This window comes from Kribbella sp. NPDC050459 (assembly GCF_040655315.1).
In the GTDB taxonomy this organism is placed as follows: Bacteria; Actinomycetota; Actinomycetes; order Propionibacteriales; family Kribbellaceae; genus Kribbella.
Genome location: NZ_JBFAJQ010000006.1, coordinates 1 through 55651, shown reverse-complemented (window position 1 = coordinate 55651; position 55651 = coordinate 1). Strand labels below are relative to the sequence as shown.

At 69.2% G+C, this 55651-nt stretch carries 59 protein-coding genes and 1 pseudogene (1 of these 60 cut by a window edge); 25 read left to right on the top strand and 35 right to left on the bottom strand.

The window, feature by feature from the left end; all coding sequences use genetic code 11:
- The 7 genes from AB0I12_RS21315 to AB0I12_RS21285 form a co-directional block, all read left to right on the top strand.
- On the top strand, positions 1-532 hold the 3' portion of the coding sequence (locus AB0I12_RS21315) for a metal ABC transporter substrate-binding protein (RefSeq protein WP_359932293.1). It extends 410 nt beyond the left edge of the window; the window shows 532 of its 942 coding nt (coding positions 411-942); its start codon lies off the left edge, out of view; its stop codon occupies positions 530-532.
- A complete protein-coding gene (locus tag AB0I12_RS21310) occupies positions 529-1302 on the top strand; it encodes a metal ABC transporter ATP-binding protein (RefSeq protein ID WP_359932290.1) in 774 nt (257 codons plus the stop codon). The genes AB0I12_RS21315 and AB0I12_RS21310 overlap by 4 nt, the downstream gene beginning before the upstream one ends.
- Positions 1299-2303 carry a metal ABC transporter permease gene (locus AB0I12_RS21305; RefSeq protein WP_359932287.1) on the top strand — a complete coding sequence of 335 codons (1005 nt, stop codon included), beginning with the start codon at positions 1299-1301 and terminating at the stop codon, positions 2301-2303. The genes AB0I12_RS21310 and AB0I12_RS21305 overlap by 4 nt, the downstream gene beginning before the upstream one ends.
- A gap of 85 nt (positions 2304-2388) precedes the next feature.
- On the top strand, positions 2389-2781 hold the full coding sequence (locus AB0I12_RS21300; RefSeq protein WP_359932284.1) for a Fur family transcriptional regulator: 393 nt from the start codon (positions 2389-2391) through the stop codon (positions 2779-2781).
- 50 nt (positions 2782-2831) lie between these two features.
- Positions 2832-3266 carry a MerR family transcriptional regulator gene (locus AB0I12_RS21295; RefSeq protein ID WP_359932281.1) on the top strand — a complete coding sequence of 145 codons (435 nt, stop codon included), beginning with the start codon at positions 2832-2834 and terminating at the stop codon, positions 3264-3266.
- An 84-nt stretch (positions 3267-3350) separates the two neighbouring features.
- A complete protein-coding gene (locus AB0I12_RS21290) occupies positions 3351-4325 on the top strand; it encodes an aldo/keto reductase (RefSeq protein ID WP_359932278.1) in 975 nt (324 codons plus the stop codon).
- A gap of 83 nt (positions 4326-4408) precedes the next feature.
- Positions 4409-4903 (top strand): GNAT family N-acetyltransferase, encoded by a 495-nt coding sequence (locus AB0I12_RS21285; RefSeq protein WP_359932275.1) that lies wholly within the window; start codon positions 4409-4411, stop codon positions 4901-4903.
- Here the strand turns inward: AB0I12_RS21285 and AB0I12_RS21280 are convergent.
- Positions 4889-5836, bottom strand: coding sequence for a sigma-70 family RNA polymerase sigma factor (locus AB0I12_RS21280; protein WP_359932272.1), 948 nt, complete (start codon positions 5834-5836; stop codon positions 4889-4891). The genes AB0I12_RS21285 and AB0I12_RS21280 overlap by 15 nt on opposite strands.
- 135 nt (positions 5837-5971) lie before the next feature.
- Between AB0I12_RS21280 and AB0I12_RS21275 the strand changes: the two genes are divergently transcribed.
- Positions 5972-7342: an MFS transporter gene (locus AB0I12_RS21275; protein ID WP_359932269.1), complete on the top strand. Its 1371-nt coding sequence runs from the start codon at positions 5972-5974 to the stop codon at positions 7340-7342.
- On the opposite strand, the gene AB0I12_RS21270 is transcribed toward AB0I12_RS21275, so the two are convergent.
- Positions 7339-8433, bottom strand: coding sequence for an S-(hydroxymethyl)mycothiol dehydrogenase (locus AB0I12_RS21270; protein WP_359932266.1), 1095 nt, complete (start codon positions 8431-8433; stop codon positions 7339-7341). The two genes, AB0I12_RS21275 and AB0I12_RS21270, sit on opposite strands and share 4 nt — an antisense overlap.
- Positions 8434-8551: 118 nt before the next feature.
- Between AB0I12_RS21270 and AB0I12_RS21265 the strand changes: the two genes are divergently transcribed.
- Genes AB0I12_RS21265 through AB0I12_RS21250 form a run of 4 tightly spaced genes read left to right on the top strand, consistent with a single transcriptional unit; the run spans position 8552 to position 12166 of the window.
- Entirely contained in the window at positions 8552-9433 is an 882-nt protein-coding gene (locus AB0I12_RS21265) for an ABC transporter ATP-binding protein (RefSeq protein ID WP_359932263.1), read from the top strand.
- Positions 9430-10251 carry an ABC transporter permease gene (locus AB0I12_RS21260; protein ID WP_359932260.1) on the top strand — a complete coding sequence of 274 codons (822 nt, stop codon included), beginning with the start codon at positions 9430-9432 and terminating at the stop codon, positions 10249-10251. The genes AB0I12_RS21265 and AB0I12_RS21260 overlap by 4 nt, the downstream gene beginning before the upstream one ends.
- Positions 10252-10304: 53 nt before the next feature.
- Positions 10305-11528 carry a sensor histidine kinase gene (locus AB0I12_RS21255; RefSeq protein WP_359933111.1) on the top strand — a complete coding sequence of 408 codons (1224 nt, stop codon included), beginning with the start codon at positions 10305-10307 and terminating at the stop codon, positions 11526-11528.
- Complete coding sequence (locus AB0I12_RS21250) at positions 11525-12166, top strand: response regulator transcription factor (protein WP_359932257.1); 642 nt, start codon at positions 11525-11527, stop codon at positions 12164-12166. Before AB0I12_RS21255 ends, AB0I12_RS21250 begins: the two co-directional genes overlap by 4 nt.
- 6 nt (positions 12167-12172) lie before the next feature.
- Here AB0I12_RS21250 and AB0I12_RS21245 read toward each other — a convergent pair whose 3' ends face one another.
- The 3 genes from AB0I12_RS21245 to AB0I12_RS21235 are packed head-to-tail and all read right to left on the bottom strand — an operon-like array spanning position 12173 to position 14189.
- Complete coding sequence (locus AB0I12_RS21245; protein WP_359932254.1) at positions 12173-13063, bottom strand: hypothetical protein; 891 nt, start codon at positions 13061-13063, stop codon at positions 12173-12175.
- Entirely contained in the window at positions 13063-13287 is a 225-nt protein-coding gene (locus AB0I12_RS21240) for a hypothetical protein (RefSeq protein ID WP_359932251.1), read from the bottom strand. Before AB0I12_RS21240 ends, AB0I12_RS21245 begins: the two co-directional genes overlap by 1 nt.
- 47 nt (positions 13288-13334) lie before the next feature.
- Positions 13335-14189: an isoprenyl transferase gene (locus AB0I12_RS21235; RefSeq protein ID WP_359932248.1), complete on the bottom strand. Its 855-nt coding sequence runs from the start codon at positions 14187-14189 to the stop codon at positions 13335-13337.
- Between the two features lie 626 nt (positions 14190-14815).
- Between AB0I12_RS21235 and AB0I12_RS21230 the strand changes: the two genes are divergently transcribed.
- From AB0I12_RS21230 to AB0I12_RS21215, 4 genes are all read left to right on the top strand, one after another.
- Positions 14816-15427: a hypothetical protein gene (locus AB0I12_RS21230; protein WP_359932245.1), complete on the top strand. Its 612-nt coding sequence runs from the start codon at positions 14816-14818 to the stop codon at positions 15425-15427.
- Complete coding sequence (locus AB0I12_RS21225) at positions 15421-16404, top strand: hypothetical protein (protein ID WP_359932242.1); 984 nt, start codon at positions 15421-15423, stop codon at positions 16402-16404. The genes AB0I12_RS21230 and AB0I12_RS21225 overlap by 7 nt, the downstream gene beginning before the upstream one ends.
- 131 nt (positions 16405-16535) lie before the next feature.
- Complete coding sequence (locus tag AB0I12_RS21220) at positions 16536-17153, top strand: hypothetical protein (RefSeq protein ID WP_359932240.1); 618 nt, start codon at positions 16536-16538, stop codon at positions 17151-17153.
- Between the two features lie 301 nt (positions 17154-17454).
- Positions 17455-17856, top strand: coding sequence for a hypothetical protein (locus AB0I12_RS21215; protein ID WP_359932237.1), 402 nt, complete (start codon positions 17455-17457; stop codon positions 17854-17856).
- A gap of 263 nt (positions 17857-18119) precedes the next feature.
- Here the strand turns inward: AB0I12_RS21215 and recO are convergent, their stop codons facing one another.
- The 11 genes from recO to leuA form a co-directional block, all read right to left on the bottom strand.
- Positions 18120-18863: a DNA repair protein RecO gene (gene recO, locus AB0I12_RS21210; protein WP_359932235.1), complete on the bottom strand. Its 744-nt coding sequence runs from the start codon at positions 18861-18863 to the stop codon at positions 18120-18122.
- Positions 18864-18875: 12 nt separating this feature from the next.
- On the bottom strand, positions 18876-19697 hold the full coding sequence (locus tag AB0I12_RS21205; protein WP_359932233.1) for an SDR family oxidoreductase: 822 nt from the start codon (positions 19695-19697) through the stop codon (positions 18876-18878).
- On the bottom strand, positions 19694-20683 hold the full coding sequence (locus AB0I12_RS21200; RefSeq protein ID WP_359932231.1) for an aldo/keto reductase: 990 nt from the start codon (positions 20681-20683) through the stop codon (positions 19694-19696). Before AB0I12_RS21200 ends, AB0I12_RS21205 begins: the two co-directional genes overlap by 4 nt.
- Positions 20684-20821: 138 nt before the next feature.
- Entirely contained in the window at positions 20822-22270 is a 1449-nt protein-coding gene (locus AB0I12_RS21195; RefSeq protein WP_359932229.1) for a GNAT family N-acetyltransferase, read from the bottom strand.
- A 51-nt stretch (positions 22271-22321) separates the two neighbouring features.
- On the bottom strand, positions 22322-24187 hold the full coding sequence (locus tag AB0I12_RS21190; RefSeq protein WP_359932227.1) for an ABC transporter substrate-binding protein: 1866 nt from the start codon (positions 24185-24187) through the stop codon (positions 22322-22324).
- Positions 24188-24232: 45 nt separating this feature from the next.
- Positions 24233-24451, bottom strand: coding sequence for a hypothetical protein (locus tag AB0I12_RS21185; RefSeq protein ID WP_355688959.1), 219 nt, complete (start codon positions 24449-24451; stop codon positions 24233-24235).
- Positions 24451-25518: an ABC transporter ATP-binding protein gene (locus AB0I12_RS21180; RefSeq protein ID WP_359932225.1), complete on the bottom strand. Its 1068-nt coding sequence runs from the start codon at positions 25516-25518 to the stop codon at positions 24451-24453. The genes AB0I12_RS21185 and AB0I12_RS21180 overlap by 1 nt, the downstream gene beginning before the upstream one ends.
- Positions 25515-26594, bottom strand: a complete 1080-nt coding sequence (locus AB0I12_RS21175; RefSeq protein WP_359932223.1) for an ABC transporter ATP-binding protein — start codon at positions 26592-26594, stop codon at positions 25515-25517. The genes AB0I12_RS21180 and AB0I12_RS21175 overlap by 4 nt, the downstream gene beginning before the upstream one ends.
- Before the next feature lie 5 nt (positions 26595-26599).
- Positions 26600-27496, bottom strand: a complete 897-nt coding sequence (locus AB0I12_RS21170) for an ABC transporter permease (RefSeq protein ID WP_359932221.1) — start codon at positions 27494-27496, stop codon at positions 26600-26602.
- 4 nt (positions 27497-27500) lie between these two features.
- Positions 27501-28601 (bottom strand): ABC transporter permease, encoded by a 1101-nt coding sequence (locus tag AB0I12_RS21165; protein ID WP_359932219.1) that lies wholly within the window; start codon positions 28599-28601, stop codon positions 27501-27503.
- Positions 28602-28847: 246 nt separating this feature from the next.
- The gene (gene leuA / locus AB0I12_RS21160; protein ID WP_359933109.1) at positions 28848-30521 is read right to left on the bottom strand and encodes a 2-isopropylmalate synthase; all 1674 of its coding nucleotides are present in this window, start codon (positions 30519-30521) and stop codon (positions 28848-28850) included.
- 283 nt (positions 30522-30804) lie between these two features.
- Here leuA and AB0I12_RS21155 point away from each other — a divergent pair, with 283 nt between their 5' ends.
- Complete coding sequence (locus AB0I12_RS21155) at positions 30805-31584, top strand: hypothetical protein (protein ID WP_359932217.1); 780 nt, start codon at positions 30805-30807, stop codon at positions 31582-31584.
- A 60-nt stretch (positions 31585-31644) separates the two neighbouring features.
- Entirely contained in the window at positions 31645-32064 is a 420-nt protein-coding gene (locus tag AB0I12_RS21150) for a PPOX class F420-dependent oxidoreductase (RefSeq protein WP_359932215.1), read from the top strand.
- Here AB0I12_RS21150 and katG read toward each other — a convergent pair whose 3' ends face one another.
- Positions 32065-34272 carry a catalase/peroxidase HPI gene (gene katG / locus AB0I12_RS21145; protein ID WP_359932213.1) on the bottom strand — a complete coding sequence of 736 codons (2208 nt, stop codon included), beginning with the start codon at positions 34270-34272 and terminating at the stop codon, positions 32065-32067.
- Positions 34273-34430: 158 nt separating this feature from the next.
- Between katG and AB0I12_RS21140 the strand changes: the two genes are divergently transcribed.
- Entirely contained in the window at positions 34431-35420 is a 990-nt protein-coding gene (locus tag AB0I12_RS21140) for a GNAT family N-acetyltransferase (protein WP_359932210.1), read from the top strand.
- 57 nt (positions 35421-35477) lie between these two features.
- Here the strand turns inward: AB0I12_RS21140 and AB0I12_RS21135 are convergent, their stop codons facing one another.
- The 8 genes from AB0I12_RS21135 to AB0I12_RS21100 form a co-directional block, all read right to left on the bottom strand.
- Positions 35478-36431 (bottom strand): hypothetical protein, encoded by a 954-nt coding sequence (locus AB0I12_RS21135; RefSeq protein WP_359932207.1) that lies wholly within the window; start codon positions 36429-36431, stop codon positions 35478-35480.
- Between the two features lie 116 nt (positions 36432-36547).
- Positions 36548-37216 (bottom strand): GNAT family N-acetyltransferase, encoded by a 669-nt coding sequence (locus AB0I12_RS21130; RefSeq protein ID WP_359932204.1) that lies wholly within the window; start codon positions 37214-37216, stop codon positions 36548-36550.
- Positions 37216-38145, bottom strand: coding sequence for a GTPase Era (era, locus tag AB0I12_RS21125; protein WP_359932201.1), 930 nt, complete (start codon positions 38143-38145; stop codon positions 37216-37218). The genes AB0I12_RS21130 and era overlap by 1 nt, the downstream gene beginning before the upstream one ends.
- Entirely contained in the window at positions 38129-38470 is a 342-nt protein-coding gene (locus AB0I12_RS21120; RefSeq protein WP_359932198.1) for a cytidine deaminase, read from the bottom strand. The genes era and AB0I12_RS21120 overlap by 17 nt, the downstream gene beginning before the upstream one ends.
- A gap of 19 nt (positions 38471-38489) precedes the next feature.
- Positions 38490-39794 (bottom strand): hemolysin family protein, encoded by a 1305-nt coding sequence (locus AB0I12_RS21115; protein ID WP_359932195.1) that lies wholly within the window; start codon positions 39792-39794, stop codon positions 38490-38492.
- Between the two features lie 7 nt (positions 39795-39801).
- Positions 39802-40278, bottom strand: coding sequence for an rRNA maturation RNase YbeY (gene ybeY / locus AB0I12_RS21110; protein WP_355485772.1), 477 nt, complete (start codon positions 40276-40278; stop codon positions 39802-39804).
- Positions 40275-41201 (bottom strand): PhoH family protein, encoded by a 927-nt coding sequence (locus tag AB0I12_RS21105; RefSeq protein ID WP_359933107.1) that lies wholly within the window; start codon positions 41199-41201, stop codon positions 40275-40277. The genes ybeY and AB0I12_RS21105 overlap by 4 nt, the downstream gene beginning before the upstream one ends.
- A 283-nt stretch (positions 41202-41484) precedes the next feature.
- Positions 41485-42180 (bottom strand): hypothetical protein, encoded by a 696-nt coding sequence (locus AB0I12_RS21100; RefSeq protein WP_359932192.1) that lies wholly within the window; start codon positions 42178-42180, stop codon positions 41485-41487.
- Positions 42181-42283: 103 nt separating this feature from the next.
- Between AB0I12_RS21100 and AB0I12_RS21095 the strand changes: the two genes are divergently transcribed.
- Together AB0I12_RS21095 and AB0I12_RS21090 are read left to right on the top strand one after the other, a co-directional pair.
- Positions 42284-42793, top strand: coding sequence for a SigE family RNA polymerase sigma factor (locus AB0I12_RS21095; RefSeq protein WP_359932189.1), 510 nt, complete (start codon positions 42284-42286; stop codon positions 42791-42793).
- Entirely contained in the window at positions 42790-43917 is a 1128-nt protein-coding gene (locus AB0I12_RS21090) for a Gmad2 immunoglobulin-like domain-containing protein (RefSeq protein ID WP_359932186.1), read from the top strand. Before AB0I12_RS21095 ends, AB0I12_RS21090 begins: the two co-directional genes overlap by 4 nt.
- On the opposite strand, the gene AB0I12_RS21085 is transcribed toward AB0I12_RS21090, so the two are convergent.
- The 10 genes from AB0I12_RS21085 to AB0I12_RS21040 form a co-directional block, all read right to left on the bottom strand.
- Positions 43910-45319 (bottom strand): HAMP domain-containing sensor histidine kinase, encoded by a 1410-nt coding sequence (locus AB0I12_RS21085; protein ID WP_359932183.1) that lies wholly within the window; start codon positions 45317-45319, stop codon positions 43910-43912. The two genes, AB0I12_RS21090 and AB0I12_RS21085, sit on opposite strands and share 8 nt — an antisense overlap.
- Positions 45319-46005, bottom strand: coding sequence for a response regulator transcription factor (locus tag AB0I12_RS21080; RefSeq protein ID WP_359932180.1), 687 nt, complete (start codon positions 46003-46005; stop codon positions 45319-45321). The genes AB0I12_RS21085 and AB0I12_RS21080 overlap by 1 nt, the downstream gene beginning before the upstream one ends.
- A 23-nt stretch (positions 46006-46028) precedes the next feature.
- Positions 46029-46238, bottom strand: a complete 210-nt coding sequence (locus AB0I12_RS21075) for a hypothetical protein (RefSeq protein ID WP_359932177.1) — start codon at positions 46236-46238, stop codon at positions 46029-46031.
- Positions 46235-46657 (bottom strand): hypothetical protein, encoded by a 423-nt coding sequence (locus tag AB0I12_RS21070; protein ID WP_359932175.1) that lies wholly within the window; start codon positions 46655-46657, stop codon positions 46235-46237. Before AB0I12_RS21070 ends, AB0I12_RS21075 begins: the two co-directional genes overlap by 4 nt.
- A 98-nt stretch (positions 46658-46755) precedes the next feature.
- Positions 46756-47085, bottom strand: coding sequence for a helix-turn-helix domain-containing protein (locus tag AB0I12_RS21065; protein WP_359932172.1), 330 nt, complete (start codon positions 47083-47085; stop codon positions 46756-46758).
- Positions 47086-47135: 50 nt separating this feature from the next.
- Positions 47136-47852 carry a 16S rRNA (uracil(1498)-N(3))-methyltransferase gene (locus tag AB0I12_RS21060; protein ID WP_359932169.1) on the bottom strand — a complete coding sequence of 239 codons (717 nt, stop codon included), beginning with the start codon at positions 47850-47852 and terminating at the stop codon, positions 47136-47138.
- Complete coding sequence (dnaJ, locus tag AB0I12_RS21055; RefSeq protein WP_359932166.1) at positions 47853-48995, bottom strand: molecular chaperone DnaJ; 1143 nt, start codon at positions 48993-48995, stop codon at positions 47853-47855.
- Positions 48996-49026: 31 nt separating this feature from the next.
- Positions 49027-50049: a heat-inducible transcriptional repressor HrcA gene (gene hrcA / locus AB0I12_RS21050; RefSeq protein ID WP_359932164.1), complete on the bottom strand. Its 1023-nt coding sequence runs from the start codon at positions 50047-50049 to the stop codon at positions 49027-49029.
- Positions 50050-50098: 49 nt separating this feature from the next.
- Positions 50099-51202: a Gfo/Idh/MocA family oxidoreductase gene (locus AB0I12_RS21045; protein WP_359932161.1), complete on the bottom strand. Its 1104-nt coding sequence runs from the start codon at positions 51200-51202 to the stop codon at positions 50099-50101.
- A complete protein-coding gene (locus tag AB0I12_RS21040) occupies positions 51199-51840 on the bottom strand; it encodes a ThuA domain-containing protein (RefSeq protein ID WP_359932158.1) in 642 nt (213 codons plus the stop codon). The genes AB0I12_RS21045 and AB0I12_RS21040 overlap by 4 nt, the downstream gene beginning before the upstream one ends.
- A 177-nt stretch (positions 51841-52017) precedes the next feature.
- On the opposite strand from AB0I12_RS21040, the pseudogene AB0I12_RS21035 reads away from it, so the two are divergent.
- The 4 genes and pseudogenes from AB0I12_RS21035 to AB0I12_RS21020 all read left to right on the top strand — a co-directional run.
- A pseudogene (locus AB0I12_RS21035) lies at positions 52018-52317 on the top strand (EF-Tu/IF-2/RF-3 family GTPase); the annotation flags it as partial.
- A gap of 13 nt (positions 52318-52330) precedes the next feature.
- Entirely contained in the window at positions 52331-53101 is a 771-nt protein-coding gene (locus AB0I12_RS21030; protein WP_359932155.1) for an MBL fold metallo-hydrolase, read from the top strand.
- Between the two features lie 91 nt (positions 53102-53192).
- Complete coding sequence (locus AB0I12_RS21025; RefSeq protein ID WP_359932152.1) at positions 53193-54722, top strand: NCS1 family nucleobase:cation symporter-1; 1530 nt, start codon at positions 53193-53195, stop codon at positions 54720-54722.
- A gap of 9 nt (positions 54723-54731) precedes the next feature.
- Positions 54732-55556 (top strand): DUF3097 domain-containing protein, encoded by an 825-nt coding sequence (locus AB0I12_RS21020; RefSeq protein ID WP_359932149.1) that lies wholly within the window; start codon positions 54732-54734, stop codon positions 55554-55556.
- Positions 55557-55651 lie beyond the last annotated feature (95 nt).

The window sequence follows — 55651 nt, the reverse complement described above, 5'->3', positions numbered from 1 at the left end:
CAAGGACGACGCCCTCGACCCGCACTTCTGGCTCGACCCGGTGCGCTACGCCGCGGTCGTCAAGGCCGTCGAGGACCGGCTGGTGAGCGTCGACAGCGCCAACGCGGCCGGGTACCACGAGCGTGCCAAGGCCCTGCTCGCCCAGGTCGGCAAACTCGACACCGACTACAAGACCGGTCTGGCGAGCTGCCGGCTGAAGACGTTCGTGACCAGCCACGAGGCGTTCGCCTACCTCGCGAAGCGGTACGGTCTGACGATGGTCGGGATCGCCGGATTCACGCCGGACGCGGAGCCGGCGCCGGCCCGGATCAAGGAGGTCCAGGACATCGTGAAGGCCCAGCACGTGACGACCATCTTCTACGAAGAGCTGGTCAGTCCGAAGGTGGCCGAGACGATCGCCAAGGACGTCGGCGTCAAAACGGCCGTGCTGAGCCCGATCGAGGGCCTCTCGGACGCCAACTCCCAGGAAACCTACCTGACCCTGATGCGGCAGAACCTGCAAGAGCTACAGAAAGCGAACGGCTGCTCGTGACAGTAGAACCGGCAGAACCGGCAGAGCCGGCCAGGGCCGTCCAGGTCGCCGATCTCTCGGTCGACCTGGGCGGCCGCCTGGTGCTTCGGGGCATCGACCTGCAGATCCGCCAGGGCGAGGTGGTCGCCGTGCTCGGCACCAACGGCTCCGGCAAGTCCACGCTGATCAAGACCGTGGTCGGGCTGCTTCCCGCGGCCCGCGGCGAGGTCCGGTTGTTCGGGACGCCGGTCCCCCGCTTCCGCGACTGGCGCCGGGTCGGCTACGTGCCGCAGCGCATCACAGCGGCCGGCGGCGTGCCCGCGACGGTGTACGAGGTGGTGTCGTCCGGCCTGCTGTCGAAGCGGCGGCTGTTCACGCCGCTCGGCGCCGCCGGCAAGCAGGCGATCGAGGAGGCGCTGGAGGTCGTCGACATGGCCGACCGGCGCAAGGACGCGGTCGCCGAGCTGTCCGGCGGGCAGCAGCAGCGGGTGCTGATCGCGCGCGCCCTGGTGTCCGGCCCGGAGCTGCTGATCCTCGACGAGCCGACGGCGGGTGTGGACCTGGCCAGCCAGCAGATCTTCGCCGACGCGATCCGGGAGCGGGTCGCGCGCGGCACGACCGTGGTGATGGTGAGCCACGATCTCGGCCCGATGGACGCGCTGATCGACCGCTCGGTCGTGATGCGCCGCGGCCGCATCGTGTACGACGGCCCGCCGCACGCCTCGCAGACGCACGCCCACGTCCACCACTCGCACACCACCGACGACGAACCGGGGTGGCTCCCGTCATGACCATGTTCCAGCTGGAGTTCATGCAGCGGGCCCTGATCGCGGGCCTGCTCACCGGGTTGTCGGCGCCCGCCATCGGGACGTATCTGGTGCAGCGGCGGCTGTCGCTGATGGGTGACGGCATCGGCCACATCGCGATCACGGGTGTGGCGCTCGGTCTGCTGACCGGCAGCGCACCGGTGCTGACCGCCATCATCGTCTCGATCGCCGGAGCGACCGCCATCGAGCTGGTCCGCGCCCGCGGCAAGGCCACGGGCGACGTGGCGCTCGCGCTTCTCTTCTACGGCGGCATCGCGGGCGGCGTACTGCTCATCGGACTCGCAGGTCAGGGCGCAGCCACGCTGAACACCTACCTGTTCGGTTCACTCACCACCGTCTCCCAGAGCGACCTGTATGTCGTCGTCGGCCTGGCCGTCGCCGTCCTGATCGTCGCGATCGGCCTGGGCCCGCAACTGTTCGCGGTCTGCCAGGACGAGGAGTTCGCCCGTACGACGGGGCTCCGGGTCCAGCTGCTCAACCTGGTGATCGCTGTGATGGCCGCGGTCACCGTGACGGTCGCGATGCGCACCGTCGGGCTGCTGCTGGTCAGTGCACTGATGGTGGTTCCGGTCGCGACGGCGCAACAGATCACGCGGTCGTTCCGCAGTACGTTCATCACCGCGTGCGTGATCGGTGTGGCGGCCTGTCTCGCCGGCATCGTCACGTCGTACAACGCGGACGTCGCGCCGGGCGCGACCATCGTCGTGCTGGCGCTGGCCGGGTTCGTCGTCGCGGCGACGGTCGGGACGCTGCTGCGACGGCGGGCCGGCCGCGCGCGTCCGTTGGCGGACGAGGAGCCGGAGATCGGCGTGCCGGCGCCGGAGCCGCATGTGGTGAGCGCCGGGCACCCGCACGCGCATAACCAGGAGTGCGGGCACAAGAAGGTCGAGCACGGCGACCATGTCGACTATGTGCACGACGGGCATCTGCACGCGGCGCACGGCGACCACTGGGACGAGCACTGATGCAGCAGTGATGCAGCACGGCTGCGGCAGCGAGTTGCTGACTTCTGAGAGACTGGACGGCGGTAATGAGATGACAGGAGGAACGGTGGCTATCGGAACACGCTCGACCCGTCAGCGCGCGGCGGTCGCGCACGCGCTCGACAAGATCGACGACTTCCGGACCGCCCAGGAGATCCACCAGGAGCTCCGGTCCGCCGGTGAGGCCGTCGGCCTGACCACTGTCTACCGCACCCTGCAGGCGCTCGCGGACTCCCGCGAGGTCGACGTCCTGCGCACCGCCGACGGCGAAACGGCGTACCGGCGCTGCTCGAAGGGTCACCACCACCACCTGGTCTGCCGCAACTGCGGGCGGACCGTCGAGGTCGAAGGCCCGGCCGTCGAGCGCTGGGCCGACAAGGTCGCGGCCGAGCACGGGTACGCGGACATCAGCCACACCCTGGAGATCTTCGGCACCTGCGCGGAGTGCCAGAAGGCGTGACGTAGGTCACCTTTGCCTTTGAGCGCACTCGAAGGCATACGGTCGTAGACATGAACGCGACCGAGGTACTGGAGCCGATCGACCGGGACCTGCTGTGCCTGCTCGAGCTGCCGGAGGATCTGCCCGAGCAGCTGTCGATCGCCGAGGCCTCCGAGCTCACCGGCCTCACCCCGCACACCCTGCGGTACTACGAGCGGATCGGTCTGCTCGACGTACGCCGGGACGCCGCCGGCTACCGCAGCTACGACGAGCGGGCGATGGCGCGGATCGTGTTCATCAGCAGGCTGCGTGCCTCCGGCATGCCGATCGGCACAATCAGCCACTATCTGGACCTGGTGCTCGAGGGCGAACACACCGCACCGCAGCGGCTTGCCCTGATGCAGGAGCACCGCGACCGGATCCAGCGGCAGTTGCATGATCTGCAGCTCGCCCTCGCGGTGACCGACTACAAGATCACCGTGTACGGCGGCACCGCCGCCCCGTAACCGACCACTGAGCTCAGCCGACCGTCGCGGACGCTCGGCCGGCGGAGCCATGCCATCTGAAGGCCATCTGAAGGGAAGACTCTGATGAAACTGGGTAGCCAAGGCGCCGAGGTCAGCCGGCTCGGACTCGGCTGTATGGGGATGAGCTACGCGTACGGCACGACCGACGACACCGAGTCCGCCGCGACCCTGCACCGCGCCCTCGATCTCGGTGTCACGTTCCTGGACACCGCCGACATCTACGGCTTCGGCGCCAACGAGGAGCTGATCGGCCGCACGATCGCGGACCGCCGCGACGAGGTGTTCCTGGCGACGAAGTTCGGCATCACCGGAGATCCGCTCACCGACGCGGTGCGGGGCGTGAACGGGTCGCCGGAGTACGTCCGGTCCGCGATCGACGCGTCGCTGCGGCGGCTGGGCGTCGACCACATCGACCTGTACTACCAGCACCGGATGGATCCCGGCGTACCGGTCGAGGAGACGGTCGGCGCGATGGCGGAGCTCGTCGAGGCCGGCAAGGTCCGGTACCTCGGCCTGTCCGAGGCGTCCGCGGCGACGATCCGGCGGGCGCACGCCGTGCATCCGATCACCGCGGTGCAGAGCGAGTGGTCGCTGTTCAGCCGGGACATCGAGGAGTTGGTGCTGCCGGCCTGCCGCGAGCTCGGCATCGGGATCGTGCCGTACTCGCCGCTCGGGCGCGGCATGCTCACCGGCGCGCTGCCCGCGGACCTTCCGGCCGACGACTTCCGCCGTACCTTGCCGCGTTTCTCCGGTGACAACCTGGACGCGAACCTCGCCCTGGTCGAGGAGATCCGCGCGGTCGCCGGCCGGTACGACGCGACGCCCGGCCAGGTCGCGCTCGCCTGGGTGCTTGCGCAGGGCAACGACGTGGCGCCGATCCCGGGCACGAAGCGGCGCAAGTACCTGGAGGAGAACGTCGCGGCGCTGCGACTGGAACTGTCCGCCGCCGACGTCGAGGCGCTCGCGAAGCTGACGCCGGTCGGCACCCGCTACCCGGACATGAACTGGGTCGCCGGGCAGACCGCACCGCGCGACTGATAAACTGACCGCAGTAAGCCTTCCGTACCGGACTCTTCCGGCGGGAGGCTTTTCTGCGTTTCCGACCCTTTCGAAGGAGACCTATGTCCGATCTTCTGGTGCGCCGTGTGGAGCCTTCCGACCGACCCGTGATGGAGCGGCTGTGGTTGATGTTCCGCCACGATATGTCCGAGTTCCAGGGCCAACTCCCGCGACCCGACGGCAGCTACCGCACCGAGTGGCTGGAGAACGCCCTGACCGGCCATCCGGAGTGGGCCGGGTACGTCATCTCGCTCGGCGAGAACCCGGTCGGGTTCTGCCTCATGCGCGCACTGCAGCAGCCGGTACATGTGCTGAACGGGTTCTTCATGGTGCGACCGGTGCGTCGCAGCGGCTTCGGCCTGCGGGCGGTCCAGGAAGTGCTGGCGCATCACCCCGGCCCCTGCGAGGTCGCCTTCCAGGCCAGCAACGAGAAGGCGGTCAGGTTCTGGCAGCGGGTCGCGACCGAGATCTCCGGCGACGTATGGACGCAGGAGGCTCGGCCGATCCCGGGCAAGCCGGACGCGCCGCCGGACCTGTGGATCTCATTCAAGGTGTAAGGGCAGGTCGAAGTACGCGAAGAGGTCCTGGCCGAAGAACACGACGTTGTGAGTGATGCCGGCCTTGGTGACCGTGAACACCTGCAGGCTGTGCGCGTGGAAGCGTCCGTCGTCCCCGCGCACGTAGGCGCCGACGGCCGGCTGCTGGTTGGCCACGGTCGGCAGCACTCGCCAGGCCGGGCCGCGCATCGCGTACACGCGGGCCATGAACTCCCCGTACGCGTCGCGCCCGACGTACCAGAGCGGGGCCGGCGGCATCTCGAGGACGACCTGGTCGGTGAGCAGCCGGGTCAGGCCGTTGACGTCGGCGGCCTCGAAGGCCCGGACGTAGTCGTCGATGACGGAACTGGTCTCCCGGTCGTCAGGCTCGTCGACGTCGTCCTCGGTGATGTCGATCTCGGCCAGCCTGGCGCGGGCCCGCTGAAGCGCGCTGTTCACACTTGCGGTCGTGGTTTCCAGTGCCTCGGCGATGTCTGCGACCGGCCAGTCGAGGACGTCCCGCAGTACCAGGACGGCACGTTGCCGGGCCGGTAGGTACTGCATGGCGGCGATGAGGGCGAGCCGCAGACTCCCCTGGGCGGCGATCGCAGCGGCCGGGTCGCCGGCCGTCGGAAAGGGCTGCAGCCAGGCCACGTCCGTGTTCAGCTCGATCGCCGCCTGAGCGTCCTGGCTTGCACTGACGAGTCCCGACGGCAGCGCGCGCCGGCCCCTGCCTTTGAGAGCAGTCAGGCACGCGTTGGTGGCGATCCGGTAGAGCCAGGTCCGCATCGAGGCGCGCTGCTCGTCGTACGAGTCAGCGGCGCGCCACGCACGCAGCAGCGTCTCCTGCACCAGATCTTCCGCGTCCTGGATCGACCCCAGCATGCGGTAGCAGTGCACCAGCAACTCGCGCCGGTGCGGCTCGGCCCTCAGGTCGAACTTGTCGCGGTCCATCGAGGTCAGCCTCCCACGGTTCGCTTGCCGCAGTACGTACTGCGCAACCTCGCGAAAATCATCGGTCGGCCGCCGATGAATCCTGCCGACCCGCCAGGTATACCCCACGTCCCCTGCAGACAAGGGAGAAACCTGATGACTGCTGTAACAACCACCGACCGCCCGGCGGGCCCGGGCACCCGGCGCGGGCTGATGCTCGCCGTCCTCCTCGTCGGCCAGTTCATGGCGTTGCTCGACACCTCGATCGTGAACGTCGCGATGCCGGCCATCGGTGCCGGCTTCCACGCCTCCGGCGCTTGGCTGCAACTGGTCGTCGGCGGCTACCTGGTCGCGTACGCGATGATGCTGGTCACCGGCGCGCGGCTCGGCGATCTCTACGGTCGCCGCCGGATGTACGTGACCGGCGCGATCCTGTTCACCCTCGCGTCGCTCGCCTGCGGCCTGGCCCCGGCGATCCTGCCGCTGGTGCTGTTCCGCTTCGTGCAAGGGATCGCGGCGGCGCTGATGGTGCCGCAGATCATGAGCCTGATCCAGGCGCATTTCACCGGTCCTGCCCGGGCCAAGGCCTTGTCGGCGTACGGCGTGACGCTGTCCGCCGGTCAGGTCGCCGGGCTGATCGCCGGTGGGCTCCTCGTCGGGGCGAACCTGCTCGGCTCCGGGTGGCGCCCGGTGTTGCTGGTGAACGTCCCGGTCGGCATCTGCCTCACACTGCTCGTACCGCTGTCCGTGCCGGCGGACCGGCCGGGTGCGACGCGCCGTCTCGACGTCATCGGCCTGGCGCTGTCGACCTGTGCCGTACTGCTGATGGTGCTGCCGGCGGTGGTCGGTCACGAGGTCGGCTGGCCGCTCTGGACCTTCGGCTGCAGCGCCGCCGGGGTGGTGGTCGCGGTGGTCTTCATACGGTTCGAACGGCGGCTTGCGGACCGCGGCGGCGACCCGCTGCTGAACCTCGACGTACTGCGCGCCCGCGGTCTGCCATCCGGTCTCGTGACGCTCGCCTGCACGCTGCTGGCGATGGGCGGGTTCCTGTTCACCTTCACCCTCCACCTGCAGCACGAACTCGGTGAATCCCCTGAGCAGGCCGGTCTCACCTGGCTGCCGTTCGCCGTCACGTTCGGCCTGGTCGGCTATTTCTGGCGTGTCCTCCCGCGCCGAGTGCACCACCTGGTCGTTCCCGCCGGCCTCGTGTTGTGCGCGCTCGGCTATGCCGGCGTCAGCTTGTCGGTTGTGTGGCCTGGTCTCGTCCTGGCGGGCGCAGGCATGGGTCTGGCCGCGAGCCCACTCGTCACCCAATCCCTGGTCCACGTGCCGTTGGCCCGGGCCGGCGACGCGAGCGGCATCCTCACCACCGCCATGCAACTCAGCCAGGTCGGCGGTGTCACGCTGTTTGGAACGCTGTTCCTGTCGGTACGGTCCTTCGGCACGACGAGTTGGTCGATCGCGTCGACGGCCGCGATCGGCATCGTCGCGGCCGGCTTCCTTGCCCGGGCGGTCCGAGCTCGCTAGAAGACGACGACCGAGCGCAGGACGTCCCCGTGGTGCATCTTCGCGAACGCGTCCTCGACCTCGTCCAACGCGATCGTCTCGGAGACGAAGCGGTCCAGCGGCAGGCGGCCCTGGAGGTGCAGGTCGATCAGCAGCGGGAAGTCACGGGTCGGCAGGCAGTCGCCGTACCAGCTCGACTTGAGCGAGCCGCCGCGGCCGAAGAAGTCCAGCAACGGCATCTCGAGGCGCATCTCGGGAGTCGGTACGCCGACCAGCACGACCGTGCCGGCCAGGTCGCGGGCGTAGAACGCCTGCTTCCAGGTCTCGGGCCGGCCGACCGCGTCGATCACGACGTCGGCGCCGAAGCCGCCGGTGAGCTCCTGCACCGCCGCGACGACGCCGTCGTGGTCGAGGCCCTTGGAGTTCACCGCATGCGTTGCGCCGAGCTCCTGCGCGGTGGCGAGCTTGCGCTCGTCGATGTCGATCGCGATCACCTTCGCGGCCCCGGCGAGGCGGGCGCCGACCACGGCCGCCGTACCGACGCCGCCCGAACCGATCACGGCGACGGTGTCACCGCGGCCGACGTTGCCGGTATTGAGCGCGGCGCCGAGGCCGGCCATCACGCCGCAGCCGAGCAGGCCCGCGACCTCGGGCTTCGCCGCCGGGTCGACCTTCGTGCACTGCCCGGCCGCGACCAGGGTCTTCTCCGCGAACGCCCCGATGCCGAGCGCGGGGCTCAGCTCGGTGCCGTCGGCCAGCATCATCTTCTGCTGCGCGTTGTGCGTGTTGAAGCAGTACCAGGGCCGTCCCCGCAGGCAAGCACGACAATTGCCGCAGACCGCCCGCCAGTTCAGTACGACGAAGTCGCCCGGCTGCACGTCGGTGACGCCGTCGCCGACCGCCTCCACGATCCCCGCGGCCTCGTGCCCGAGCAGGAACGGGAACTCGTCGTTGATCCCGCCCTCGCGGTAGTGCAGGTCCGTGTGGCAGACCCCGCACGCCTGCACCTGCACGACCGCCTCACCCGGCCCCGGGTCCGGGATCGTGATCTCCTCGATCGTCACCGGCGCACCCTTGCCCGCCGCCACCACACCACGCACCGTCTGAGCCATTCCCCGAACCTAGCTGGCTCGACCCACCGGCGTACACCCTTGTGTCCACCGGTCGGGGGACAGCCCGTCCGCCGAGCGGTGCTCCCGGCGGGTGGTCGCGGGCAGCCAGAGTTGAGGCATGGAGAACGACGACGCAGTGCGGGTGCGCGGTCTGGTCAAGAGGTACCCCGACAAGGTGGCGGTCGACGGGGTCGACCTGGACATCCACCGGGGCGAGGTGTTCGCCCTGCTCGGGCCGAACGGGGCCGGTAAGACGACGACCACGGAGATTCTGGAGGGGTATCGCCGGGCCGACGAGGGCGAGGTGAGCGTGCTGGGCACCGACCCGGCCCGCGGCGACCGGTACTGGCGGGCGCGGCTCGGGATCGTCGCGCAGACGACCCGGGACGAGGCGGTGCTGTCGGTCACGGAGATGATCAGGCACTTCGCCGGGTACTACCCGAACCCGCGCGACCCCGACGAGGTGATCGCCGCGGTCGGGCTCGAGGAGAAGCGCCGGACCCGGGTACGCAACCTGTCCGGCGGGCAGCGTCGCCGGCTGGACGTCGCTCTCGGTGTGATCGGCAACCCGGAGCTGCTGTTCCTCGACGAGCCGACCACCGGGTTCGACCCGGAGGCGCGCCGTCAGTTCTGGACGCTGATCGAGGAGCTCCGCACCGAGGGCACCACGATCCTGCTCACCACCCACTACCTCGACGAGGCCGAGCACCTGGCCGACCGGGTCGGCGTGATCGCCGACGGCCGGATGGTCGAGGTCGCGACGCCGGACACGCTCGGCGGCCGCGGCGCCCGCACCGCGCGCGTCTCCTGGCTGACCCCAGACGGCCCGCGCGAGGTACGCACCGACCGGCCGACCGCCGAGGTCGCCCGGCTGATGGCCGAGTACGGCGGGTCGGAGGTGCCGGAGCTGCAGGTCCGGCGGCCGAGCCTGGAAGACGTCTACCTGGAACTCATCGGAGTGGCGAGCGCCGCCCCGGAACCGGAAGGAGCTCTCGCGTGAGCCCCGAAGTGAGCACCGTACTGCCGTCGCCGCTGAAGGTCGGACTGTCCCGCACCGCGATCGAGGTGAAGGAGTTCTTCCGCGAGCGCGAGCAGCTGATCTTCACGTTCTTCTTCCCGATCATCTTCCTCGGCATCTTCTCCGCCGTGTTCAGCGGCACCGACTTCTCCGGCGGCGTCACCGCCGCGACCTACTTCACCCCCGGGATGATTGCCTCCGGCATCTTCCTGACCAGCTTCCAGTCGCTGGCCATCGCGATCGCGATCGAGCGCGACCAGGACGTCCTCAAGCGGCTGCGCGGTACGCCGATGTCGCCGCAGTCGTACTTCATCGGCAAGATCGGCATGGTCCTGGTCACCTCGGTCCTGCAGTTCGCGCTGCTGCTGACGATCGCCGGCCTGCTGCTCGGCGTCGCCGTCCCGACGTCGCCGGAGAAGTGGCTGAACTTCCTCTGGATCTTCGTACTCGGCACCGCGTCCGGCTCGGTGCTCGGCATCGCGTTCTCGGTCGTCCCGAAGTCCGGCCGGGCGGCGTCCGCGGTGGTCACGCCGGTCGTCCTGCTGCTGCAGTTCATCTCCGGCGTGTACTTCGTCTACAGCAGCCTGCCCGCCTGGATGCGGACGGTGTCGGAGTTCTTCCCGCTGAAGTGGCTCGCGCAGGGCATGCGGTCGGTGTTCCTGCCCGACGGGTACCAGGTGAACGAGCCGGGCGGGTCCTGGCAGCTCGGCACCGGCGCGATGGTCCTCACCGCCTGGCTGCTCGTCGGCCTGTTCCTCGCCCAGCGCCTGTTCCGCTGGACCCGCCGGGACGCGGGCTGATGGACCGCCCCGCCTGGACCGGACCGCGGGTCTGGATCCTGGCGTGGAGGATGATGGGGTCCGTGCAGAGCTCACGAGACAGTGCCGGGCAGCCCGTCTGGACACGGACACTGATCGGCTGGCACATCGTGTTCTGGGTTCTGCTCGGGATGACGCTGGCCCTGTCCTTCACCGGCGATCTCGGCGCCACGCGGCAGGCGGTGTACGCCGGGACGGTCGTGCTGCTCGGCGCGGCGTACCAGTTCGTCGGGCTGCCCGCGGTCCGGTCCCGGCGGGCGCTCCCGTCGTACACCTATCGGCTGGTCCTGATCGCCTGCCTGACGGTGCTGATCGGGATCTACCCGCAGTCGGTGTTCCTGATGTTCATCGCGTCGGCGCAGATCTGGTTGCTGTGCGAGGACATCCGCGAGGGCGTCGGCCTCAGCCTGCTGCTCGTGGTCGGCGTCGGTACGGCGCAGTTGTGGAGCGCCGGGTGGGGCTGGGACGCGTTCTGGCAGATCCTGCCGTGGATGCTGGTCAGTCTCGTGGTCAGCCTGCTGTTCGGGATCTGGATCGAGAAGGTGATCACCCAGAGCCAGCAGCGCGCCGAGCTGATCGAGCAACTCGAGTCGGCCCGGGACGAGCTCGCCGAGGCGCACCACAGCGCCGGCGTGATGGCCGAGCGGGAGCGGATGGCGCGCGAGATCCATGACACGCTCGCGCAGGGCATGACGTCGATCGTGATGCTCGCGCAGGCCGCCGCCGTCGAGCTGTCCCGGGGCGGGACCGACGGCGCCGCGGCCCGGCTGGCGGCGATCGAGGACACCGCGCGGGAGAACCTGGCCGAGGCGCGCGCACTGGTTGCCGCGTTCACCCCGGTCGCGTTGTCCGAGGCAACCTTGACCGAGGTGCTGCGCCGGCAGGCGGAGCGGTTCGCCGCGGAGACCGGGGTCGACGTACAGGTCGCACTGGACCTGCCGGACGACGAGGTCGCGGCGCTGCCGCAGGCGCAGCAGGTCGTGTTGTTGCGGTCGGCGCAGGAGGCGCTGGCGAACGTCCGCAAGCACGCGGCGGCCACGCAGGTGCTGATCACGCTCGGGCTGTCCGACGGCCGGGTATGGATCGAGATCCGCGACGACGGATCCGGGTTCACGCCGGGTTCGGTGTCGGGCGGCTTCGGGCTGAGCGCCATGCGCGGGCGGGTCGAGGAGTCCGGCGGCAGCGTCGAGGTGGAGAGCAGCCCCGGTCACGGCACCCGGGTGCAGGTCCTGATTCCGGCAGTGCAGGAGGATGTGTGATCCGGGTTCTGGTGGTCGACGACCACCCCGTCGTACGGTCCGGGCTGAGCGGGATGCTCTCGGTCACCGACGACATCTCCGTCGTCGGCGAGGCGGGTGACGGTCTCGAGGCGCTCGCCCTGGTGGAGTCGACGGTGCCGGACGTCGTACTGATGGATCTGCGGATGCCGCGGATGGACGGGGTGGCCGCGACCGGGGCGATCGTGTCCGGCTACCCGTCGACGCGGGTGCTGGTGCTGACGACGTACGACACCGACACGGAGATCCTGCACGCGGTCGAGGCCGGCGCCGCGGGATACCTGCTGAAGGACACGCCGCACGTCGAGCTGCTGAACGGGATCCGGGCCGCCGCGCGCGGTGAGACCGTCCTCGCGCCGCCGGTCGCGGCGCGGCTGATGTCGCGTCTGCGGACGCCGGCAGCGCCCGCCGCGGCGCAGCCGTCACCGCGCGAACTCGAGGTGCTGGCCGCGGTCGCCCGCGGGCTCAGCAACGCCGAGATCGGCCGCGAACTGTTCATCGGCGAGGCCACGGTCAAGACACATCTGCAGCGGCTGTTCGCCAAGCTCGACGTCGACGACCGGACGCGAGCGGTCACCGTGGCGATAGAACGCGGCCTGCTCCCCTCACCCGGCCGCTGACCTGCTTCAGCGCTCGTGGCTGGTTTCTGAGGTCTGCTGCGCCAGCCGCAAGTGTGGGTCCTGGGCACCGTTCCCTGGCTCCGGGGCCGCTCGGTCACCGGTCTGCGCGGCCGCCGGCGTCGGGTTCATCCCGGCACGCATCGCATCCGCCAGCTCAGCCTGCTCGTGGCCGTACTTCGCCATGTCGTCGACGTTCTGCCGCTCAGCCACCAGGCCGTCCCGCACCGTCCCCAGACCTTGCTCGGTCTTGGACACGTCCCCCTTCAGCGATTCGCCGGTTTCCCTGATCGCGGTGGAGAGCCGATACCTGTCGACGTCGGCCTGCACGCGCCCGAGCTGCTGCGCGGCGCCCTTCGCGTCCTCGAGATGGTTGCTCGCCGTCCGCAGTCCCGTGTCCGCGTTCGCGGTGAGGGTCCGGAGGTGGTGCAGCCTCGGGCGCAGCCCCTCCGCCGTGGCGCGGGACTCGGGGAAGGTCCCGAGCCTGCCGACGTCGCCGAGGGCATCGTCGAGCGCGCTCCCGCTCAGCTCGAGATCGTGGCGGAACTCGGCGAGCTGCTCCTGAGCGGCGTCGATCCGCCGCACGACGTCCTGCCCTTCCTCCTGCGCGTGCCCGAACGGACGCAGTACGTCGTCGCGCGCCTCGCGGGCGCTCTCGGCGTCGCGCGGGTCCTGGGTACGGTCCGCCATCCGGCGCTGCACCTCAGCCTCGAACTCGGCCTCCTGGACCCGCTCGGCCGCGCCCGACAGCGACCGGACGTCCTCCATCCTTGCCTGCAGCAGCCGGCCGAAGTTCTCATTGCTGAGCGCGTCGGCCGAGCTCTCGAGCACGATCCTGGCCCGGCGCATCGCCTGCGCGATCCGGTCGGTCAGGATCGCGATGTCGTTCTCGTTCGCCATCAGTGCTCGTCCCTCGTCGGGTGCTGCGTCGGGTGCTGTGCCTCGTGCTGGGTCGGGTGCTGTGCCTCGTGCTGGGTCGCCTGGCGCGCCTCGGCCAGCCGGCGGTCGTCCTCGGCCAGACCGGCGCGCAACTGCTCGGCCACCCTCCGGACCTGCTCCTGCGCGGCCCGTAGCTCCCGCTCGACGATCTGCTGCGGGGTCTCGTCCGTCGGCTGGTCCTGCACGCTGCATCACCCGTTCATGTCGTTGACACTTGCAACGAGCCTAGACGCTAGTGAGGCGAATCCAGTTCCCCCGTCGTGACCTCGTTCGGCACCGCACCGCCGTACCGCCGGTCCCGCCGCGCGTAGATCTCGATCGCCCGCCACAGGTCGCGGCGGTCGAAGTCCGGCCAGAGTGTGTCCAGGAACACCATCTCGGCGTACGCCAGCTGCCAGACCAGGAAGTTGCTCGTCCGCTGCTCCCCGGACGACCGCACGAACAGGTCCACCTCGGGAATGTCGGGCGCGTACAGGTGCCGGGCGATCGTCTGCTCGGAGATCCGGTCCGGCTTCACCTTGCCCTCGGCAACCTCCCGCGCGATCGACCGCATCGCGTCGGCGATCTCCGCCCGGCCGCCGTAGTTCACGCAGAACTGCAGCGTGATCGTGTCGTTGTGCTTCGTCCGCTCCTGCGCGTCCTCCAGCTCGTCGATCACGCTCTTCCACAACCGCGGCCGCCGCCCCGACCACACGACCCGGACCCCCATCGCGTCCAGCTCGTCACGCCGCCGGTGGATCACCTCCCGGTTGAACCCCATCAGGAACCGCACCTCTTCGGGCGACCGCGCCCAGTTCTCGGTCGAGAACGCGTACGCCGAGATGTACTTCACCCCGATCTCGATCCCGCCCTTGATCACATCCAGCAGGCTCGCCTCACCCGCCTTGTGCCCCTCGGTCCGCGCCAGCCCCCGCTGCTTGGCCCACCGCCCGTTCCCGTCCATCACGATCGCCACATGCCGCGGCACCAACTCCTTCGGCACCCCCGGCGGCCGAGCCCCCGAAGGATGCGGCTCCGGCGCCACCACCACCTTCTCCCCCCGCACCCCCACCAACCCACGACCTCGACGACGACCAATAGGCGACATACCCCGAAGTCTCCCACCCACCCCACACCCACCAACCAGGCACCGGCCCAGCCCGTACGGCGTGAGGACGGACGGCGTAAGCACGTGACGACGTAAGCACGTGACGACGTGAGCCCGCGGCGACGTGAGCCCGCGGCGACGTGACGACGCACAGGCAAGGACGTACGGGGTGAGCACGCACGGGTGAGTGCGTACGGGTTGATCCGGCAGACGGGCGGTCAGCCCAACGCGGTGCTACGGGCGGCTCCTCCGTCGCCGTTCTACGCGCCGCTCCCACCCACCCCGCGCTTAGCGCACGAGTGCGCGCTACCGCGCGGCGACCGCCCACTCCACGCACCCATCGCCCTGGCGAAACAGCTCCCGGATCCCGCTCTGGCACACGCCGACGCGACACCCCACCTGACCACGACGTCCCCGTCACCTGGTCCAGCTTGTGCACCGCATCCGTACCACCCGACCGCCGGCATCCGAACTGGCTGCACAAAGTGACCGCCCAACCAGAGGACGCTGCCGCCAGTCACCAACTGTCACTGCAGGAACCTGCAACCTGTGGATAACCCAACCCGGTGAACACCCTCCGTATGCCACCCTTACACCAACAGCATCCAAGAACGGAGCCCCACCACATGCCCCGCCGACCGGCCCTCACCACCGCCGCAGCAGCCCTCTGCGCCCTCACCGCGCTAACAGCCTGCCAAGGCTCGCCCGAGGCCGGCCAACCCAACCCAACCGCCACCACCACGACCTCCCCCGCCCCTACGCCGACCGCTCCCTCGACGCCAACCTGGACCACGGAGGAACAAGCGGCGATCACAGCCGCCAAATCGCGCTATCTCTCGGCACGAACTGCTATTGACACAGCGCTCAACAATCCGCCGGCGGCGACGAGAGAAAAGCTGCTAGAGGCCGGTACCGGAGGCAAATGGCTGGTCCAGGTCCTGACCGACGTGCAATTCAACCTCGATCGCGGCTGGTACTCCGACGGAAAAGTCAGCCTGGAGGGAGTCTCTGTCGCATCGGTCAAGCTCAAGGCCGAGCAGCCGGAGGTGCGTCTGAATGCTTGCCTGGACACCTCGAAGATTTCTCTGCGCTACAAGGCAACCCGCAAGCCGGTGCCCGGCATCCCCGCAAACGGAAATCGCCACAAGGTCCAGGCTCAGATCGTGTACGCGCCACTCGTCGGCCAGACCGCCAAGAAATGGTTCCTGATCGATGAGAAGGACCTCGGGTCATGCTGAGGCGTCTCGTCCTTCTCACGGTGACGACCCTCGCGCTGATCTCGACGCAACATGTGGCACCCACTTGGGCGGCGATGACGCGTCAGCCCAAACCCGAAGGTGAATACATCCTGGTCTGCAACAGCTACCATCTCTGCGTCTGGAGGCTGCGCTCCGTCGTTCAGGACCAACGGCCGACGACGAAGCCGGGAAAGAAGCCCGCGAGATCGGTCACGAGGACGCCCGAACGAGTCTGCATGGACGGCGGCGCCGCACGGTCATGTACCTCGAACCTCGGCAACTGGTCGAACAGCCAGCAGTGCTACCTGGGGAGAGCCGAGCCGCAGCCGCCGAAGAGCGAACCTGTGTGGCAAGGCCACACAGATGGCGCTATCTGGAACTGTGTTCGCGAGCAGGGCACACGTTTCGTGACGCGGTGGATCTGGTTGCCTGGTCGGCCTGACACGGTTGTGGTTGACCCGCTGACGTTGGTCTACGAGGCAATTGGGGAGATGCGCCTCGGTGCGCCGCTCATCAAGACGGCGCCGGCTGCCGATCAGATCGGGCTGGTGAATATGCCGGTTTGGTTGTGGGTTACGAAGACGGAGAACACCTGGGGACCGATCGTTCGGAGTTCAACCGTGCCTGGGTTGGGTGTGACCGTGACGGCCCAGGTGAAAGCCATCAACTGGTCGATGGGAGACGGGAAGACGGTTCGGTGTGAAGGGCCAGGGACGCCGTATGACAAGGCGATGGGTGTCAAGGCGTCGCCTACTTGTGGACATAGGTACGTGAAGACATCGCGGAAGTTGACGAACTGCAAGTATCCGGTGATCGCCACTGCCCAGTGGGACATCGCCTGGCAGAGCACCTTGGGTGACAGCGGGCAGATCTCCATGACTCAGCAAGCCACGACGCAGTTGCGCATCGGAGAAGCAGTCCCGGTGCTCGTCGACCCGAACGGCGGCGACACCGCACAGGTCAACCCGGAATGTTGACAGAGGCGATCAGTCGCGCACGGAGGTGACAACTGACGCCCTCCGCCTCAGAGATTTCGGGCCGCGCCCATAACGGCCGGTTCCAGTGCGTCCCGACCAGCTCAACACCCCGGAGAGACGGACACCATCGCATGCCCTGCCGACTACTGCTCGTCGCCGTTGCCACGCTCAGCGCGCATGCGCTGCTGACGGCCTGCCACAGTTCGCCCGAGGCCGGCCAGCCACATGCAACCGCCATCTCACCTTCCGCAACCCACAGCCCGACTCCGACGCCGGCGAGGCACTCGACTCCCAGTTGGACACCGGCTGAGCAGCCTGCCATCGGGGCGGCCAAGGCGCGCTATACGTCAGCTCTGGTCGCCATCGACGCCGCACTGAACAATCCTATGAGGGCATCGGACGAGAAACTGCTGCAAGCCGGCACCGGCGGCGCTTGGCTCATCCGCGTCGTGACCGATGTGCAGTTCTTCCTGGAACGTGGCTGGTACCAGAGGGGCAAGACGAGTGTCGTCAGCCTGTCCGTTGCATCGGTCAATCTCAAGACCGAGCAACCCGAGGTGCGACTGAATGTGTGCCTGGACACCTCGAAAATCGGCTTGTATTACCAAAAGACCCATAAGCCTGTTCCGGCCATCCCCGCAAATGGAAATCGCCACAGGATCCAGGCGCGGGTTGTGTACGCGCCACCGGTCGGCGAGTCCATAAAGAGGTGGTTCCTGATTGACCAGAAAACCCTGGGTTCCTGCTGAGCCCATGCGGACAACTCGCCCTGGCGAACGCGCCCCATCTGCGCACCCCTTGAATCAGCGGAACCGAAGAACGGAGTCCCCACCCATGCCCCGCCGTTTGGCGCTCGGCCGCCCGTTCACAGCTCTTTGCGTCCTGGCCGCGCTCTCAGCCTGTAATGCATCCCCAGAGTCGGGCCGACCGAACACGGTTCCCACGTCTACGCAGACCTCATCGACCCTGACGCCATCGGCTGCGCCCTCGGGACCTCAGTGGACACCGGCGGAGCAGACGGCGATCGCAGCAGCGAAGAGGCAGTACGCGTTGGCCCGGACCGCGATCGATACCGCGCTGGCGGCGCCGGCCAAGGCCGACAAGGCCAAACTGGAGAGCGCCGGCAACGGAGGCGCGTGGATGACGACGGTCCTTGAGGACCTCACAACTTTTCAGGAGTACGGCTGGTACGAATCCGGCCGTACGACGGTCACGAATCTCCAGGTATCGTCCGTCAACCTCAAGTTGGAGCAGCCCGAGGTCCGTCTCATCAACTGCATCGACGTCTCCGGGATCGTCATCCGTTCGCAGTCGAACAACAAGCCGGTAACCGCCGGCGCCGGAACCAAAGAGCCCAAGAAAGTCTTGTCCCGCGTCGTGTACGCGCCATCGGCGACAGGCGGCGGGAAACGCTGGTGGTTGATCGCCGAGCAAGAGCTGGGCGCATGTTGAAGTCCTCACCCGCACTGCGAACGTGCGTTCTCCCCGGGGCGGGCCCGGAGTTCGTCCACAAGGCGCCGCCGATCGCAGTGTGCGACGCAGCGGGCGACTGACGTCTCGTCATGCTCAAGCCGACGATGTACTCACGGCCCGGCCTGGCATGACGGAGGCTCCTTCGACAGCTCCCGAGGCGCGGAAGGCAGGCAGCGTACACGGCGTGGAGAAGGCCGAGAGCAACGAGCGGGATCAGTAGCCGCCGCTCAGGCCTCTCGTCCTCAGGCTCCGCCGGGGGTTAGGTCGAGGTGGGGTAGGGAGCGGAGTTGGTTTTCTTGGTGGTAGGTGAAGAAGGCGGCTATCAGGCCGGTGGATTCTCGGCGGGTTCTGGGGTCGGCTTGGAGGGCGGTGGGCCAGTCGCCGGTGAGGAGGGCGGCCAGGTGGGTGACGGTGGCGGGGGACGGCATGGCTGAGGCGGGTGGGCGGCAGGAGGTGCAGACCATGCCGCCGGCGGCGGGGTTGAAGGCTCGGTGGGGGCCTGGTTCGCCGCAGCGGGCGCAGTCGTCGAAGGACGGGGCGTAGCCGGAGATCGCCAAGGACCTCAGCAAGAAGGAATCCAGGACCAGCGCGGGCTCGCGTTCGCCGGTGGACAGGACGCGGAGCGCGCCGGCCAGGAGCAGGTGGTGCTGGATCGCCGGTTCCTTCTCCTCGACGACGAGCCGGTCGGCGGTCTCGAGCAGGACGGTGCCGGTGGTGTACCGCGCGTAGTCGCCCACGATGCCCTCGCCGTACGCCGCGATCGACTCGGCCTGGGTGACGACGTCGAGGGTGCGCCCGGTGGCGAGTTGCAGGTCGACGTGGCTGAACGGCTCCAGCCGGGCGCCGAACCGCGACGACGTCCGCCGGACCCCTTTGGCGACCGCGCGGACCTTGCCGTTGGCCCGGGTCAGCAGCGTGGCGATCCGGTCCGCCTCACCCAGTTTCTGGGTGCGCAGCACGATCGCCTGATCCCGGTAGAGCGGCACGTCAGTAGTGTCTCACTGAGCGCGGACATACTCCTCGAGGCCGGTCGGTTCGACTCCGGTGATGTCACGCACCGAGGTCGTCACGCCCGACAGCTCCCCGCTGGCGATGGCGGCGTACGACGTGACCCAGCCGGCCACCTCCCACGCCGGAGCGCCGTACGACTCGCGTGACCGGTACGCCTCGTCCAGCGTCTCCGGCTCGTACCGCACCTTCCGCCCCAACGCATCGGTCAGCACCGCCGCCGCCTCGGCCAGCGTGAACGCGCGCGGCCCGGTCAGGTCATAGGTAGCGCCGGAATGCCCGTCCGACGTCAGAACCGCGGCCGCGACGGCCGCCACGTCGTCTCGAGTGACCGCGGCGACCCGCCCGTCCCCCGCCGGACCCCGGATCACGCCGTCCGAACCCACGAACCCGGGCACGAAGTCGAGGTACATGTTGTCCCGCAGAAACGTGAAGTCGACCCCAACAGACCGGATGTGCTGCTCGGTGTGCCAGTGGTCCCGCGCGAACGTGAACGTCGCGCCGGGCGCCGCGCCGACGAACGAGGTGTACACGATCCGCTGCACACCCGCCGCCACCGCCGCGTCGACCGTGGCCTTGTGCAACGCCACCCGGTCCGCCGACTCGCTCGCGCTGACGAGCAGCAGTATGTCGACACCCTCAAAAGCAGCCAACAGAGCGGCATGCTCGCCGTACGCCGCCTGCGCCACCGTGGCGCCCGGCACCGACGGAGCCCGCGCCGGGTCCCGCACGATCAACCGCAGCGGTACGCCGGTCAGCCGCGCGACGATCCGGGACCCGAGCTGTCCGGTCGACCCGGTGACGCCGATCACTTGCCCACCAGGTCCATCCCGCCCTGCTGGTACCGCTGGCCGGCCACCGCGTCCGGCGGGAACGCCGCGTCCAGGTCGGCCAGCTCGGAAGCGGTCAGCGTGACGTCCACGGCGCCCAGGTTCTCGGCCAGGTACTTGCGCCGCTTCGTCCCCGGGATCGGCGCCACGTCATTGCCCTGGGCAAGCAGCCAGGCGAGCGCCAGCTGGCCGGGGGTGACGCCCTTCGCGGCGGCCAGCGTCTTGACCTGCTCGACGAGGTCCAGGTTGCGCTGGAAGTTCTCGCCCTGGAACCGCGGCAGCCCGCGCCGCATGTCGTCCTCGGGGAAGTCGGCCTCGGACTTGATCTGCCCGGTGAGGAACCCGCGCCCGAGCGGGCTGAACGGGACGAACCCGATGCCGAGCTCGCGCAGCGTCGGCAGAACGACGGTCTCCGGGTCCCGCGTCCACAGCGACCACTCGCTCTGGACGGCGGTGATCGGGTGGACGGCGTGGGCCGCGCGCACCGTGTCGCCGTTCACCTCGGACAGCCCGAGGTACCGCACCTTGCCCGCCTCGACCGCGGCGGCCATCGCTCCGACGGTCTCCTCGATCGGGACCTGCGGGTCGCGCCGGTGCAGGTACCACAGGTCGATGTGGTCGACACCGAGCCGGCGCAGCGAGGCGTCCAGGGCTTCCGCGGCGTACGCCGGTGAGCCGTCCACGACGGTCGGCACCGCCGACGCCGACGACGGGCGCTTGAAGCCGAACTTGGTCGCGAGCACCACCTGGTCGCGGCGGCCGGCCAGTGCGCGGCCGACGAGTTCCTCGTTCTCGCCGTCGCCGTACACGTCGGCGGTGTCGATGAAGGTGCAGCCCGCGTCGATGGCCGCGTGCAGCGTCGCGACGGACTCGGAGTCGTCGGCGCGGACGCCGTACGACTGCGACATGCCCATGCAGCCGAGGCCGAGGCAGGAAACGGTCAAGTCACCGAGCTGGGATTCACGCATGCCCCGAACCTACCCCTGCGGCTCTCAGCTTGCTACGACGCCTCCGACCGGTACGGCGACCAGCGCCGGGTCCAGCTGGATCCGCGTGATGCCGAGCGGCGCGAGCAGATCGTTGAGAGCGAGGTTCGCACAGGCCTCTCACAGGCCGAGCTGGGTGGGTGTACTGGGTGGGCCGTTCGCCAGCAGGCGGCGAACCAGCTCCGGGAGGTCGCGTGGGGCGAAGCGGCCCTTGTGAGCTAGCAGTTCGTCGAGGGTCCACCAGCGCAGCTCGTGGACGTTCTCGGCGGCGAGCTCGGCGGCAGTCATGGAGCCGGCAGGGGTGAAGTGGTCCGCGCGGATCAGGAAGTAGTCGTTGAGGACGCCGTCGTAGCCCGTGGCGTGGCCGTCGGCAACTACTTCCTGGTGCCAAAGGTGGACAGGGTCGGCGAAGCCCGTCAGGCCGACCTCCTCGACGAGCTCGCGCCGCAGGCCCTCGACTACGGTCTCACCGGCTTCCAGGCCGCCGCCCGGTGTCGCCCACAGCGGCCCGTCCGCGAACTCGAACCGGACCAGCAGGACGCGCTCGTTCTCGTCCACGATCAACCCCCGAGCCGCCGGGCGGAGCCGCGGCAGGCGGAGCTCGAGTTCGCGGTGCTCCTCGACGGCACGGAAGCCGAAGCGCGCATTGACCTTGCGCATCGGGGCGTTCGTCAACGCCGTCCAGGTGTGCAGGAAGCGTTGCGTCGTCCGATGCTTGGCCAGCTGTTCCAGGTTCGCGAGCTTCAGGAACGTGCCGAGGTTGTGGTCGCGGTGTTCCCGCAGGACCAGCGTGTCGTCCTGCTGGGCGTTCACGGCATCGGCCCGCGGTAGGTAGATCAGCGTGTAACCGGCCGGCTCACCGGCGAGGGTGTGCGCCATCGTCACCAGCGCGAGGTAGCTCCGGTCGATCCGGGCCTCGCTCGCCTCCAGCTTCTCGACCGTCCACGGCACGACCTCACGCGTCATGCCGCCGGTCGGTACGTCGAGATCCATCGCGGTGTGCAGGTCGGCGTACGCCTGCTGGTGCTCCGGCGGGCACAGCCCCGCCAACGACGTCAGCCGGTACCCGTCGAGCCGCCCGGCATCGGAGCGCAGCTCCTCCAGGCGCAGATCGTCGTACGGCAGCGGTACGACGAGATGCTCCTCGACGTGCTCGACCTGGAATCCGAGCCGCGCAGCGAACGCCGCCCCGGGCGACCCAGCGGCCGGTACGGCGACCTCGGCCTGCACGATCGTCCGCCCGAGCTGCGCGGCACGGGTCGCGGCCCACTGCCACAGCGCCGTGCCGATCCCCCGCCGCCGGTGCGCGGGTGGAACGTCGATCTCGACCTCGACCGTGTCGAGGTTGTCGTTCAGCCGGTACTCGAACAGCATCGTGCCGAGCACCCGGTCGTCCTCGAACGCGCCGACCACGATCCGCTGTTTCAACGGGCTCGGGTTGCGCAGCGAGTACCCGAGCGCCTCAGGTCCGGTCACCAGCGCGGCCTCCCGGCCGGCGACCGCGCCGGCCCGGAAGGCGTCGTACCACTCGTCGAACAAGGCCAGGTCGGCCGGGTCGATCTCGCGCATGCTGATCACCCGGCCGACCCAACCAAACAATCGGGTCAGAACGCCAGTGCTTTAGACCGGCCCGACCTTGCCCGAGTACATGCCCATGATCACGAAGTTGTCCGCGTACGGCGCGTTCTTCAGGATCGAGTCGTCGTCGGCCGGGAACTTCGCCACCCGGGTGCCCTCGAGCGCGGGGTTGTTACCGTAGCGCTCCCAGAGCGGGATGATCGGCAGCAGTTCGTTGAACGCCATCGCCGCGGCGGTGATGTTCTTCTTCTGCTCGTCGAGGTTCAGGCCCTGGGCGGACTTGTCCACGACGGCCTTGAGGTCGATCGGACCGGCCGAGGTGGTCTGGTTGAGCGGGAAGTTCATGCCCTTGCCGCCCGAGTTCGCCGCGATCACGTAGTTGAACGTGTACAGGTCCTGGACGAACGCGAAGTACGGGTGCGGATGGCTCGAAGCGCCCCAGGTCTGGATGGCGATGTCGAACTTGCCGGCCAGTACGTCCGGGTTCAGCTGGGTGAAGGTGATACCCCGCTTGGTGATGTTGAACCCGAACTTGTTCAGCTGGTCGGCCGCGTTGGTGGCGGCCGGGTTCCAGTCGGCGAACTCGGTCGGGAACTTGATGTCGTAGGCGGCCGGCTTGCCGTTCGGCAGCATCCACTTGCCGCCGGTCTTCTTCCACCCGGCGGCCTGCAGCAGCGAGGTGGCCTTGGCCTCGTCCTTCTCGTACGCCTGCAGCTTCTTCTGGTCGGCGTCCGAGATCCAGTCCGGGACCAGGATGTCGGAGAAGCCGGCCATGAACTTGCAGGGCTTGCCGGAGTCGCCGAGCGCGACGGTGCCGTTCTCGCTGCGGTCCAGGACGTAGGCGATCGCCTGCCGGACGCGGGCGTCGGAGAGCTCCGGGTGGGTGGTGTAGTTGAACACCAGCGACGGGCCCGAGTACACCGGCGGCCGGAGGATCCGGAAACCGGAACCCAGCATGGTCTTCTCGCTGGCCACCGCGAAACCGTGGGTGGCGTAGTCGACGTCCTTGTTCATCACGACCGGCGTGATGTCCGAGGTCTCACCGTTGTACAGCACGACCTTGGTGAAGCCGATCTTGTCGGCGAACAGGCCCTTGTCGTTCTTGACCAGCGACATCTGCGCGTTGGTCATGCTCTTCACGTCGAAGTTGAACGGGCCCGAGACCGGCGGGTTCTCCGGACGGAACTTCTGGAAGTCGCCGTTCAGTTGCTTGCCCTCGGCGCTGTCCAGGCTGGTCTTGGCCTTGCGCAGCGCCTCGGCCTTGGTCGCCCACTCGCCGTACACCGAGTCCGGCAGGATCCCGGCCCGGAGGATGTAGCGCTCGAGCACGGTGGACGGCGTACCGATGGTGAAGACCACCGTGGTGTCGTCCTTGGCGCTGATGTCGGTCAGGAACGTCCACTCCTGCTGGCGCAGCAGCCAACGCAGGCTGAACGTCGACACGACGTCCTTCGCCGTCACCGGCTTGTCGTCGCTCCACTTCAGGCCGGAGCGCAGCTTCAGGGTGTAGGTCTTGTTCGCCTCGTCCAGGGTCCCGGACTCGGCCATCATCCATTCCCACTTCTTGTCGGCCCAGTAGTACATGCCGGCGCTGGGGTAGACGAGGTCGAAGTACGGGCTGTTGCTGGCCTGAATGCCGTCGGTGACACCGGCGATCAGGTTGAAGTGACCCTTCGGCGGGAGCTGGTACGGGTACGCCCCGTGGAACTCCTTGGTGCCGGACTTTCCGCCGCCCTCGCTGTTGCTGTTCGGCGAGCTCGGCGAGCACGCCGTCAGCGAGCCGATGCCGGCGGCGCCGACACCGGCGATGCCGAACAGCTGGAGCACGTGCCGGCGGGAGACCGCATTGGTCAGGGCACTCGCGCCCGTTCCGTTGGTGCCGGGATCGTTGGTGTCGGTGGGACTCATCCTTCGTCCTTTCTGGACTGACCGCACGCCCATGTGGGTCAGGTACTACTGGTGGGATTGACTACCGCCCTCGCGTTTTTCCCGCCGCCGGATCACGAAGATCCCGGCGCCGACCACCAGGCCCAGTAGCAGGCCCAAACACAAGGTGAACAGGGTGACGACGAACTCCGGGGTGCCCGGCGACAGCGTGAGCAGCAGTACTCCGCTGGCCAGCACCAGGAACGTCGCCCAGCCGAGGGCCATCCGGCCGAGCTGAGGTGACATCAGGCCCCCAGGTCATCCGGCCCGGCCTCTGGTACGCCGTCGCGCGCGACCACGTGGCACGCGGCGGACTGGCCGGATCGGATCGTGGTGAGGGCGGGGACCGTCGCGTCGCACAGCCCGTCCTCGAACAGCGGGCAGCGCGGGTGGAACGAGCATCCGGACGGCAGGTTCGCCAGGCTCGGGATCTCCAGGCTGCGCAGGGACTCACGGCCCTTGGTCTTGGTCAGGTCCGGGTCCGGCTCGGGGATCGCGTCGATCAGCGCCCTGGTGTACGGATGCGTCGGCGCGTTGATGATCTTCGGCGTCGGCCCGAACTCGACGATCCGGCCCAGGTACATCACCGCGGTCTTGCCGTTCCAGCCGAAGTACTTCGCGATCGCCAGGTCGTGGGTGATGAACAAGAACCCCAACCCGGAGTCGTCGCGGAGCCGGCCGAGCATCGCCAGCACGCTGATCCGGATCGACACGTCCAGCATCGAGGTGGACTCGTCGGCGATGATCAGCTTCGGGTCCAGCGTCAGCGCCCGGGCGACCGCGACCCGCTGGCGCTGGCCGCCGGACAGCTGGTGCGGGAACTTCGGCAGGTAGTTCTCGGGCGGGGTCAGGTCGACCTTGGTGAGCAGCTCGGCCGCGCGCTCGGCGGCGGCCTTCTTGGTCTTCACCACGCCGTGCTTGAGCAGCGGGGCGACGATCGTCTGCTGGATCGTCCGCGTCGGGTTGAGCGAGGCGTACGGGTCCTGGTGGACGTACTGCACACTGCGGCGGAAGGCGCCGAAGTCCTGCCGGTTCATCGACCAGATGTCCTGGCCGTCGTAGGCCACCTCGCCGCTGGTCGGCCGGGCCAGGCCGGCCGCCATCCGGGCCGCCGTGGTCTTCCCGGAGCCGCTCTCGCCGACCAGGCAGAGCACCTCGCCGGGGTTGACCGACAGGTCGACGTCGTCGACCGCACGAATCGGGCCGGCCTTGGTGCTGAACACCTGGCTGACCCCGCCGAGCGTCATCAGCGGCGTCCGGGCGGTGGACTCGGTGGACTCCGGGGTCTCGGGGGACTTCTCCAGCGCGCTCATGATGCGTTCCCCAAGTCGCTCGGCACCTCACGCTCGAGGTGCACTTGTTTCCAGTGGATGCAGGCCGCCTCGTGCGCGTCGCCCGGCTCGTCGGTGATCGGGATCAGGGCCGGGTCCTGTTCCTTGCACTCCTCGGTGGCGAACTTGCACCGCGGGCTGAACGTGCAGCCCTTCGGGAGCGCGGCGAGGCTCGGCGGGCCGCCCGGGATCGACTCCATGTCCGGCAGGTCGCCGACGATCGGCGGCACGGCCTTGATCAGCCCGAGCGTGTACGGGTGCCGCGGCCGGTAGAACATGTCCCGGACGCCGCCGGTCTCGATGATGCGCCCGGCGTACATGGTCGCGACCCGGTCCGCGAGCTCGGCGGCCAGCGACAGGTCGTGGGAGATGAAGATCATCGAGAACCCGAGACGTTCGCGCACCTCGTGCAGGACGTCGACGACCGAGCGCTGGGTGAGGATGTCGAGCGCGGTGGTCGGCTCGTCGAGGATCAGCACCTCGGGTTCGAGCAGCAGGCTCATCGCGATCAGCACCCGCTGCCGCATACCGCCGGACAGCTCGTGCGGGTAGCAGTCGAGGACCCGGGACGGCTCCAGCCGGACCAGCCGGAGCAGTTCGGACGCCCGGTCCTCGATCTCCTGCTTACTAGCCTTGGTGTGCGCACGCATCGTGTCGTGCATGTGCGCGCGGATCTTCAGGACCGGGTTGAACGCGTTCATCGCGCCCTGGAAGACCATCGCCGCGTCTCGCCAGCGGAACTGCCGCAGGTCCTTGCCGTCCAGGCCGAGGACGTCGATCTCGGTGCCGTCGCTGCGGTTGAAGGTGACCTTGCCGCTGGCGTGCCCGAGGCGCGGCAGCAACCGCAGCAGCCCGAGGCCGAACGTCGTCTTGCCGCAGCCGCTCTCCCCGACCAGCGCGAGGCTCTCGCCGGGGAACAGGTCGAGGTCGACACCGCGGACCGCCTGCACCGTCGCCCCGGCCCCGGTCCGGTACTCGACCTTGAAGTCGCGGATCGACAGCAGTGGCTTGCCCTGGCCGCCGCGCGTGGCGCGAGGGCTCGAAGAAGTGGTCGTCACCGTGCTCACCGGTCCCGGAGCCGCGGGTTGAGGATCTCTTCGAGGGATCTCGTCATCATCACCAGTCCGAGCAGCAGCAGGATGATCGCGACCACCGGGCTGAGGATCCAGGCCAGGCTCGCGTCGTTGAAGATGGCGCCGGCGATCCAGGCGCGGTTGAGCATGATGCCCCAGTTCGAGCCCGTCAGCGGGGCCAGGCCGAGCAGGTAGAGGCCGACCAGCTGGTAGATCGCGTTCGTCACGCCGATCATGAAGTTCATCAGGATGAAGCTGGCCATGTTCGGCAGGATCTCGACGAACACCACCCGGATCGTGCCGAGGTCGAGCAGCCGCGCGGCCTCGACGAACTCGCGTTCCTTCAGCGAGAACACCTGCGCGCGGACCGCCCGGGTGAGCACCGGCCAGGACAGGCCGCCGACCAGCAGCGCCAGCAGGATCGGCGAGTCGAGCCGGAAGAAGGCGCCGAGGACGGCGAGCAGGACGATCTGCGGGACCGTCAGGAAGACGTCCGACAGCGTGACCACGACCGAGTCGACCCAGCCGCCGAGGTACGCCGCCAGCGAGCCGAGGACGATCGCCAGCGCGGTCGAGATCGCCGCGGCGACGAAGCCGACGAAGATCACCGTCCGGCCGCCGCCGATCATCTGGATCAGGACGTCCTTGCCCTCGTTGTCGGTGCCGAGCAGGTGCCCGGGCGAACCGGCCGGGAGCAGGATCTCCTTGACGTTCGGGGCGACCTCGGGGAGGAAGAACGGCACGATCGCGGTGATCAGCACCATCAGGCCGACGATCACGAACCCGATGAAACCGGCCGGACTGCGGCGCAGCGAGCGCATGATGCCGGCGAACCGGGAGACGCCGGTCGTCCCGATGGACGTGACAGGAATGGTGGCTTCGGTCATGTCGTCACTTCTCCCCTTCGCCGCCGACGCGGATCCGCGGATCCAGCTGGCTGTAGAGGAGGTCCGCGGCCAGGTTGGCCACCACCACCGAGATCGTCACGACCAGGAAGATGCCCTGCAGCACCGGGTAGTCGCGGCCGTTGACCGCGTTGAACAGGCTGAACCCGATGCCCTGGTAGCCGAAGATCCGCTCGACGAAGATCGAGCCGCCGACCACGAAGCCGAGCGAGACGGCGAGCTGGCTGAACAGCGGCAGCACGGCGTTGCGCCCGACGTACCCGGACCGGATCCGCGAGTCGGACAGGCCGCGGGCGCGGGCGACCGTCACGTAGTCCTCGCCGAGGGTCTCGACCGTCGACGACTTCATCACCAGCGCCCAGGAGCCGACCGTGGTCAGCGCGTAGGCCAGGATCGGCAGCGTCGCATGGTAGAAGATGTCGTTCAGGAAGCTCAGGCTGAACGACGGCTCGACGCCGGGTGTGTAGGAGCCGCGGGCCTCGGTGAGGTTGAACAGCTGCAGCTTCACGCCGAGGAACACCACGATCAGGATCGCGAGGATGTAGTTCGGGATCGCGTGCAGCAGCGAGCCGATCGACGTCAGCAGGTGGTCGACCCAGCTCTCCCGGCGGTAGGCCATGATCATGCCGGCCACGATGCCGATGACGAAGCTGAACACGGTGGCGACGCCGACCGAGAACAGCGTCCACGGCAGGTAGGTCTTGATCACCTCCGCGACCGTCGTCCCCGGCGACAGCACCGAGTTGCCGAAGTCGCCGTGCAGCAAGTTCAGCATGTAGGTGCCGTACTGCGACAGCAGCGGCGCGTCCGGATCCAGCGAGAACAGGTTCTGCGCCTGTGCGGCGGCGGCCTCGTACGAGATGCCGGTCTGCGCGATCTGCGTCTGGATGTACGTCTCGACCGGGTTACCCGGCAGCAGCCGGACCAGGAAGAACGTACCGGTGGTGACGATGAAGATCGTCAGGACCGCCTTGAAGAGTCTTCGGACGAGCCAGGCGTTCAGAAAACGCTTAGCAGCCGAGGGTCTCGGTTCGACGGCAGGTCCTTCGATCAGCTTCGCCGCGGACGTGTCGACCGCACCGCTCACTGCTCACCTCCACGCGACTACCAGGGAAAGTCGGTGGCGCAGACCCTTGAAAAGCTCGACTTAGGAACACTGTCTTGCAAGGATCTGCGCATTGAGCAGACAGTCTGCGCATAGCTGGTCAGCGAGTCAACGACTTGAGGCAACGTTGAGACAACGTTGCGGTCTGTGACCTAACGGTACCGGGGCGTACAGCAACTGCCCGCCTCCGACACGGAGGCGGGCAGTTCGCGTGCTGTTACCGGCCGGTCAGCGCGTGGCGCGGTTGACAGCCGACACCACTGCCTTCAACGATGCGGTGAGGATGTTGGCGTCCCGGCCGACACCCCAGAACACGTCGTCGCCCACCTCGCATTCGACGTACGCCGCGGCGAGCGCGTCGCCGCCCGCGGAGAGCGCGTGCTCGTGATAGTCGAGCACGCGGACGTCGTACTTCAGCGGCTTGATCGCGTCCACGAACGCCGACACCGGACCGTTGCCTTCACCAACCAGTTCGTGCGGTACGCCGTTGGCATAGACCTGAACCCGGAGCTGGTCGCCCTGCCCCTCACCGGACGTCGAGTTGACGCTCAGCAGCGACAGCGCACCGGGCGCCAGGTACTCGGCCGCGAAGATGTCCCACATCTGCTGCGGGCCGACCTCGCCGCCCTCGTTGTCGGTGTGCTGCTGGATCACCCGGCTGAACTCGATCTGCAGCCGGCGCGGCAGGTCGAGGCGGTGCTCCGACTTCATGATGTACGCGACGCCGCCCTTGCCGGACTGCGAGTTCACCCGGATCACGGCCTCGTAGCTGCGGCCGACGTCCTTCGGGTCGATCGGCAGGTACGGCGCCTCCCAGGCGATCTCGCCGACCGGCTTGCCCTCGGCCGCCGCCTGCTTGTCGAGCGCCTCCAGGCCCTTCTTGATCGCGTCCTGGTGCGAGCCGGAGAAGGCGGTGTAGACCAGGTCACCGGCGTACGGCTGGCGCTCCGGGACCCGCATCTGGGTGCAGTACTCGACCGTGCGGCGGATCTCGTCGATGTCGGAGAAGTCGATCTGCGGGTCGATGCCCTGGCTGAACAGGTTCATCCCCAGCGTCACCAGGTCGACGTTGCCGGTGCGCTCGCCGTGGCCGAACAGGCAGCCCTCGACGCGATCCGCGCCGGCCATCAGGGCCAGCTCGGTGGCGGCCACCGCCGTACCGCGGTCGTTGTGCGGGTGCAGGCTGATCGTGCTGTGCTCGCGCCGGGTCAGGTTGCGGCCGAACCACTCGATCTGGTCGGCGTACACGTTCGGGGTGCACATCTCGACGGTGGCCGGCAGGTTCAGGATGATCTCGCGGCCCGCGGCGGGCTGCCACACGTCGCTGACCGCCTCGCACACCTCGAGCGCGAACTCCAGCTCGGTGCCGGTGAAGATCTCCGGGCTGTACTGGTACCCGAACTCGCAGTCGCCGAGGATCTCGTCGGCGTACTTCATCACGGTCTCGGTGCCGCGGACCGCGATCGTGCGGCACTCGGCCTTGTCGACGTTGAACACCACCCGGCGGAACAGCGGCGCGGTCGCGTTGTAGAGGTGGATGGTGGCCTTCGGCGACCCCTGCAGCGACTGCACGGTGCGCTCGATCAGCTCCTCGCGCGCCTGGGTCAGCACCGAGATCGTCACGTCGTCGGGGATCACGTCGTCCTCGATCAGGCTGCGGACGAAGTCGAAGTCGTACTGGCTGGCGCTCGGGAAACCGACCTCGATCTCCTTGTAGCCCATGTTCACCAGCAGGTCGAACATCCGCCGCTTGCGGGCCGGGGACATCGGCTCGACCAGTGCCTGGTTGCCGTCGCGGAGGTCGGTGGACAGCCAGCGCGGCGTGCGGTCGACGGACTTGGCCGGCCAGGTGCGGTCCGGCAGGTCGATCGGCGGGAACGCGCGGTAGCGATGGGTCGGCATACCGGACGGCTGCTGGACAGGCTGGGGCTGGTTCTTCGGTGCCACGGGGTTCTCCTGGGAGGTACGGGTGTCGTGAGGGACGACCGGCGTACGTCAAGACTCCGCGGCGAGGGACCGGCCTTGTCAGGCCTCGCCGCGGCAGCGAAGGAGGAGAAGCTGGTGCCGCATGATGCCAGTGAGTGTATGCACAACTCCCCCGGCCCGTCGAACCGGGGTCATCCTGCGGACCGCGCGGGACGCCCGGGTAGACAGCGTCTACCGACATCCTGTAGACACTGTCTACGTGATCGCCCTCGCCCTGCTGACGGCCTCCGCCGGCTGTCACGCCGCATGGAACCTGCTGGTGAAACGCGGCGGCCTCGGCGGTCCCGGGTTCATCTGGCTGTGCGGACTGCTGACGCTGCCGGTGTCGCTCGTCCTGCTGCTTCGCGGATCGCCGGCCACGGCCTGGTGGGCGGGAGTCGTGAGCATGGCGTTGCACACGACGTACGCCGTCACGCTGCAGAAGGCGTACACCTTCGGGGACTTCTCGACGGTGTACGCCGTGAGTCGCGGCACCGCTCCGGCCCTGGTAGCAGTCGCGGGCGGATCCGGCCCGCGCGTGTTCGCGGGCGCCGCGCTCGTGCTGATCGGCGTACTGCTGATGGATCGCCCGCAATCGCGGACCCCAGCGCGAGCCGTGCTGCTCGGGCTGGGCGTCGCCACGTGCACGGCGGCGTACACGCTCTGGGACGCGTTCGCCGTCGGTTCGCTGCACGTCGACCTACTGACCTACCTCGCCGTGGCGAACGTGGCACAGGTCGTCGCGCTGTCGGCCGTCGTACGAGATCACCGCGGCGCGATGCGGGACTGGCGGCGGGCGGCGCCGGTCGCCGTACTCATGCCGGCGAGCTACGGACTCGTCCTGCTCGCGCTGTCGGTCGCCTCGGTCGCGACCGTGGCGATCGGCCGGTCGATGAATGTCGTCCTCGGCACGCTGCTCGGAGCGGTCGTCCTGCGTGAGCGGCCGCGCGTCACGGGACTGGTCGTGGTGGTGGCCGGCGTACTGCTGGTGAGTCTCTGAAATGTCCACGGCGCGGGAGTTCCTTGCCTTCAAGGGCGCTTGAATTCCTAGGCTTACGGTATGACGGAAACCCTCCTCGACCGGATCGGCACCCACGGGCTCGGCGTCCTGGTCACGCTCAAGCGCGACGGCCGGCCCCAGCTGTCCAACGTGACGTACGTGTTCGACGGATCCCGCGTGCGGGTCTCGCTCACCGACGGACGCGCCAAGACCAAGAACCTGCGGCGCGACCCGCGCGCCAGCGTGTACGTCGACGGCCCGCGCGGCCGCTCGTACGTCGTCCTCGAAGGCAAGGCGGAGCTCAGCCGGGTAGCAGCCGACCCCTACGACGACGTCGTGGAGGATCTCGTCGACTACTACCGGAGCGCGTCGGGCGAGCACCCGGACTGGGACGAGTACCGCGCCGCCATGGTCCGGGACAAGCGGCTGATGTTTTCGATGGCCGTCGACCACGCGTACGGAATGCCGGCCCCGGCCTGATCAGCGGAGGTCGAAGCGATCCAGTTCCATCACCTTCACCCACGCCGCGACGAAGTCCTCCACGAACTTCTCCTGGGCGTCCGCGCTCGCGTAGACCTCGGACAGGGACCGTAGCTGCGAGTTCGATCCGAAGATCAGGTCGGCCGCCGTCGCAGTCCACTTGAGCTCACCGCTCGCGACATCGCGGATCTCGAACAGGTTCTCGTCCGACTCCGAGGCCCGCCACTCCGCGCCCGGCGCGAGCAGGTTGACGAAGAAGTCGGTCGACAGCGTGTCCGTACGGTCGGTGAAGACACCGTGCCGCGCGCCGCCGCTGTTCGTCCCGAGGACCCGCAGGCCGCCCACCAGCACGGTCATCTCGGGAGCCGTCAGGGTCAGCATGTACGCACGATCCAGCAGCAACGTCTCGGCGGACAGCTTCTCGCCCGCTCGCAGGTAGTTCCGGAAGCCGTCTGCCCGCGGTTCGAGCAGGGCGAACGAGTCGACGTCGGTCTGCTCCTGCGAGGCATCGGTGCGGCCCGGATGGAACGGCACTGTGATGTCCTGGCCGGCGTTCCCTGCCGCCCGTTCGATCGCCGCGCCGCCACCGAGCACGATGAGGTCGGCGAGCGAGACCCGCTTCCCGCCCGACTGCGACGCGTTGAACTCCTGCTGGACCTGCTCCAAAACCCCCAGAACCTTGGCCAGCTCGGCCGGCTCGTTGACCTCCCAGCTGCGCTGCGGCTCGAGCCGGATCCGCGCACCGTTCGCACCGCCGCGCTTGTCCGTGCCGCGGAAGCCGGCCGCCGCGGCCCACGCGGTGGAGACGAGCTGCCGCACCGACAGCCCGGACCCGAGCAGCTTCTCCTTCAGGGCCGCGATGTCGGCGTCGTCGACCAGCTCGTGGTCGACGGCCGGCACCGGGTCCTGCCAGAGCTGCGGCTCCGGCACCCACGGCCCGAGGAACCGCGAGACCGGCCCCATGTCGCGGTGCAGCAGCTTGTACCAGGCCTTCGCGAACGCGAGCGCGAACTCGTCGGGGTTCTCGTAGAAGCGCCGCGAGATCGGGCCGTACACCGGGTCGAGGCGCAGGCTGAGGTCGGTGGTCAGCATCGTCGGCCGGTGCTTGCGGGACGGGTCGTGCGCGTCCGGCACCGACTCCTCCGCGTCCTTCGCGACCCACTGCTTGGCCCCGGCCGGGCTGTCGGTGAGCTCCCACTCGTGCCCGAACAGGTTCTCGAAGAAGCCGTTGCCCCACTGGGTCGGCGTGTTCGTCCAGGTCACCTCGAGACCGCTGGTGATCGCGTCGCCGGCCTTCCCGGTCCCGTACGTGCTCTTCCAGCCGAGCCCCTGCGCCTCGAGCGGCGCTGCCTCCGGCTCCGGGCCGACGCTCTCCGCGGGCCCGGCGCCGTGGGTCTTGCCGAAGGTGTGCCCGCCGGCGATCAGCGCGACGGTCTCCTCGTCGTTCATCGCCATCCGGCGGAACGTCTCGCGGATGTCGCGCGCCGCGGCCAGCGGGTCCGGGTTGCCGTTCGGGCCCTCCGGGTTCACATAGATCAGGCCCATCTGCACCGCACCGAGCGGACCGCCGAGCTGCCGGTCGCCGCTGTACCGCTCGTCACCGAGCCAGGTGTCCTCCGGACCCCAGTAGATCTCCTCCGGCTCCCAGACGTCCTCGCGGCCGAAACCGAAGCCGAACGTGCGGAACCCCATGTCCTCCAGCGCGACGTTGCCGGCCAGCACGAGCAGGTCCGCCCAGGAGATCTTCCGGCCGTACTTCTGCTTCACCGGCCAGAGCAGCCGGCGGGCCTTGTCCAGATTGGCGTTGTCCGGCCAGCTGTTCAGCGGCGCGAACCGCTGCGCACCGTCGCCCGCGCCGCCGCGGCCGTCCTCGATCCGGTACGTGCCGGCCGCATGCCAGCTCATCCGGATGAACAGCGGCCCGTAGTGACCGAAGTCGGCCGGCCACCAGTCCTGCGACGTCCGCATCACCTCGACGAGGTCCCGCTTGAGCTCGTCGACGTCCAGTTTCCCGAACTCCTCGGCGTAGTCGAAATCCTCCGCCATCGGGTTCGACTTGGCGGCATGCGGGTGCAGGATCGTCAGATCCAGCTGGTTCGGCCACCAGTCCCGGTTCGTCCTCGGCTGCTCGACCTGCGGCGTCGGCGAGTCGATCGCCGGGTTCTCGCTCTCGCTCCCGTGGTGGGTTACTCCGGATGTGTCGGACATGGTCGAACCTTCCGGTTGCTGATCTCAGAGCGTCACGTTCGCGAGTCTTCTCCGCAGTCTGGAATCAGTCAAGAGTGCTTCTCGGCGTGAGACGGGGAGCTTGGTGGCATCGAATAAAGCAGTCGCGGTAACCGGCGTACTCGGTGGACCCTGTGGGCGTGGAGATCACCGAACTGTCACCCGACGACGAGGCCGGGTGCATCGACGCAGTAACCGTCCAGAGCGCAGCCTTCGCACAGGACTGCCCGGAGCTGGTGCGCCCGACGTTGCGTGGGTTCGCGAACCTGCTGCGGTACGGCTGGGACCTGGAACCGCAGCGGGGGTTCCTGGCACGCAACGCCGACGGTAGGGCGGTCGCCGTGGCCACGGTCTCGCTGCCGACGTACGACAACACCAACCAGGTGTGGTTCGAGCTCACCGTCCATCCCGACCATCGCGACGGCGCGGTCGAGGCGGAGCTGATCGAGTACGTCGAGCAGCTCGCCCGCGACGAAGGCCGCACGATGATGGGCTTCGGCGGGTTCGACCTGCCGGACGCGATCGCGCTGGCGCACAAGCACGGGTACGAGCAGAAGGCGGTCGAGGTCAACCGCCGGCAGGACCTGGCCGGGCTCGACTGGTCGATCGTCCGGTCGCTGTACGACGAGGCGGTCGCGGCGTCGACGGCGTACGAGCTGGTCACGCTCACCGGCGCCCTGCCCGAGGACATGCTCGACGGGATGATCGCGGTGACCGCGTCCATCAACGACGCGCCGAAGGACGACCTGGACATCGAGGACGACGTCTACAGCCCCGAGCGGCTGCGTGCGTACGAAGAGGCGCAGGCGAAGAGCGACCACACCCTCTACCGCGTCATCGCCCGGGAGAAGGCCACCGGCGAGCTCGCCGGTCACACGGTGATCGCGGTCGAGCGCGAGCGCCCGCACATCGGCGAGCAGCACGACACCGCGGTCGCGCGCGAGCACCGGGGCCACCGTCTCGGCGCCCTGGTCAAGACCGCGATGCTGCTGAAACTCCGCGACGCCGAGCCGGCGCTCACCCAGGTCGACACCTGGAACGCCGAGTCCAACAACCACATGATCGGCATCAACGAGCAGCTCAACTACACGATCGTCGCGCGCTTCCTGGCCTACCAGAAGAGCCTCTGAAAACAGACCGGGGGGCGCCGCTTCGAGCGGCGCCCCCGGCTCTGCACTACGGCAGGATCACTCCCCCACCAGCTGGTTCCAGTGGCCGGTGACCGAGAAGATGCCGGTGCCCGGGACGGTGCCGCCCGGGACCCGTCCGTAGGACGTGACTGCGGTCTTCGAGCCGTTGAACTTGCTCATCGCGTACTGGTAGACCGAATCGGTGTCGTTGTCGAAACCGGTCACCAGCGTGCCGCCCTTGTCACCGCACTCCCTGGCGGCCAGCGACTCGTAGGCAGCGAAGCCGGCGCTCCGGACGAGCTTCAGGACCGGCTTGGTCGAGGCCGCGGCCGGGATCCGGACCGTCCACAGCGCACCGGCCTTGGTGGTCATCAGCAGCGTGTCGTACGTCGGGGTCTCGGAGATCACGGTCATCGCCTTGAAGCCCTTGAAGCCCGGGAAGTGACCGAGGGCCCGGAAGGTGGCACCCGACGCCGCGTAGCGGTACAGGCTGCCGTTGGTGCTCAGCCCGTACAGGTACGAGCGGTTCGGCGCGGTGATGGCGTAGTTCGACGTCACGAGCTGGGTGAAGCTGGTCCAGCCAGAGCCGATCCGCGCGTACGTCGGCCGCGGGTTGTCGGTGTCGAAGTAGGTGACACCGCGGTACAGCGTGCCGTTCTGCACGAACAGGCTGTGGTAGTAGAGGTGCGCGTCGGTCTGCACGCCGTACCACGTCGTGTTGAGCCGGGTGCCGACGAACGGGAAGTCCGCGTAGAACTCACCGCGCGGCGGCCTGCCCGGCGTGACCACGACGTCGCTGATCCCCGGCCTGGGGGTGTTGAAGCCCACGTCCTGCACGCATCCCGTGGAAGCGAGCTTGGTGTTCGGCGTGGTCTTCAGGTTGCCGTTGGCCGGGTTGGCGATCGCTGGCGTCGGGTTGGACCGGACGGCGGCGGTGGCCGGGCCGGCGGCGGCCGTGGCGGCGAGCATGCCGACCCCGGCCAGCGCGAGCGCGAAGCGCTGCAATTTCATACTGGGAGTCCCCCTCAGGACATGAACGACCTCGATGAGCCTCGAGATCGTGCGCGAGCATAACGCGCGCGGGGACAGAACACGCCGCGATTGCACCTTGTTGCAACGATTCCAGGCTAGACCGCCTCGACGACCGTGACCTTCATCCGGTTCGAGAGCGTGAAGCCCAGCGCGTTGTAGAGGCGGATGGCGATGGTGTTGGCGCCGCCGGTGTGCAGGAACGGGGTTCGGCCGGTTGCGGTGATGTGTGCGGCGACCGTGCGGATCAGGCGGCTGGCCAGACCCTGCCCCTGGTACGACGGGTGCGTGCAGACCGCGCTGATCTCGGTGTGGCCAGGCAGCGCGAACCGGGTGCCGGCCATCGCAATCAGCTCGCCGTCACGGCGGACGCCGAGGTACGTGCCGAGCTCGATGGTCCGGCTGCGGAACGGACCCGGGTCGGTGAGCGCCACCAGGGCGAGCATCTCGGGGACGTCGTCCGGCCCGAGGACGACCGCCTCCGGGTCCGCGGCCGGCAGCGACTCCGGCGCGACGAACTGGACCAGGTCGATCTCGGCCTCGATCTTGAAGCTGTCCGGCACCGGCAGCGCCGAACGCATCAGCGCCGCGCTCTTGCCGGAGCCGACGAGGACTGCCGCGTCGGCCCAGTCCTGCTCGGTCGGTTCGTCGGGCAGGGCGAGGAACGGCGCCACGGCCGTCGGGTAGCGCCGGGCGTCGCCGCGGATTTCCGCGAAGGAAGCGTGCGGGCCGCTCAGCGCGGCGTGCACGGGATTGCGCAGGTTCATCAGAAGCCCAGTTTGCGCAGGTGCTTCGCGTCTGTCTGCCAGTTCTTCGCGATCTTGACGTGCAGGTCGAGGTACACAGGCGTCCCGAGCAGGGCCTCGATCTGCCGCCGGGCCGCCGCACCGACCTCGCGCAGCCGGGCGCCCTTGTGGCCGATCACGATGCCCTTCTGGCTCTCCCGCTCGAGGAAGATGTTCGCGTACACGTCCAGCAGCGGCTTGTCCTCGGGGCGGTCCTCGCGCAGGTTCATCTCGTCGATCGTCACCGCGATCGAGTGCGGCAGCTCGTCCCGGACGCCTTCCAGCGCCGCCTCGCGGATCAGCTCCGCGACCAGCGTCTCCTGGGGCTCGTCGGTGATGTCGCCGTCCGGGTACAGCGCGAAGCCGTCCGGCAGCAGCTTCACGAGCTCGTCGGCGACCAGGTCGACCTGGTACCCCGAGGTCGCGGACACCGGGACGATCGACGCCCACTCGATGCCGACCGACTCGCCGAGCGCCTGGATGTCGGCCAGATGCGCGACCATCCGGTCGGGCTCGACCAGGTCGGCCTTGGTGGCGAGCGCGACCTTCGGCGTCTTCGCGACCTTCGCCGCCTCGCCGACCAGGAAGCGGTCGCCGGGTCCGATCTTGTCGCTGGCCGGCAGGCAGACCGCGATCACGTCGACCTCGGCCCAGGTGGTCTTGACCAGGTCGTTCAGCCGCTCCCCGAGCAGGGTGCGGGGTTTGTGCAGCCCGGGCGTGTCGACCAGGATCAGCTGCGCGTCCGGGCGGTGCACGATCCCGCGGACGGCGTGCCGCGTGGTCTGCGGCTTCGACGAGGTGATCACGATCTTCTTCCCCACCAGCGCGTTGGTGAGGGTGGACTTGCCCGCGTTCGGCCGGCCGACGAAACAGGCGAAGCCCGCCTTGAAGTTCTCAGGTGTGGACGACATCGCGGACCTCTCCAGTGCCGAGGGCAAGGACTACAGGGATGTTCGCGCCGGCGAAGTGCCTGACCACGTTGACGTCGGCGGTTTCGGCAGCAGCCTGGTCGGTGACCACCGCGGCCGCCTCCAGACCCTTCACCCCGGACGCGAGCGCCATCGCCACCGCCAGCTGCAGCGCGGTCAGCTCGACGGTGTCGAGGGCGACCGTGCAGGCGGCGTACGTCCGCCCGTCGGAGTCCCGGACAGCGGCTCCTTCCGCGGCCCGGGTCCGGGCGCGCGCGGCGCGGGCGAGCGTGACGAGTTTGGCGTCTTCCGCCGAGAGGTCCGACAAGGTGATTGCTCCTAGGCGATCAGGCGTGCTGGTGGTTCTGGTCCTGGGACTCCGGCGCGGGTTCCTCGCGCCGTACCAGAACGGTACCTACCTGGTTGCGGCGGCCCGACGGCCGCTCCGCGGTCAGCGACAGGCCCTCGATCGTCACCTCGGCGCCCGGGATCGGCACCTTGCCGAGCAGCTTGGCCATCAGGCCGCCCACGGTGTCGACGTCGTCGTCGTCCAGCGGGACGCCGAACAGCTCGCCCAGCTCGTCGATCGGCAGCCGGCTCGACACCCGGTAGGCGCCGTCGGACAGGTGCTGCACCGAGTCCGGGTCCTCGTCGTACTCGTCGGTGATCTCGCCGACGATCTCCTCCAGGATGTCCTCGATCGCGACCAGCCCCGCCGTCCCGCCGTACTCGTCGACGACGATCGCCAGGTGCATCCGGGCCGCCTGCATCTCGCGGAGCAGCTCGTCGACGGGCTTGGAGTCCGGGACGTACATGCACGGCCGCATCACCGACTCGACCCGCTCGGTCGACTCGGCCTGGGCGTTGTCGTACACCCGGCGCATCACGTCCTTGAGGTAGACGACGCCGACGATGTCGTCGAGCGACTCGCCGATCACCGGGATCCGCGAGAACCCCGAGCGCAGCGCCAGCGAGGTGAGCTGGCGGAGCTTCTTGTGCCGCTCGATGTAGACCATGTCGGTCCGCGGCACCATCACCTCGCGGACGATGGTGTCGCCGAGCTCGAACACCGAGTGGATCATCTGCCGCTCGCCGGACTCGATCACCGCGGACTTCTCCGCGTAGTCGACCAGCGCCCGCAGCTCGGCCTCGGTCGCGAACGGGCCCTCGGCGAACCCCTTGCCCGGGGTCAGCGCGTTGCCGAGCATGATCAGCACCTTGGGCAGCGGACCGAGGATCCGGGTCACCGCCATCACCGGGCCGGCCGACAGGATCGCGAAGCGGTCCGAGTGCTGCCGGCCGAGCGTCCGCGGGGCGACCCCGATGATCACGTAGGAGACCAGCACCATCACCACGGCGGTGATCAGGATGTGTTCCCAGGTCACCTCGAGGACCCCGGACAGCGCCTGGGTGACGAGCACGATCGCGGTGATCTCGCAGCTCAGCCGGAGCAGCAGCAGCGAGTTCAGGTACCGCGGCGCGTCGGACAGCAGGTCGCGCAGCTTGACCGCGCGCAGGTTGCCCTGCTCGACCTGCTCGTTCGCCCGCACCTTCGAGTACGACGACAGTGCCGCCTCCGCGCCGGCGAACAGCCCGGCGAGCAGCACCAGCACCGCAGCCACAACCAGCAGGACCAGGTCGTGGGAAGTCATCGCGGTATCACGCCTCTAGCCGGTTGCCAGGTGCGCGCCATGCTTCCAGCAGGCGGCCCTGGACGTCCCACATCTCCGCCTTCTCGGCGGGTTCGGCGTGGTCGTAGCCGAGCAGGTGCAGGATGCCGTGCACCGTCAGCAGCTCGAGCTCGGCCCAGGTGCCGTGGCCGGCCTTCGCGCCCTGCGCGGCGGCGACCGTCGGGCAGAGCGCGATGTCGCCGAGGTGGCCGAGCGGCAGGTCGTCGTCCGACTCGCCGTCGGACCCCGGCCGCAGCTCGTCCATCGGCCACGACATCACGTCGGTCGGCCCCGGCAGGTCCAGGAACTCGACGTGATACCGCGCCATGGTGTCCTCGTCGACCAGCTTGATCGACAGCTCACACTCCGGGTGCAGCCGCAGCGACGACATCACGAACCGGCTGAGCCGCATCAGTCCGTGCGCGTCGATCTCCACGCCGGACTCGTTGTTGACCTCGACGTTCATCGGTGGGAATCAGCACTGCCTTCGTAGTTTTCGTACGCCGACACGATCCGGCCGACCAGCTTGTGCCGGACCACGTCATGCGATGTCAACCGGCAGAATGCCAGATCCTGCACGCCGTCGAGAATTTCCTGCACCACCTTGAGGCCGGAATTGGTGCCGTTCGGCAGGTCGACCTGGGTGACGTCGCCGGTGACGACCATCTTCGAGCCGAACCCGAGCCGGGTGAGGAACATCTTCATCTGCTCCGGCGAGGTGTTCTGCGCCTCGTCCAGGATGATGTAGGCGTCGTTCAGCGTCCGGCCGCGCATGTAGGCCAGCGGCGCGATCTCGATCGTGCCGGCGGTCATCAGCCGCGGGATGGACTCCGGGTCGAGCATGTCGTGCAGCGCGTCGTACAGCGGCCGCAGGTACGGGTCGATCTTCTCCGACAGGGTGCCGGGCAGGAACCCGAGCCGCTCACCGGCCTCGACGGCCGGCCGGGTCAGGATGATCCGGTTGACCTCCTTGGCCTGCAGCGCCTGGACCGCCTTGGCGACCGCCAGGTAGGTCTTGCCGGTGCCGGCCGGGCCGATGCCGAAGACGATCGTGTTCTTGTCGATGGCGTCGACATAGCGCTTCTGGTTCAGCGTCTTCGGCCGGATGGTGCGGCCGCGGCTGGACAGGATGTTCTGGGTCAGGACCTCGCGCGGGGACTCCGCGGTGGCCTGCTTGATCATCGCGATGCTGCGCTCGACCGAGTCCGCGGTCAGCCCGTGGCCGGTGCGGACCACCGCGACCAGCTCGTCGAGGAGGCGCTCGGTGAGGGCGAGCTCGGCCGGCTCACCGACGAGCGTGATCTCGTTGCCGCGGACCATGATGTCGGCGGCGAACTCCTTCTCGACGATGCGGAGGAACTCGTCCCGGGCTCCGAGCAGGGCCACCATGTCGATGCTGTTCGGCACGACGATCTTGTGCGACGCCTGCGTGCTGGCGGCGGCGCCGGCCACCGGGCCGTTCGCGCGCGCCTCCGGTTCGATACTGCGTGGCCTGGACAGGCTCTTCCTCCTGAGATCAGTGGTGTTGACCCTGTCCATGCTAGCCGCCCCGTCCGACACCCTCACTCGAAATTCCTCCGGACACGCCTGGCCTCGCCGCCGGCGCCCCGGTCGTGGGCGTGATCCGGGCCGCGTCGGCGTTGGCTGCGAGGACCGCGCTCAGCCGGTCCAGCTAGCTGCGCCCCGGCGCGGAGCCCGGCTCGGCGGAGGCGCGCTCGAGCCCGATCCGGCGGTCGCGCTCGGTCGCCCATTCGCGGGTCGGGTGCAGGTTGACGGTCACGCCGGACGCGGCCGGCGGCTTGTCGAACTCGTCGGCGTGCGTGTTCTTCCCGTCCGCGATTCCTACCGCATGCATCGGCGTGAACACGTGCAGCGACTGCACCGGCGCGGCCGGATCACCGTCGTACACCGAGTCCTCTCGCCACGCGTGCGCGCCGGAGTAGCTGTCCTGCAGGGCGTGCGCGGCCGCGCCGAGATGCGTGAACTCGGCGTCCGACGCACCGTGCGCGACGGCGAGTTGCTCGTGGACGTACTCGACGTTCGTGGCGAGGTTGTCCCAGCCCTTGCGGTACGGGTCCGCCATGAAGTGTTCGCGTTGCGCGTTCGGGTTCGCGTACGCCGAGTGCGTGGTCGGCCCGGGTCCCGCGTACGGATAGGACAGTCCCATCCCCTTGAAGTTCTCGATCAGGCCCGCACCGACCGGGCGGTCCTGGTGTGCCTGGGCCCTGTCGAGCGCGGCGGCGTACTCGTCCCGCCGGAGCCCGTGGAGGGTCCCGTCCGGGGCGGACAGGTGCTGGTACAGCCGGGCCACCGCGGCGTACGTGATGTCGTGATGACCCGACCACGAACCGTCGCCGCGCTGCTTCATCCCCTCAGAATTCCATGTTTCGGGCCACGGCTGTTGTCAACCTGGGACAGGGTCTTTGCGTCGTCTTTTCGTGGCACAACCGGCCGTGGTGTACGAAGAGTGCGTGACACATGAGTCCTCGTGGGATGCCGACGAGGCGCTGACGGCTGTCTACACCGCGCACTACACCTCGCTGGTCCGCCTCGGGGCCCTCCTGCTGCGCGACACCGGGGCGGCGGAGGAGATCGTGCAGGACGCGTTCGTCGCGATGCACGGCCGCTGGAACCGGCTGCGCGACCCGCACAAGGCGCTCGCGTACCTGCGGACCGCGGTGGTGAACCGCTGCCGCTCCCGCCAGCGCCACCTGGTGGTGGTGGACAAACACACCCCGAAGTCACTGCCCGACGAGCCCAGCGCCGAACAGGCCGTCCTGCGGACCGCGGAGACGGACCGGGTGATCGAGGCGATGCGGACCCTCCCGGAGAAGCAGCGCACCGTGATGGTCCTGCGGTACTACGGTGACCTGTCGGAGGCCGAGATCGCGGACACGATGGGCATCAGCCGGGGATCCGTGAAGAGCCACGCCGCGCGCGCGAGCAAGTCGCTGCGCCAGCTCCTGGAGCAGACCGTATGAACGACAATCACAACGACCCGTTCGACGAGCTGATGCGGCGCGCTCTCCACGAGGAGGCGGACCGGATCGAGCCGTCCGACGCGCTGCCGGAGATCCGCGCCCGCGCGCACGCCCAGCGCCCGGCCGCGCGGCGCCCCTGGCTGATGACCGCCGGCCTGGCCGCGGTCGGCACCGCGGCCGCGATCGGCGCCTTCACCGTGCTGAACGGCGCCGACGACACCGCCAACGACGGCGACGAGGTCGCAGGCCCCGGTACGACGGTTACGGCAACCGGCGCACCGCAGAGCCAAGCGCCGTCGGTCTTACCCGCCTCCCCCGAACCGTCCGCGGCGCCCACCCAGCCACCGAGCGCATCCCCCTCCGCGAAGACCGCGGGACCGACCGACAGCGGCGTCACGGAACCGTCCGTCAGGAGCGCCGTCGTACCGGTCTACTGGCTCGGTCAGCAGGTCGGCGCGCGGGAGAAGTCCGCCGTCCGGCTGTACCGCACCTGGGCCAAGGTCAGCGGCCGCCCGGCCGAGCAGGCGGTCCGGATCATGACCTCCAAGCAGCCGAGCGACCCGGACTACTACTCGGTCTGGCGCGGCGCGGCGCTGAACACCGTGACCCGCTCGGACGGCGTCGTCACGGTCGACTTCAAGGAGCTCCCGAAGGCGACGCTGGACAGCAAGCTCGCGAGGCTTGCCGCTCAGCAGCTCGTCTACACGGTCCAAGGCGCGCTGGGGGACAACCAGACGCCGGTCCAGGTCACCCAGGCCGGCCGCTCGGTGCAGAAGCTGTTCGGCCAGGTCGACGCCAGTACACCGCTGGGACGCGCCCAGGCCGCGGAGGTCCAGGCGCTGGTCTGGATCGACTCACCGATCGAGGACCAGGCCGTGGAGCCCAAGCTGACGGTCCAGGGCGTGGCCTCTGCCTACGAGGCGACGGTCAACTATCAGGTGACGAACCTGAAGACCCGGGAGACGAAGAAGAGCTTCGCCAACACCAAGGAAGGCCAGAAGTTCTCGTCGTACTCCTTCCAGCTCACACTCAGCCCTGGCCCGTGGCAGCTCAGCGTGTACCTCGTGTCGCCGGAGGACGGCCGCGTCACCGACACCGACACCAAGTCGATCCTGGTCAAGTAGCCGGCAGAACGATCGTGAAGGCGGCGCCGCCTTCCGGTGCCGGTCCGGCGGTCAGCGTGCCGCCGAGGCGGGTGACGAGGCCGTGCGCGAGCGCGAGACCGATCCCGGACCCGACCGGGCGACTGCCGCGGTACTTCCGGTTGAGTACGCCGGGCCGGAACGCGACCGCGTAGTCCTCCGATGCCAGCCCCGGACCGCCGTCGCGAACCTGGATCGCGACGGCGCCGCCCGGCTGCCGGCTCAACGACATCGTCAGCTGCGCACCGGCCGGCGTGACGCGGAGGGCGTTCTCCGCGAGACCGTCGAGCACCTGGCGGATGCGCCGTGGATCGGTGGTCGCGACCGCGGGCTCCGGCGGAAGTTCCAGGCGGAACTGCACGCCCTGGCCGGCGCAGCGGACACGCCACACCTCGGCGCAGGCGATGAGCGTCTCCCGCAGATCGACCCGGGCGAGATCCAGCTGGAACTGGTCGGCCCCGATCCGCGCGAGATCGAGCAGATCGCTGACCAGCCGTTCGAGTCGCAGCGACTCGCGCTGGATCACTTGGCCGGCATGCCGCGGGTCAGGTGCGACGCCGTCCGCGAGCGACTCCGCGAATCCGTGGACGGCGGTGAGCGGCGTCCGGAGCTCATGGGAGACCGACAGCAGGAACTCACGCTGCCGGGCCTCGCTGTGCCGCAGCGCCACCGACAACTCGTTGACCGCGTGCGCGACCTCGGCCACCTCGGTCGGTCCCTCCACCGGTGCGTGCAGGTCGCGTCGCCCCTGGCGCATCGCGGCCGCGACGTTCGCCGTACGGCGTAATGGGCGCCCCAGCAGCCGCCCGAGGACGGCGCCCGCCACCGCGGCGACCAACAGACCGGCGCCGAGCGCGACGAGGATGTTGCGCAACAGGATGCGCCGCGTGTCGCCCGAGAGCCGGACCGGCTCGACCAGAGCAAAGCCGGAGTTGTCACCCAGACCACGGGCCTCCACCAGGTAGTCCGTGCGACCGACACGGACCTCGGTGGAGATCTGCTGCGCTTCGCCGATCGCATCGAGCCCGGCGGCACTCGCTGCTTGCGTGGACTGTGGATCGGTGGACTGCAGCCCGCGCCGAGGCAACTGCAGCACGACGACGATGCCCTGCCCGCGGACGACCTGAGCTACCCGTCCGAGCCCGGCCGCGCGCGGACCGAGGCCGCGCTGGTCCACCTGGCCGGCGATCACGTCGGCCTGGGCTGCCAGCGACTGCTGCAGGACGTTCTGCGCCGACCGCCGCGCCAGCCCGGCCATCACCAGGCCGGCGACCAGGACTGCGACCCCCGCTACCGCTACGCAGGTCAGCAGGATCCGGTTGGTCAACGAGCCGCGGCCGACCGGGACCGCCGCCCGCTCGTCGGCGGCGAGCACCTGCGCCATCAGTCGAGGTCGGCAGCGTAGCCGACGCCCCGGACGGTGCGGATCGGGCTGGCGGGACCGAGCTTGGCGCGGAGCTGGGCGATGTGGACGTCGACGGTCCGCGTGCCGGCGGCGGACTGGTATCCCCACACCGAGCTCAAGAGCTCGTCCCGCTCGAACACCCTGCCCGGTCGCCGGAACAACTGCGCGAGCAGGTCGAACTCGGTGGACGTCAGACTCACCTCGGCGTCCCCGGCCCAGGCCCGTCGCCTGGTCACGTCCACGCGTACCGCGCCCACAGCCAGCACCTCGGCGGCGGTCACCGTACCGGATGCACGCCGCAGAACGGTCCGGACCCGCGCGGCCAGCTCCCGTGGGCTGAACGGCTTGGTGATGTAGTCGTCCGCCCCGAGCTCCAGCCCGAGCAGCCGGTCCACCTCGTCGTCCCGCGCCGTGACGAACAGCACCGGCGTCCAGTCCCCCGCCGCCCGCATCGTCCGGCAGATCTCCGCGCCGTCCTTCCCGGGCAGTCCGATGTCGAGGATCACCGCGACCGGACGCATCCGCCGCCACGCGGCGAGCGCGGCTTCGCCGTCCGACTCGATCCGGACGCCGAAGCCGTCGCGGCGCAGGTACAGCGCGATCACCTCGGCGATCGCCGCCTCGTCCTCGACCACCAGGACCAGCCCGCGACCGGCAGCGGTCATCTTCTGCTCCTGGGGATTCGCGGTCAGGGTGCGTCGTCCCCGGCCAGCTCGCGATCGATCGCGTCAAGGGTAGACCCGATCCCATCCAGCTCCTGCTCCGGCGACCCCACCTGTTGGGTCGCCGGAGCCTGGCCGGACCCCTGCTCTCCCGGCCGGTCGGCGGAGCCGCACGCGGACAGCCCGAGGACGATGCCCGCCGTACCGATGAGCACGACCAGCGCCTTGCGTGTCACTTGGCCACCTGGCAGTGCTCGGTCTTGAAGGTCTCCAGCTTCGTCTTGACGGTGCCGAGCTGCGTCAGCCGCTCGGTCCGGCGTTGCGCCCGCTGCTCCAGCCGGGCGGCGGCCTTGTCGTGTCCCTTCGCCTTCTGCGCGGCGGCCCGCGCCTTGAGCCAGGCCACCGAGCCCTTCACGTCGGCGCCGCCGTTGATCCGGGCCGTCAGCTTGTCCCGGCGGGCGATCAGCTTGGGCAGGAGTTCGGCGCACAACTTCTGCGACTCCTCCGGGCTCAGCGTCACCGGCTTGTACGACGGGGCGGGGGTCGGCGTGGGAGTCGGGTCGGCGGACGCGACCGTCGTACCTCCCACGAGACCACCGACCAGGACGGCAGCCGACGTACCGGCTGCGAGTGCGCCGCGTACAGACCTGTGCATGGTGTGTGCTCCTCGTGCTCGTTCGTTGTGATGGAACGAGACTCCCCGACGGGAATTCGAGGACGATCGGCGCTGTGTTCGGGGTTTGTAAGAGTTGCTCAGTCGGCGCGGTCGATGGTGGCGGCGAGCAGGCCGGGGAAGGCGGAGTCGAACTCGGGCCGGCGCAGGCGGTTGAGGCGGCGGGCGCCTTCGTCCCGCTGCTCGATCAGCCCGGCGGACCGCAGGACGGCGAAGTGGTGGCTGGCGGTCGCCTTCTTCACCGGCAGGTCGAACGTGCCGCACGCGCGCGTCCACTCGTCGTGCACGGCCAGGTCCCGCAGGATCGACCGCCGCACCGGATCCGCGAGCGCGGCGAGTGCGACCTGCAGCGGCACCTCGTCCGGGTCGGCATGGGTGAGTGTGCGGGCGCGGGCTGACTCGACGGGCATGGTCCGATCCTTGTGTTCGGTTGCTGTCTAACAGCGTACGCCGCGGATCGTCACAGCCAACGTGAGCGCGCCAGCAGCGCGGCGGCGGCCGCGACGCCGGCCGTCGAAGTCCGCAGGACGGTGTCGCCGAGGCGGACCGGCTCCACGTCGAAGGCCTTCAGCTCCGCCGGGGCGATGCCGCCCTCGGGGCCGATCACCATGACGACGTCACCGGTCGCGGCCGGCTCGAGCGACGCCAGCGGGACGGTGGCTTCTTCGTGCAGTACGACGGGAAGCGCGGCGCCGGCCAGCAACGCCGCGACCTCGGCCGTGGTGGCGAGCGGAGCGACCTCGGCGAACCAGGCCCGCCGCGACTGCTTGCTCGCCTCGAACGCCCAGGCGCGCCACTTCACGAGCATCTTCTCGACCCGCTCGGGGTTGGCCCGGAACTGACTGCGCTCCGCGTTCCACGGCACGATCACGTCGACGCCGACCTCGGTCAGCATCTCCACGGCCAACTCGGCCCGCTCGCCCTTGGGCACCGCCTGCACCACGACCACCCGCGGCGCCGCGGCGGGCAGACTCCCGCGCTCGTCGACGGCCACCGTCACACCGGTCTTGCTCGCCGTGACGACAGGCCCCTCGGCCCAGGCGCCGCGCCCGTCCGTCAGGCGAACACGCTCCCCCGGCCCGATCCGCCGTACGACGGCCGCGTGCCGACCCTCGGCCCCGTCGAGGGTCAGCTCGGCACCGGACAGGTCTTCCAGGTGGAAGACCGCGACTCCCATCTAGTGGGCGCCGAAGGCGTCGCGGAGGCGGCCGAAGACGCCCTTGTGGGTGGCCTGGACATGGCCTTGCGGGCGCTCCTCGTCGCGGATCCCGGCCAACTGCTTCAGCAGGTCGGCCTGGGCGTCGTCGAGCTTGGTCGGCGTCTCGACGATCACCTGGACGATCAGGTCGCCGCGACCGGCGTGCCGCAGCCGCGGTACGCCGCGGGCGGACAGCGTCATCGCCGTGCCGGACTGCGTGCCGGGTCGGATCTCCAGCGGGGTCGTCTCACCCTCGAGCGTCGGCAGGTCGATCGTCGTACCGAGCGCCGCCGCGGTCATCGGCAGCGTCACGGTGCAGTGCAGGTCGTCGCCGTTGCGGGTGAAGATGTCGTGCGGCTCGACCTCGATCTCGACGTACAGGTCACCGGCCGGGCCGCCGCCCGGGCCGACCTCGCCCTGACCGGACAGCTGCACGCGCGTCCCGGTGTCGACGCCGCCCGGGATCTTCACCGTGACGGTCCGCCGGGACCGCACGCGGCCGTCGCCGGAGCACTCGACGCACGGGTTCGGGATCGTGGTGCCGTAGCCGCGGCAGTTCGGGCACGGGCGCATGGTGCGCACCTCGCCGAGGAACGACCGCTGCGTGTGCGTCACCTCGCCGCGACCGTGGCAGATCTCGCAGGTGACCGGCTCGGACCCGGCCGCCGCGCCGGACCCGCTACAGGTCGGGCACAGCACGGCGGTGTCGACCTTGAGCTCCCGGGTCGTCCCGAACGCGGCCTCGGCCAGGTCGATCCGCAGCGGGATCAGCGCGTCCTGACCGCGCCGGGTCCGCGGCCGCGGCCCGCGGGTCGCCCCGCCGGTCTGGCCGAAGAACGCGTCCATGATGTCGGTGAACGTGAACGCCTGGCCGAAGCCGGCGCCGCCCGGCCCGCCGCCCGCGGCCGCGAACGGGTCGCCGCCGAGGTCGTGCATCTGCCGCTTCTGCGGGTCACTGAGCACCTGGAACGCGCGCCCGATCTCCTGGAACTTCTGGTGCGCGTCCTCGGAGTCGTTCACGTCCGGGTGGTACTGGCGTGCCAGCTTGCGGTACGCCTTCTTGATCTCGTCCGGTGACGCGTCACGGCTGACACCTAGGACGGCGTAGTAATCGGTGCTCATACTCCAGACCAGGGGGTTGATAGCAAAATCGTCATGACTCAGCCAGGATCTGGCTGACGTAGCGCGCGACGGCCCGTACGGCGCCCATCGTGCTCGGATAGTCCATGTGCGTCGGTCCGACGATGCCCAGCGTGGCCAGCACCTCGGACTTCGAGCCGTAGCCGGTCGCGACCACCGAGGTCGTCGCGAGTTCCTCGAAGGGGTTCTCGTGGCCGATCCGGACGGTCAGCGTCTGCGGGTTGGTCGCCTCGCCGAGCAGCTTGAGCAGGATGACGTGCTCCTCCAGCGCCTCCAGCACCGGCTTCACGTTCCGCTCGAAGTCGTCGCCGTACCGGGTCAGGTTGGCGGCGCCGCCGACCGCGATCCGCTGCTCGCCGACCTCGTCGGTGAACGCCTCCAGCAGCGTGGTGACGATCGCCGCGACCAGTGGCCGGTCGGCCGGCGCGAACAGCTCCGGCACACCGGCCAGCGAGGCCGTCGCGTCGGTCAGGCGCTGACCGGCCAGCGCCGTGTTCAGCCGGGACCGCAGGTCCGCGATCAGCTGCTCGTCGACGTCGTGCGGGTGCTCGACGTGCCGCTGCTCGACCCGGCCGTTGCTCGTGATCAGCACGAGCAGCAGCCGCCGCGGGCTCATCGTGACGACCTCGATGTGCCGCACGCTCGACCGGTTCAGCGACGGGTACTGCACGATGGCGACCTGGCGGGTGATCTGCGCCAGCAGCCGGACGGTCCGGCGGACCACGTCGTCCAGGTCGACCGCTCCGGCCAGGAACGACGTGATCGCCTTCTTCTCGGCGATCGAGAGGGTCTTGACCGTGCTCAGCTTGTCGACGAACAGCCGGTAGCCCGCGTCGGTCGGGATCCGGCCGGCGCTGGTGTGCGGCTGGGTGATGTACCCCTCTTCCTCCAGCGCGGCCATGTCGTTGCGCACGGTGGCCGGGGAGACGCCGAGGTTGTGCCGATCGACCAGAGTCTTCGAGCCGACCGGCTCATGGGTGGCCACGTAGTCCTCGACGATGGCGCGGAGAACGTCCAGCTTGCGGTCGTCGAGCACGCGCACCACCCTCTCGGCCTCTTGGCACTCAATCCTTCAGAGTGCCAGTCTAGGCGGTCTCGGGCGACGCTCCCAACGGAACGGCCTCGGGGCGCGTCACTGTACTGGCCACATCAAGCGGCTGATCCTGCACTGCGGAGTCGACGAACGACTCGAGGACGTCGAGCACGTGGTAGGCCAGCTCGCCGCTGGCCCGGTGCGGCTCGCCGGTGCGCACCGCCCGGGCCATGTCCGCGACGCCGACCCCGCGCCCGGCCCCGGCGTACCCGCCCGAGACCGGTACCTCGGTCCACTCGCGCTGCTCCGGGGTCACGATCTCGACGGTTCCGTCGAAGCCGTTCGGGTCCGGTACGGACAGGCTGCCGTCCGTGCCGTGGACCTCGATCCGCGGCAGCCGCCCGGCCCACACGTCGAACGACATCAGCACCGTGGTCAGCGCGCCCGACTCGTGCTCCAGCACGCCGGTCACGTGGGTCGGCACCTCGACGTCGAACACGGTCCCGGCCCGCGGCCCGGTGTGAATCTTCCGCTGCTGCTTCGCCCGGCCGGCGCGGGCGGTCACCCGCACGACCGGCCCGAGCAGCGTCACCAGGCTGGTCACGTAGTACGGACCCATGTCGAGGACCGGGCCGCCGCCCGGCTGGTAGTAGAACTCGGGCGCCGGGTGCCACAGCTCGTGGCCTGGCGTCACCATGAACGCGGTCGCCGCATGCGGGGCGCCGATGTCACCGCGGTCGATCACGGCCCGGGCAGTCTGGGTGCCGGTGCCGAGGACCGTGTCCGGTGCGCAGCCGATCCGCAGGTCGTTGGCGGCGGCGTACTTGAGCAGCGGCTCCGCCTCGGCGCGGTCCATGGCCAGCGGCTTCTCGCCGTACACGTGCTTGCCGGCGGCCAGCGCGGCCTGGTGCACAGCGGCGTGGGCTGCCGGGATGGTCAGGTTGAGGACGATGTCGACGTCGTCGGCGGCGTACAGCTCGTCCGGCGTCAGCGCGCGGATGCCCTCGTTCGTGCCGGCGATCGCCTCGGCGCGGCTGCGGTCCAGGTCGGCGACCGCGACCACGTCGACACCGGGGAGCTTGCCCAGGTGGTCGAGGTACGTGCCGGAGATGACGCCGGTCCCGACGATGCCGACGTTGGTGGTCTGCCCTGTCACTTGCTCGCCCACAGCAGCCCCCGCTCGATGATCGTGCGGACCTCGGGCGTCTCCAGGTCGTCGAGCTTGTGACCGACCGTGCAGACGAAGACCTTGCCCGCACCCCAGGTGCGGGTCCAGACCGCCGGCATCACGGCGCCCTCGATCCACGGGTAGTCCGGGTGCGCCTCGAACGTCGTCGTGGCCAGGACGTTGTTGGTCGGGTCGTAGTGGATGTAGTACTGCTCGGTGTGCACGTCGAAGTGCGTGATGCCCTCGACGATCGGGTGGTCGGCGACCACGTCGACGCGGTAGTCGGTGAAGCCGTGCGGGTGCGAGATGAACTGCCCGCCGGTGATGAAGCTGTAGTCCACGTTCTTCCGGAACGAGTCGGCGATGCCGCCGTGCCAGCCGGCGAACCCGGTGCCGCGGCGGATCGCCGCCTCCAGGCCCTTGAAGTGGTCCTGCTCGATGTCGCTCATCGTCACGCACTGCAGGACGAGGTCGACGCCGTCCAGGTCGAGATACGCGGCGGTCGTGTCGGAGACCGTGACGTCGAACCCGTTCTCCTTGAGGAACGGGATGAACAGGTCGGTCGCCTCGACCGGCGAGTGCCCTTCCCAGCCGCCCCGGACCACCACAGCACGTCGTGTCGTCACACCGGCCACCCTTCGAAAGTTTCGAGATTCCGTTCGGAACAGTTGCGACTCTAGGTCCCGATGAGAAGGGTTGCCAACCATTAGGCTCAAGGGATGGGCTGGAAGTTCTGGAAGCGGGAGAATCCGATGGATCCGCAGGAGATGCTCGCGCGCGGGCATGCGGAGGCCAACAGCTTTCCGGCGCCGCCGCGGCCGCAGGACACGTTGCCGGTGGGCTCGTTCGGGATGACCGTCGAGGACGTCTTCTCGATCACCGGCCGCGGCACCGTGGTGACCGGCCGGGTGCAGGCCGGGACTGTCTCGGTCGGCGAGCAGGTGCTGCTCACCCGCGCCGGGCAGCCGATGCTGCAGGTCGAGGTGACCGGCGTCGAGATGTTCCGTAAGACGGTGCAGACCGCGAAGGCCGGCGACAACGTCGGCCTGCTGCTGCGCGGTGTCAGCCGGGACCAGGTGCTCAAGGGCGATGTGCTGAGCAAGTAATCTCGACGGCATGAGCGCTTGGGCCGAGATCGGCGATCGCACCTGGGTCCGCCGGTACGACGAATGGGACCTGAACGTCGGCCTGGTCGTCGGCGCCGACGGCGCGCTGGTGATCGACACCCGGGCCACCACCGAGGAGGCCGAGCAGCTCCGCGAGCACATCCGCGAGCTGACCGATGCGCCGGTCACCTGGGTCGTCAACACCCACGCCCACTTCGACCACGTGGCCGGCAACAGCGTCTTCACCGACGCCACCGTCTACCTGCACGAGAACGCCGCCGCCGAGGAGGACCTGGCCGGTACGACGTTCGCGGCCGCCAAGGTGATCGACCTCGGCGACCGCCGCGTCGAGCTGCTGTACGTCGGCAACGGGCACACCTCCGGCGACACCGTGGTCGCCGTACCCGACGTGGACGTGTTCTTCGTCGGCGACCTGCTCGAGGAGTCGGCGCCGCCGTCGTACGGCGAGGACTCGTTCCCGCTGGAGTGGCCGGACACGATCCAGGCCGTGGTCGGCATGATGCCGCAGGACGTGAAGATCGTCCCGGGCCACGGCGCGGTCGTGGACCTCGAGTTCGCCCATGACCAGGCGATCGAGCTGGGCAAGGTCGCCAACACGATCTCCACCCTGCACCACGCCGGCACCCCGCTCGAGGACGCGCTGAAGCACACCGAGGACTGGCCCTGGCCGGTCGACAAGCTCCAGGAAGCGATCCGCCGCGGCTACCACGCTCTCGGCACGCCGCAACGCCCTACCCTGCCCCTGGTCGGCCCTGGTTAGACCATTCGGGTAGTTGTCCGTTGACACGACGTCATCCGGTCGCGCAACTTGTTCGGAACGGACAACGCCCGACCGGATGAGGTGGGATCAGATGGCCCAGCAAACTGTTCACCCGGACGGACGAGTCGAACTGGCTGATCCCGACGTGCTCGCGGACAGCCCGTACGCGAACGCCGAGCTCGCCCCGACCCGGCTGCCCGAGCGCACCTGGACGACGTACAACTACGCCGCGCTGTGGATGGGGATGGCGCACAACATCCCCAGCTACCTGCTCGCGTCCGGCCTGGTCGCGCTCGGGATGAACTGGCTGCAGGCGTTCCTGACGATCACCCTCGGGAACCTGATCGTGCTCGTCCCGCTGCTGCTGAACAGCCATGCCGGGACGAAGTACGGCATCCCGTTCCCGGTGTTCGCGCGGGCGTTCTACGGCGTCCGCGGCGCGAACCTCCCGGCGCTGCTGCGGGCCTTCATCGCGTGCGGCTGGTTCGGGATCCAGACCTGGATCGGCGGGCAGGCCATCTACGTGATCGTCGGCGAGCTGTTCGGCAAGGGCTGGACCGACGCGCCGGCGATCGGCGGGCACCCGTGGACGATGTGGCTGAGCTTCGCGTTCTTCTGGGTGCTGCAGATGGTGCTGATCCTGCGCGGTATCGAGGGCCTGCGCCGCTTCGAGAACTGGGCGGCCCCGCTGGTGACGGTCGCGTTCGTGGCGCTGATGGTGGCGATCCTGGTGAAGGCCGGCGGGCTCGGGCCGATCCTGTCGCAGCCGTCGAAACTCGGCTGGGACGCCGACTTCTGGAAGATCTTCGCGCCGTCGCTGATGGGCATGATCGCGTTCTGGGCCACGCTGTCGCTGAACATGCCGGACTTCACCCGGTTCGGGAAGGGCCAGCGGCAACAGATCTGGGGGCAGATCATCGGCCTGCCGACCACGATGTCGTTCATCGCGCTGGTCTCGATCATCACCACGTCCGGCACCGTCGTGCTGTACGGCTCGGCGATCTGGGACCCGGTCGAGCTCACCCGGCGCTTCGAGAACCCGGTGATCGTGACGATCGGGCTGATCATGGCGATCCTCGCGACGATGTCCTGCAACGTGGCGGCCAACGTCGTGAGTCCGTCCTACGACTTCGCGAACGCGTTGCCACGCTGGCTGAACTTCCGGACCGCGGGCCTGCTGACCGGAGTGATCGGCGTCGTGATCCAGCCGTGGCGGCTGATCTCGGACCCGTCGATCTACATCTTCGTCTGGCTGTCGTTCTACGGCGGGCTGCTCGCCTCGGTGGCCGGCGTCCTGATCGCGGGCTACTGGGTGCTCGACCGGACGAACCTGGCGCTCGCCGACCTCTACCGGCCCGGCGGCCGCTACTGGTACAGCGCCGGCTGGAACTGGCGCGGCGTCGTCGCCACACTGTTCGGATCGCTGCTCGCGGTCGGCGGCGCGTACTCGAACCCGGGCGCCGGCCCGTTCCCGGCCGACGGCCTGATCCCGTTCCTCAAGCCGCTGTACGACTACTCGTGGGCGGTCGGGCTGGTCGCCGGGTTCCTGGCCTACTACGCGCTCACGCTCACCGCGCCGAGCCGGGCGTCAACACCGACCACGACCGCTCCCAGTTATTAGCATTGGCGCGTGGCTGACAGGTATGGGAACGACGTACTCGCGGGTGACTGGCGCAAGCCCAAGAACGGGCGGACCGTCGAGGTCGAGATCGAGAAGGGCATGGTCGTCGAGGAGCCGAGCTCGGGCTTCGTCGGCGCGATCGTGCGCTGGGAGCACGGCGTCGTCGACCTCGAGGACCGGCACGGCAAGATCCGCACCTACCCGCTGGGCCCGGGGTTCTGGCTCGACGGCAAACCGGTCAGCCTGAAGCCGCCGAAGAAGGCCGGCCCGGCGAAGAAGACCCGGACCGCGTCCGGATCGGTGGCCGTCGACAACGTCCGGGCCAAGGTCGCACGGGCCAGCCGGATCTACGTGGAGGGCCGGCACGACGCGGAGCTGGTCGAGAAGGTGTGGGGCGACGACCTGCGGATCGAGGGCGTCGTGGTCGAGTACCTCGAGGGCGTCGACGACCTGGTCCAGATCGTCAACCGGTTCCAGCCCGGGCCCGGGCGGCGGCTCGGCGTCCTCGTCGACCACCTGGTCGAAGGGTCGAAGGAGTCGAAGATCGCGGCCCAGGTGACGGACCGCTACGTGCACGTCGTCGGGCACCCGTTCATCGACATCTGGGAAGCGGTCAAGCCGTCGTCGGTCGGTATCAAGGCGTGGCCGCGGATCCCGCACGGCCAGGACTGGAAGAAGGGCGTGCTGCAGGCGTTCGGCTGGCCGGCCACCGACCAGGCCGACGTCGCCGCGGCCTGGAAGCACATCCTGTCCAAGGTGAACAGCTTCGCCGACCTCGACCCGGCCCTGCTCGGCCGCGTCGAGGAACTCATCGACTTCGTGACTCTGGACTAAGAGGTCCCGCCAAGAGCTGACCCCTGCTACGCGTCGGGGTGGGGGCTGGGGGGGGGCGGAGCACGGGGGGCGACCCCCCGCGGGCCAGGGCCGGA

Excerpts from the sequence above, each read along its gene's own strand:
- AB0I12_RS21305 (WP_359932287.1), top strand. The coding sequence starts at position 1,299 with ATGACCATGTTCCAGCTGGAGTTCATGCAGCGGGCCCTGATCGCGGGC.
- AB0I12_RS21295 (WP_359932281.1), top strand. The coding sequence starts at position 2,832 with ATGAACGCGACCGAGGTACTGGAGCCGATCGACCGGGACCTGCTGTGC.
- AB0I12_RS21290 (WP_359932278.1), top strand. The coding sequence starts at position 3,351 with ATGAAACTGGGTAGCCAAGGCGCCGAGGTCAGCCGGCTCGGACTCGGC.
- AB0I12_RS21285 (WP_359932275.1), top strand. The coding sequence starts at position 4,409 with ATGTCCGATCTTCTGGTGCGCCGTGTGGAGCCTTCCGACCGACCCGTG.
- AB0I12_RS21280 (WP_359932272.1), bottom strand. The coding sequence starts at position 5,836 with ATGGACCGCGACAAGTTCGACCTGAGGGCCGAGCCGCACCGGCGCGAG.
- AB0I12_RS21275 (WP_359932269.1), top strand. The coding sequence starts at position 5,972 with ATGACTGCTGTAACAACCACCGACCGCCCGGCGGGCCCGGGCACCCGG.
- AB0I12_RS21270 (WP_359932266.1), bottom strand. The coding sequence starts at position 8,433 with ATGGCTCAGACGGTGCGTGGTGTGGTGGCGGCGGGCAAGGGTGCGCCG.
- AB0I12_RS21265 (WP_359932263.1), top strand. The coding sequence starts at position 8,552 with ATGGAGAACGACGACGCAGTGCGGGTGCGCGGTCTGGTCAAGAGGTAC.
- AB0I12_RS21255 (WP_359933111.1), top strand. The coding sequence starts at position 10,305 with ATGGGGTCCGTGCAGAGCTCACGAGACAGTGCCGGGCAGCCCGTCTGG.
- AB0I12_RS21245 (WP_359932254.1), bottom strand. The coding sequence starts at position 13,063 with ATGGCGAACGAGAACGACATCGCGATCCTGACCGACCGGATCGCGCAG.
- AB0I12_RS21235 (WP_359932248.1), bottom strand. The coding sequence starts at position 14,189 with ATGTCGCCTATTGGTCGTCGTCGAGGTCGTGGGTTGGTGGGGGTGCGG.
- AB0I12_RS21230 (WP_359932245.1), top strand. The coding sequence starts at position 14,816 with ATGCCCCGCCGACCGGCCCTCACCACCGCCGCAGCAGCCCTCTGCGCC.
- AB0I12_RS21225 (WP_359932242.1), top strand. The coding sequence starts at position 15,421 with ATGCTGAGGCGTCTCGTCCTTCTCACGGTGACGACCCTCGCGCTGATC.
- AB0I12_RS21220 (WP_359932240.1), top strand. The coding sequence starts at position 16,536 with ATGCCCTGCCGACTACTGCTCGTCGCCGTTGCCACGCTCAGCGCGCAT.
- AB0I12_RS21200 (WP_359932231.1), bottom strand. The coding sequence starts at position 20,683 with ATGCGTGAATCCCAGCTCGGTGACTTGACCGTTTCCTGCCTCGGCCTC.
- AB0I12_RS21195 (WP_359932229.1), bottom strand. The coding sequence starts at position 22,270 with ATGCGCGAGATCGACCCGGCCGACCTGGCCTTGTTCGACGAGTGGTAC.
- AB0I12_RS21190 (WP_359932227.1), bottom strand. The coding sequence starts at position 24,187 with ATGAGTCCCACCGACACCAACGATCCCGGCACCAACGGAACGGGCGCG.
- AB0I12_RS21185 (WP_355688959.1), bottom strand. The coding sequence starts at position 24,451 with ATGTCACCTCAGCTCGGCCGGATGGCCCTCGGCTGGGCGACGTTCCTG.
- AB0I12_RS21180 (WP_359932225.1), bottom strand. The coding sequence starts at position 25,518 with ATGAGCGCGCTGGAGAAGTCCCCCGAGACCCCGGAGTCCACCGAGTCC.
- AB0I12_RS21170 (WP_359932221.1), bottom strand. The coding sequence starts at position 27,496 with ATGACCGAAGCCACCATTCCTGTCACGTCCATCGGGACGACCGGCGTC.
- leuA (WP_359933109.1), bottom strand. The coding sequence starts at position 30,521 with ATGCCGACCCATCGCTACCGCGCGTTCCCGCCGATCGACCTGCCGGAC.
- AB0I12_RS21150 (WP_359932215.1), top strand. The coding sequence starts at position 31,645 with ATGACGGAAACCCTCCTCGACCGGATCGGCACCCACGGGCTCGGCGTC.
- katG (WP_359932213.1), bottom strand. The coding sequence starts at position 34,272 with ATGTCCGACACATCCGGAGTAACCCACCACGGGAGCGAGAGCGAGAAC.
- AB0I12_RS21135 (WP_359932207.1), bottom strand. The coding sequence starts at position 36,431 with ATGAAATTGCAGCGCTTCGCGCTCGCGCTGGCCGGGGTCGGCATGCTC.
- AB0I12_RS21130 (WP_359932204.1), bottom strand. The coding sequence starts at position 37,216 with ATGAACCTGCGCAATCCCGTGCACGCCGCGCTGAGCGGCCCGCACGCT.
- era (WP_359932201.1), bottom strand. The coding sequence starts at position 38,145 with ATGTCGTCCACACCTGAGAACTTCAAGGCGGGCTTCGCCTGTTTCGTC.
- AB0I12_RS21115 (WP_359932195.1), bottom strand. The coding sequence starts at position 39,794 with ATGACTTCCCACGACCTGGTCCTGCTGGTTGTGGCTGCGGTGCTGGTG.
- ybeY (WP_355485772.1), bottom strand. The coding sequence starts at position 40,278 with ATGAACGTCGAGGTCAACAACGAGTCCGGCGTGGAGATCGACGCGCAC.
- AB0I12_RS21105 (WP_359933107.1), bottom strand. The coding sequence starts at position 41,201 with ATGGTGGCCCTGCTCGGAGCCCGGGACGAGTTCCTCCGCATCGTCGAG.
- AB0I12_RS21100 (WP_359932192.1), bottom strand. The coding sequence starts at position 42,180 with ATGAAGCAGCGCGGCGACGGTTCGTGGTCGGGTCATCACGACATCACG.
- AB0I12_RS21090 (WP_359932186.1), top strand. The coding sequence starts at position 42,790 with ATGAACGACAATCACAACGACCCGTTCGACGAGCTGATGCGGCGCGCT.
- AB0I12_RS21085 (WP_359932183.1), bottom strand. The coding sequence starts at position 45,319 with ATGGCGCAGGTGCTCGCCGCCGACGAGCGGGCGGCGGTCCCGGTCGGC.
- AB0I12_RS21080 (WP_359932180.1), bottom strand. The coding sequence starts at position 46,005 with ATGACCGCTGCCGGTCGCGGGCTGGTCCTGGTGGTCGAGGACGAGGCG.
- AB0I12_RS21070 (WP_359932175.1), bottom strand. The coding sequence starts at position 46,657 with ATGCACAGGTCTGTACGCGGCGCACTCGCAGCCGGTACGTCGGCTGCC.
- AB0I12_RS21065 (WP_359932172.1), bottom strand. The coding sequence starts at position 47,085 with ATGCCCGTCGAGTCAGCCCGCGCCCGCACACTCACCCATGCCGACCCG.
- AB0I12_RS21060 (WP_359932169.1), bottom strand. The coding sequence starts at position 47,852 with ATGGGAGTCGCGGTCTTCCACCTGGAAGACCTGTCCGGTGCCGAGCTG.
- dnaJ (WP_359932166.1), bottom strand. The coding sequence starts at position 48,995 with ATGAGCACCGATTACTACGCCGTCCTAGGTGTCAGCCGTGACGCGTCA.
- AB0I12_RS21030 (WP_359932155.1), top strand. The coding sequence starts at position 52,331 with ATGAGCGCTTGGGCCGAGATCGGCGATCGCACCTGGGTCCGCCGGTAC.
- AB0I12_RS21025 (WP_359932152.1), top strand. The coding sequence starts at position 53,193 with ATGGCCCAGCAAACTGTTCACCCGGACGGACGAGTCGAACTGGCTGAT.